At 68.3% G+C, this 56,961-nt stretch carries 55 protein-coding genes, 1 tRNA gene and 1 pseudogene (1 of these 57 only partly in view); 28 read left to right on the top strand and 29 right to left on the bottom strand.

All coding sequences use genetic code 11. From position 1 onward, the window contains the following. Both xylB and xylA read right to left on the bottom strand, forming a co-directional pair. On the bottom strand, positions 1 to 1,142 hold the 5' portion of the coding sequence (xylB, locus tag AB0I59_RS29365) for a xylulokinase (RefSeq protein WP_358138071.1). Its footprint begins 283 nt before the window's first position; the window shows 1,142 of its 1,425 coding nt (coding positions 1-1,142); its start codon is at positions 1,140 to 1,142; its stop codon lies off the left edge, out of view. Continuing rightward, entirely contained in the window at positions 1,139 to 2,284 is a 1,146-nt protein-coding gene (gene xylA, locus AB0I59_RS29360; protein WP_358138068.1) for a xylose isomerase, read from the bottom strand. The genes xylB and xylA overlap by 4 nt, the downstream gene beginning before the upstream one ends. Positions 2,285 to 2,384: 100 nt before the next feature. Here xylA and AB0I59_RS29355 point away from each other — a divergent pair, with 100 nt between their 5' ends. After that, positions 2,385 to 3,551 (top strand): ROK family protein, encoded by a 1,167-nt coding sequence (locus AB0I59_RS29355; protein ID WP_358138065.1) that lies wholly within the window; start codon positions 2,385 to 2,387, stop codon positions 3,549 to 3,551. 114 nt (positions 3,552 to 3,665) lie between these two features. Here AB0I59_RS29355 and AB0I59_RS29350 read toward each other — a convergent pair whose 3' ends face one another. Next, positions 3,666 to 3,878 carry a hypothetical protein gene (locus AB0I59_RS29350; protein WP_061260126.1) on the bottom strand — a complete coding sequence of 71 codons (213 nt, stop codon included), beginning with the start codon at positions 3,876 to 3,878 and terminating at the stop codon, positions 3,666 to 3,668. A gap of 119 nt (positions 3,879 to 3,997) precedes the next feature. Between AB0I59_RS29350 and AB0I59_RS29345 the strand changes: the two genes are divergently transcribed. The 4 genes from AB0I59_RS29345 to AB0I59_RS29330 all read left to right on the top strand — a co-directional run bounded on the left by AB0I59_RS29345 (position 3,998) and on the right by AB0I59_RS29330 (position 6,397). Continuing rightward, positions 3,998 to 4,507 (top strand): VOC family protein, encoded by a 510-nt coding sequence (locus AB0I59_RS29345; protein WP_061260127.1) that lies wholly within the window; start codon positions 3,998 to 4,000, stop codon positions 4,505 to 4,507. 307 nt (positions 4,508 to 4,814) lie between these two features. Further along, the gene (locus tag AB0I59_RS29340; protein WP_061260128.1) at positions 4,815 to 5,645 is read left to right on the top strand and encodes an SAM-dependent methyltransferase; all 831 of its coding nucleotides are present in this window, start codon (positions 4,815 to 4,817) and stop codon (positions 5,643 to 5,645) included. 11 nt (positions 5,646 to 5,656) lie between these two features. Further along, positions 5,657 to 6,121, top strand: a complete 465-nt coding sequence (locus AB0I59_RS29335) for a MaoC family dehydratase (protein WP_358138061.1) — start codon at positions 5,657 to 5,659, stop codon at positions 6,119 to 6,121. Between the two features lie 200 nt (positions 6,122 to 6,321). Beyond that, positions 6,322 to 6,397, top strand: a tRNA-Arg gene (locus tag AB0I59_RS29330). 58 nt (positions 6,398 to 6,455) lie between these two features. On the opposite strand, the gene AB0I59_RS29325 is transcribed toward AB0I59_RS29330, so the two are convergent. The 4 genes and pseudogenes from AB0I59_RS29325 to AB0I59_RS29310 form a co-directional block, all read right to left on the bottom strand. Next, positions 6,456 to 6,881, bottom strand: a complete 426-nt coding sequence (locus AB0I59_RS29325) for a tyrosine-type recombinase/integrase (protein WP_358138265.1) — start codon at positions 6,879 to 6,881, stop codon at positions 6,456 to 6,458. A 433-nt stretch (positions 6,882 to 7,314) separates the two neighbouring features. Next, positions 7,315 to 7,494 (bottom strand): annotated as a pseudogene (locus tag AB0I59_RS29320) (tyrosine-type recombinase/integrase); the annotation flags it as partial. A 167-nt stretch (positions 7,495 to 7,661) separates the two neighbouring features. Beyond that, on the bottom strand, positions 7,662 to 7,856 hold the full coding sequence (locus AB0I59_RS29315) for a helix-turn-helix domain-containing protein (RefSeq protein WP_061260131.1): 195 nt from the start codon (positions 7,854 to 7,856) through the stop codon (positions 7,662 to 7,664). Between the two features lie 53 nt (positions 7,857 to 7,909). Next, on the bottom strand, positions 7,910 to 8,476 hold the full coding sequence (locus AB0I59_RS29310) for a replication initiator (protein WP_358138058.1): 567 nt from the start codon (positions 8,474 to 8,476) through the stop codon (positions 7,910 to 7,912). A 78-nt stretch (positions 8,477 to 8,554) separates the two neighbouring features. On the opposite strand from AB0I59_RS29310, the gene AB0I59_RS29305 reads away from it, so the two are divergent. Continuing rightward, a complete protein-coding gene (locus AB0I59_RS29305) occupies positions 8,555 to 8,944 on the top strand; it encodes a hypothetical protein (RefSeq protein WP_061260132.1) in 390 nt (129 codons plus the stop codon). 1,281 nt (positions 8,945 to 10,225) lie between these two features. Here AB0I59_RS29305 and AB0I59_RS29300 read toward each other — a convergent pair. Both AB0I59_RS29300 and AB0I59_RS29295 read right to left on the bottom strand, forming a co-directional pair. After that, positions 10,226 to 10,792, bottom strand: coding sequence for a hypothetical protein (locus AB0I59_RS29300; protein WP_358138054.1), 567 nt, complete (start codon positions 10,790 to 10,792; stop codon positions 10,226 to 10,228). Between the two features lie 673 nt (positions 10,793 to 11,465). Further along, positions 11,466 to 11,855, bottom strand: coding sequence for a pentapeptide repeat-containing protein (locus AB0I59_RS29295; protein ID WP_061260135.1), 390 nt, complete (start codon positions 11,853 to 11,855; stop codon positions 11,466 to 11,468). 500 nt (positions 11,856 to 12,355) lie between these two features. Between AB0I59_RS29295 and AB0I59_RS29290 the strand changes: the two genes are divergently transcribed. Continuing rightward, on the top strand, positions 12,356 to 13,354 hold the full coding sequence (locus tag AB0I59_RS29290; protein WP_358138051.1) for a DUF4241 domain-containing protein: 999 nt from the start codon (positions 12,356 to 12,358) through the stop codon (positions 13,352 to 13,354). Positions 13,355 to 14,140: 786 nt separating this feature from the next. Further along, positions 14,141 to 14,281, top strand: coding sequence for a hypothetical protein (locus AB0I59_RS29285; RefSeq protein WP_358138048.1), 141 nt, complete (start codon positions 14,141 to 14,143; stop codon positions 14,279 to 14,281). Positions 14,282 to 14,515: 234 nt separating this feature from the next. On the opposite strand, the gene AB0I59_RS29280 is transcribed toward AB0I59_RS29285, so the two are convergent. Continuing rightward, positions 14,516 to 14,734, bottom strand: coding sequence for a hypothetical protein (locus AB0I59_RS29280; RefSeq protein WP_358138045.1), 219 nt, complete (start codon positions 14,732 to 14,734; stop codon positions 14,516 to 14,518). A gap of 368 nt (positions 14,735 to 15,102) precedes the next feature. Here AB0I59_RS29280 and AB0I59_RS29275 point away from each other — a divergent pair, with 368 nt between their 5' ends. From AB0I59_RS29275 to AB0I59_RS29255, 5 genes are all read left to right on the top strand, one after another. After that, a complete protein-coding gene (locus AB0I59_RS29275; protein WP_358138043.1) occupies positions 15,103 to 15,771 on the top strand; it encodes a HEAT repeat domain-containing protein in 669 nt (222 codons plus the stop codon). Next, on the top strand, positions 15,768 to 16,781 hold the full coding sequence (locus AB0I59_RS29270; RefSeq protein WP_435831110.1) for a HEAT repeat domain-containing protein: 1,014 nt from the start codon (positions 15,768 to 15,770) through the stop codon (positions 16,779 to 16,781). Before AB0I59_RS29275 ends, AB0I59_RS29270 begins: the two co-directional genes overlap by 4 nt. 771 nt (positions 16,782 to 17,552) lie before the next feature. Next, positions 17,553 to 17,780, top strand: coding sequence for a tautomerase family protein (locus AB0I59_RS29265; RefSeq protein WP_061260142.1), 228 nt, complete (start codon positions 17,553 to 17,555; stop codon positions 17,778 to 17,780). Between the two features lie 872 nt (positions 17,781 to 18,652). Further along, a complete protein-coding gene (locus AB0I59_RS29260; protein WP_358138041.1) occupies positions 18,653 to 20,779 on the top strand; it encodes a prolyl oligopeptidase family serine peptidase in 2,127 nt (708 codons plus the stop codon). 471 nt (positions 20,780 to 21,250) lie between these two features. Next, the gene (locus tag AB0I59_RS29255; protein WP_358138038.1) at positions 21,251 to 22,315 is read left to right on the top strand and encodes a serine hydrolase domain-containing protein; all 1,065 of its coding nucleotides are present in this window, start codon (positions 21,251 to 21,253) and stop codon (positions 22,313 to 22,315) included. 427 nt (positions 22,316 to 22,742) lie between these two features. On the opposite strand, the gene AB0I59_RS29250 is transcribed toward AB0I59_RS29255, so the two are convergent. From AB0I59_RS29250 to AB0I59_RS29240, 3 genes are all read right to left on the bottom strand, one after another. Further along, a complete protein-coding gene (locus AB0I59_RS29250; protein ID WP_358138035.1) occupies positions 22,743 to 23,342 on the bottom strand; it encodes a signal protein in 600 nt (199 codons plus the stop codon). A 273-nt stretch (positions 23,343 to 23,615) separates the two neighbouring features. Next, a complete protein-coding gene (locus AB0I59_RS29245; protein ID WP_358138032.1) occupies positions 23,616 to 24,485 on the bottom strand; it encodes a HEAT repeat domain-containing protein in 870 nt (289 codons plus the stop codon). Between the two features lie 296 nt (positions 24,486 to 24,781). Next, the gene (locus AB0I59_RS29240) at positions 24,782 to 25,273 is read right to left on the bottom strand and encodes a GNAT family N-acetyltransferase (RefSeq protein WP_358138029.1); all 492 of its coding nucleotides are present in this window, start codon (positions 25,271 to 25,273) and stop codon (positions 24,782 to 24,784) included. A gap of 93 nt (positions 25,274 to 25,366) precedes the next feature. Between AB0I59_RS29240 and AB0I59_RS29235 the strand changes: the two genes are divergently transcribed. From AB0I59_RS29235 to secY, 3 genes are all read left to right on the top strand, one after another. Then, entirely contained in the window at positions 25,367 to 26,446 is a 1,080-nt protein-coding gene (locus tag AB0I59_RS29235) for a hypothetical protein (protein WP_358138027.1), read from the top strand. A 701-nt stretch (positions 26,447 to 27,147) separates the two neighbouring features. Further along, positions 27,148 to 28,077 (top strand): CDP-alcohol phosphatidyltransferase family protein, encoded by a 930-nt coding sequence (locus AB0I59_RS29230; RefSeq protein WP_061260147.1) that lies wholly within the window; start codon positions 27,148 to 27,150, stop codon positions 28,075 to 28,077. A 146-nt stretch (positions 28,078 to 28,223) separates the two neighbouring features. After that, a complete protein-coding gene (secY, locus tag AB0I59_RS29225; RefSeq protein WP_061260148.1) occupies positions 28,224 to 29,537 on the top strand; it encodes a preprotein translocase subunit SecY in 1,314 nt (437 codons plus the stop codon). Here the strand turns inward: secY and AB0I59_RS29220 are convergent. Further along, on the bottom strand, positions 29,512 to 30,177 hold the full coding sequence (locus AB0I59_RS29220; protein WP_228646648.1) for a response regulator: 666 nt from the start codon (positions 30,175 to 30,177) through the stop codon (positions 29,512 to 29,514). The two genes, secY and AB0I59_RS29220, sit on opposite strands and share 26 nt — an antisense overlap. A gap of 13 nt (positions 30,178 to 30,190) precedes the next feature. Next, positions 30,191 to 31,249, bottom strand: coding sequence for a sensor histidine kinase (locus tag AB0I59_RS29215; protein ID WP_358138023.1), 1,059 nt, complete (start codon positions 31,247 to 31,249; stop codon positions 30,191 to 30,193). Positions 31,250 to 31,345: 96 nt separating this feature from the next. On the opposite strand from AB0I59_RS29215, the gene AB0I59_RS29210 reads away from it, so the two are divergent. Beyond that, on the top strand, positions 31,346 to 31,924 hold the full coding sequence (locus AB0I59_RS29210; protein WP_435831108.1) for a sugar O-acetyltransferase: 579 nt from the start codon (positions 31,346 to 31,348) through the stop codon (positions 31,922 to 31,924). A 171-nt stretch (positions 31,925 to 32,095) separates the two neighbouring features. Here the strand turns inward: AB0I59_RS29210 and AB0I59_RS29205 are convergent, their stop codons facing one another. The 3 genes from AB0I59_RS29205 to AB0I59_RS29195 form a co-directional block, all read right to left on the bottom strand. Further along, complete coding sequence (locus AB0I59_RS29205) at positions 32,096 to 32,959, bottom strand: SAM-dependent methyltransferase (RefSeq protein WP_358138020.1); 864 nt, start codon at positions 32,957 to 32,959, stop codon at positions 32,096 to 32,098. Between the two features lie 300 nt (positions 32,960 to 33,259). Beyond that, positions 33,260 to 34,078: a glycerophosphodiester phosphodiesterase gene (locus AB0I59_RS29200; RefSeq protein WP_358138017.1), complete on the bottom strand. Its 819-nt coding sequence runs from the start codon at positions 34,076 to 34,078 to the stop codon at positions 33,260 to 33,262. Positions 34,079 to 34,144: 66 nt separating this feature from the next. Further along, positions 34,145 to 34,330 (bottom strand): hypothetical protein, encoded by a 186-nt coding sequence (locus AB0I59_RS29195; protein WP_358138013.1) that lies wholly within the window; start codon positions 34,328 to 34,330, stop codon positions 34,145 to 34,147. Between the two features lie 70 nt (positions 34,331 to 34,400). Between AB0I59_RS29195 and AB0I59_RS29190 the strand changes: the two genes are divergently transcribed. Next, a complete protein-coding gene (locus AB0I59_RS29190; RefSeq protein ID WP_061261595.1) occupies positions 34,401 to 34,901 on the top strand; it encodes an ArsR/SmtB family transcription factor in 501 nt (166 codons plus the stop codon). Between the two features lie 210 nt (positions 34,902 to 35,111). After that, on the top strand, positions 35,112 to 35,549 hold the full coding sequence (locus tag AB0I59_RS29185; protein WP_358138010.1) for a hypothetical protein: 438 nt from the start codon (positions 35,112 to 35,114) through the stop codon (positions 35,547 to 35,549). Between the two features lie 12 nt (positions 35,550 to 35,561). Here AB0I59_RS29185 and AB0I59_RS29180 read toward each other — a convergent pair whose 3' ends face one another. Then, a complete protein-coding gene (locus AB0I59_RS29180; protein ID WP_061261597.1) occupies positions 35,562 to 36,461 on the bottom strand; it encodes a LysR family transcriptional regulator in 900 nt (299 codons plus the stop codon). 181 nt (positions 36,462 to 36,642) lie between these two features. On the opposite strand from AB0I59_RS29180, the gene metE reads away from it, so the two are divergent. From metE to crcB (AB0I59_RS29145), 7 genes are all read left to right on the top strand, one after another. Further along, positions 36,643 to 38,970, top strand: coding sequence for a 5-methyltetrahydropteroyltriglutamate--homocysteine S-methyltransferase (gene metE, locus AB0I59_RS29175; RefSeq protein ID WP_358138007.1), 2,328 nt, complete (start codon positions 36,643 to 36,645; stop codon positions 38,968 to 38,970). Between the two features lie 126 nt (positions 38,971 to 39,096). After that, positions 39,097 to 39,456 carry a hypothetical protein gene (locus tag AB0I59_RS29170; protein ID WP_061261599.1) on the top strand — a complete coding sequence of 120 codons (360 nt, stop codon included), beginning with the start codon at positions 39,097 to 39,099 and terminating at the stop codon, positions 39,454 to 39,456. A gap of 155 nt (positions 39,457 to 39,611) precedes the next feature. Beyond that, a complete protein-coding gene (locus AB0I59_RS29165) occupies positions 39,612 to 40,217 on the top strand; it encodes a UTRA domain-containing protein (RefSeq protein WP_358138004.1) in 606 nt (201 codons plus the stop codon). A gap of 99 nt (positions 40,218 to 40,316) precedes the next feature. Then, entirely contained in the window at positions 40,317 to 40,850 is a 534-nt protein-coding gene (locus AB0I59_RS29160) for a hypothetical protein (RefSeq protein ID WP_358138001.1), read from the top strand. A 22-nt stretch (positions 40,851 to 40,872) separates the two neighbouring features. Further along, a complete protein-coding gene (gene crcB, locus AB0I59_RS29155) occupies positions 40,873 to 41,331 on the top strand; it encodes a fluoride efflux transporter CrcB (RefSeq protein ID WP_358137998.1) in 459 nt (152 codons plus the stop codon). Next, positions 41,331 to 41,669: a DUF190 domain-containing protein gene (locus tag AB0I59_RS29150; RefSeq protein WP_228646666.1), complete on the top strand. Its 339-nt coding sequence runs from the start codon at positions 41,331 to 41,333 to the stop codon at positions 41,667 to 41,669. The genes crcB (AB0I59_RS29155) and AB0I59_RS29150 overlap by 1 nt, the downstream gene beginning before the upstream one ends. After that, on the top strand, positions 41,666 to 42,025 hold the full coding sequence (gene crcB / locus AB0I59_RS29145) for a fluoride efflux transporter CrcB (protein ID WP_061261604.1): 360 nt from the start codon (positions 41,666 to 41,668) through the stop codon (positions 42,023 to 42,025). The genes AB0I59_RS29150 and crcB (AB0I59_RS29145) overlap by 4 nt, the downstream gene beginning before the upstream one ends. Here the strand turns inward: crcB (AB0I59_RS29145) and manA are convergent. The 8 genes from manA to AB0I59_RS29105 form a co-directional block, all read right to left on the bottom strand. After that, positions 42,020 to 43,120 (bottom strand): mannose-6-phosphate isomerase, class I, encoded by a 1,101-nt coding sequence (manA, locus tag AB0I59_RS29140; RefSeq protein WP_061261605.1) that lies wholly within the window; start codon positions 43,118 to 43,120, stop codon positions 42,020 to 42,022. The two genes, crcB (AB0I59_RS29145) and manA, sit on opposite strands and share 6 nt — an antisense overlap. A 243-nt stretch (positions 43,121 to 43,363) precedes the next feature. Beyond that, a complete protein-coding gene (locus AB0I59_RS29135) occupies positions 43,364 to 44,386 on the bottom strand; it encodes an ROK family protein (RefSeq protein ID WP_358137994.1) in 1,023 nt (340 codons plus the stop codon). Further along, a complete protein-coding gene (locus AB0I59_RS29130) occupies positions 44,383 to 46,782 on the bottom strand; it encodes a glycoside hydrolase family 2 protein (RefSeq protein ID WP_358137991.1) in 2,400 nt (799 codons plus the stop codon). The genes AB0I59_RS29135 and AB0I59_RS29130 overlap by 4 nt, the downstream gene beginning before the upstream one ends. After that, positions 46,779 to 47,705 carry an ABC transporter ATP-binding protein gene (locus tag AB0I59_RS29125; protein ID WP_061261615.1) on the bottom strand — a complete coding sequence of 309 codons (927 nt, stop codon included), beginning with the start codon at positions 47,703 to 47,705 and terminating at the stop codon, positions 46,779 to 46,781. The genes AB0I59_RS29130 and AB0I59_RS29125 overlap by 4 nt, the downstream gene beginning before the upstream one ends. Further along, complete coding sequence (locus AB0I59_RS29120; RefSeq protein ID WP_061261608.1) at positions 47,705 to 48,649, bottom strand: ABC transporter ATP-binding protein; 945 nt, start codon at positions 48,647 to 48,649, stop codon at positions 47,705 to 47,707. The genes AB0I59_RS29125 and AB0I59_RS29120 overlap by 1 nt, the downstream gene beginning before the upstream one ends. A gap of 1 nt (position 48,650) precedes the next feature. Then, positions 48,651 to 49,535: an ABC transporter permease gene (locus AB0I59_RS29115; RefSeq protein ID WP_358138258.1), complete on the bottom strand. Its 885-nt coding sequence runs from the start codon at positions 49,533 to 49,535 to the stop codon at positions 48,651 to 48,653. 98 nt (positions 49,536 to 49,633) lie between these two features. Further along, complete coding sequence (locus AB0I59_RS29110; protein ID WP_061261609.1) at positions 49,634 to 50,626, bottom strand: ABC transporter permease; 993 nt, start codon at positions 50,624 to 50,626, stop codon at positions 49,634 to 49,636. 60 nt (positions 50,627 to 50,686) lie between these two features. Continuing rightward, the gene (locus AB0I59_RS29105) at positions 50,687 to 52,444 is read right to left on the bottom strand and encodes an ABC transporter substrate-binding protein (RefSeq protein ID WP_061261610.1); all 1,758 of its coding nucleotides are present in this window, start codon (positions 52,442 to 52,444) and stop codon (positions 50,687 to 50,689) included. Positions 52,445 to 52,982: 538 nt separating this feature from the next. Here AB0I59_RS29105 and AB0I59_RS29100 point away from each other — a divergent pair. Then, positions 52,983 to 54,002 (top strand): LacI family DNA-binding transcriptional regulator, encoded by a 1,020-nt coding sequence (locus AB0I59_RS29100; protein WP_358137986.1) that lies wholly within the window; start codon positions 52,983 to 52,985, stop codon positions 54,000 to 54,002. 34 nt (positions 54,003 to 54,036) lie between these two features. Here the strand turns inward: AB0I59_RS29100 and AB0I59_RS29095 are convergent, their stop codons facing one another. Continuing rightward, a complete protein-coding gene (locus AB0I59_RS29095; RefSeq protein WP_061261612.1) occupies positions 54,037 to 54,510 on the bottom strand; it encodes a MarR family winged helix-turn-helix transcriptional regulator in 474 nt (157 codons plus the stop codon). 93 nt (positions 54,511 to 54,603) lie between these two features. On the opposite strand from AB0I59_RS29095, the gene AB0I59_RS29090 reads away from it, so the two are divergent. After that, the gene (locus AB0I59_RS29090) at positions 54,604 to 55,893 is read left to right on the top strand and encodes a nitroreductase/quinone reductase family protein (RefSeq protein ID WP_358137983.1); all 1,290 of its coding nucleotides are present in this window, start codon (positions 54,604 to 54,606) and stop codon (positions 55,891 to 55,893) included. Positions 55,894 to 56,478: 585 nt separating this feature from the next. Here AB0I59_RS29090 and AB0I59_RS29085 read toward each other — a convergent pair. Continuing rightward, positions 56,479 to 56,961, bottom strand: a 483-nt coding sequence (locus AB0I59_RS29085; RefSeq protein WP_358137980.1) for an HNH endonuclease signature motif containing protein, incomplete at its 5' end; no start/stop codon positions are given.

The following is a 56,961-nucleotide window of genomic DNA, read 5'->3' as shown; positions in this document are numbered from 1 at the left end:
TCGGCCAGCCCGCACAGCATGCCCTCCACCGCCGCGCGGGCCAGGTGCGCCGGTGTCGCCGTGGCGAGCGTGAGCCCCCGCAGCGAGCCGGTCGCCTCCGGCAGGTTCGGCGTGCGCTCGCCTTCCAGGTACGGCACCAGCACCAGGCCGCCGGCGCCCGGAGGACCCTGCAGGGCGAGTTCGTCGAGCTCCGCGGGGCCGACCCGCAGCAGGCGGGCGGCCGCGTCGAGCACCCGCGCCGCGTTCAACGTGCAGACCAGTGGCAGGAACCTGCCCGTGGCGTCCGCGAAGCCCGCGACCGCGCCGCTCGGGTCGCTCGACGGAGCATCCGCGACCGCGAAGGCCGTACCGGACGTGCCGACGGACACCACGACGTCGCCCGGCCGCGCTCCCACGCCGAGGGCCGCCGCCATGTTGTCCCCCGTGCCGGGCGCGAGCCGTACGGGAGCGCGGGTTCCGGCTCGTGCGACGGTCGCCGCGTCCTCGACGATTCCGGCGTCCGCGATGGTTCCCGCGTCGTCGGCGGGACCGAGGACGCGGGGCAGGGCCGGGACCGCGCCGAACGCCAGCTCCAGCAGGTCGGTGCGGTACGCGCCGGTCGCGGGTGACCAGTAGCCGGTCCCGGACGCGTCGCCGCGGTCCGTCGTGATCGTGTCCGGGGAGCCCGCGAGCCGCCAGGTGAGCCAGTCGTGCGGCAGGCACACCTGCGCGGTGCGGCGCGCGTTCTCCGGCTCGTGCTCGGCCATCCAGCGCAGCTTGCTCACCGTGAACGAGGCGACCGGGACGCTGCCCACGGCCTCCGCCCACCGCTCCGGGCCGCCCAGTTCCTCGACGAGGTCCCGGGCGGCCCGCGCGGAGCGGGTGTCGTTCCAGAGCAGCGCGGGCCGTACGACGTCTCCCCGCTCGTCCAGGCAGACCATGCCGTGCTGCTGCGCCGCGACGCTCACGGCGGCGACGCCGTCGAGGCCACCGGCCCGCTCGATCGCCTCCTGGAGCGCCGCCCACCAGTGGTCCGGGTGGACCTCGGTGCCCTGCGGGTGCGCAGCGCGGCCCTGGCGGACCAGGGCTCCGGACTCGGCGTCCCTGATCACGACCTTGCAGCTCTGCGTCGACGAGTCGACGCCGGCGACGAGGGTTCTCACCCACGCACTCCGAGGATGTGCTCCAGCGCGAGCTGGTTGAGCCGGGTGAAGTGGAAGCCGCGCTCGGCCGCCTTGTCCAGGTCGAAGTCGTCCCGGGCCAGGTCCTCGTAGGTCTCGCCGGGCGCCAGGGTCGGCTGCGCCAGCTCGGTCACGCGGGAGCCGGCCAGGGCCTCCTGGACCTCGGGGTCGGCCCGGAACGCCACGGCTTTCTCCTTGAAGATGAGGTAGGTGCGCATGTTGGCCGCGGCGGAGTCCCACACGTCCGCCGCGTCCTCTGTGCGCAGCGGCTTGTAGTCGAAGTGCCGTGGGCCGTCGTAACCGCCGTGCTCCAGGAGGTCCACGAGGAAGAACGCGTTCTTGACGTCGCCGTGGCCGAAGATCAGGTCCTGGTCGTACTTCGGCCCGTGCTGGCCGTTCAGGTCGATGTGGAAGAGCTTGCCGTGCCACAACGCCTGGGCGATGCCGTGCGCGAAGTTCATCCCGGCCATCTGCTCGTGGCCCACCTCGGGGTTGAGGCCGACCCGCTCGGAGTGCTCCAGCTCGTTGATGAAGGCGAGGGCGTGGCCGATCGTGGGCAGCAGGATGTCGCCGCGCGGCTCGTTGGGCTTGGGCTCGATCGCGAACCTGATGTCGTAGCCCTTGTCGACGACGTACTGGCAGAGGAGGTCCAGGCCCTCCTTGTAGCGGTCGAGCGCGGCCCTGATGTCCTTCGCGGCCTCGGACTCCGCTCCTTCACGGCCACCCCAGCACACGTACGTCGTGGCGCCGAGTTCGGCGGCGAGATCGATGTTGCGGATGACCTTCCTGAGGGCGTACCTGCGGATGTCGCGGTCGTTGCTGGTGAAGGCACCGTCCTTGAACACCGGGTGGGTGAAGAGGTTCGTCGTGGCCATCGGAACCTTGAGTCCGGTCTCGGCCAGGGCGCCCTTGAAGTTCGCGATGGCCCGGTCCCGGTCCGGCTCGACGGCCAGCAGGTCGTCGTCATGGAAGGTCACACCGTACGCACCGAGCTCGGCCAGCCGGTGGACGCTCTCCACCGGGTCGAGCGGGGCCCTGGTGGCGTCGCCGAACGGGTCGCGCGCCTGCCAGCCGACCGTCCACAGGCCGAACGTGAAACGGTCGTCGGGGGTAGGTGTGTACACGTGGCGCCTCCGAATTAGTCTAAGTTATGGACTAAATATCCGGCGTCACCGGCGGCAGGTCAAGAGGGCCGTCCGCCGCGCGACAGGTCAAGTGGGTGCGATGGCACAGGCGGTCCGGCACGACGCGATGCGCGCGCGCAATCTGGCGCTCGTCCTCGGCGAGGTCAGCGCGCGGGGCTCGGTGACGCGTGCCGCGCTCGCCGAGATCACCGGACTGGCCAAGACCACGGTGTCGAAACTGGTCGGCGACCTGATCGAGGCCGGGCTGGTGATCGAGACCGGCGTCGTCAGGGTTGGTGAGCGCGGGCGCCCCGGCATGGAGGTGCGGGTCAGCGGCCGGCGGGTCGCCGCGATCGGCCTGGAGATCAACGTCGACTACCTGGCCGCGCGCGTCGTCGATCTCTCCCGTTCGGTACGGATCCGCCGTACACAGCCTGTGGACAACCGGATGACCTCGCCTGGGGATGTCATAGCGATACTGCAGGATCTGGCGCTTTCGGTTGTGGACGAAGCTGTGGACAGCGGGCTTCGCGTGGTCGGCGGGGTGCTCGCCGTTCCCGGGACGGTCGACCTGGCGACCGGCACCGTCCACAGCGCGCCGAACCTGGGATGGCGGGACGTGCCGCTGCTCTCGCCGCTGCGGACGCCGTTCCCGTTGCGCGTGGACAACGAGGCCAACCTCGCGGCGCTGGGCGAGCTGTGGTTCGGCGCCGGACATCCGGACTTCCTGCACGTATCCGGAGAGATCGGCGTCGGCGCGGGCCTGATCGTACGCGGCGAGCTGTTCCGGGGCTTCCACGGATTCGCCGGAGAGCTCGGGCACGTGGTGGTCTCCCCCGGTGGCCCGCCCTGCCGCTGCGGGGGACACGGATGCCTTGAGACGTACGCCGGGCAGGACGTCCTGCTGGCCGCCGCCAACGCCGAACTCGGTGCGGGGATCGCCGGGCTTCTGGCAGAGCTCGACGCGGGCAACCGGGACGCGCTGGCCGCCTGCGAGCGTGCGGGGTGGGCCCTCGGCGTCGCCCTCTCCTCAGCCGTCAATCTCGTGGACCCGGGCACGATCGTGCTCGGCGGGATCTACGCGCCACTCTTCCCGTGGATCGGCGGCGTGGTGACCGAGACGCTGGCCGCCAGGCTCGGCCAGATGCGGGAGGTCGTGCCGTCCGTCGAGGTCTCCCGGCTCGGCACGGAGGCAGCGACCCTGGGCGCGGCCGGGCAGGTGATCCAGCAGGTCATCGCCGACCCCGCCGCGCTCCTGAACGCCTGACCCGGCTCCGCGCGCCAGCCCCACGCCGAGCCCGGCATGTCACGCCCGCGCCGGACACTCCGTCGCGCACTCCCGCGTCACCTGACCTCGGGCTGAGCACCGGAACTCGGCGGCTCAGAGGCCCGAGGGATCGCGGCCCACGCTGATCTGCTCGGCGATGCGGCGAACCTCCGGCTCGTCCAGGCCAGGAACGGGCGGAAGGCTCCCCTGGAGGATGGGCAGCACCTCGTGAAACGGCCGTCCGGCATGGCGCACCGCCACCTCGTGGACGACCCGGAACAGGGTCAGATTGGCCTCGTGCTCCTGGGTGACCCGGTCAGCGATCATGAAAGCGCCCCCTCCGTCGGCTCCAGTCCGCTGGCAACCGTACGGCCTGCCACCGACAGTTTCCGTGACCGCCGCGTCGCGTAGAATAATTGAGAGTTCAATTATTTTCGGGAGGGGCCATGCCGGTTCAGCGACTCAACCACGCGGTGCTGTACGTAAGGGACGTCTCGGCGAGCGTCGCGTTCTACCAGGAGGCCCTCGGCTTCCGCGTCGTCATGGGCGGCCCCGGGGCGGCGTTCCTGCAGGCCTCCGGTTCGGCGAACGACCACGACCTCGGGCTCTTCGAGCTGGGCCCGCAGGCGGCGCCGTCCCCCGCCGGCCGGTCGGCCGTCGGGCTCTACCACCTCGCGTGGGAGGTGGACACGCTGGCCGAGCTGCAGCGCGTCGCGGTGAAGCTGAGCGAGATGGGCGCGCTCGTCGGCGCTTCGGACCACTCCACGACCAAGGCCCTGTACGCCAGGGACCCCGACGGGCTCGAGTTCGAGGTGTCCTGGCTGGTCCCGCTCGCCCTGATCGACGACGAGACCCTCGCGGGCCGCGCGCGCGTCAGGCCACTGGACCTCGCCAAGGAGCTGGAGCGGTACGGCGCGGAGACGCGGGGCGGCGTCGGAGTCTCCGTCCCCGCGTGACCGCTCCGGCCGTACAGGTCGATCACGGTGGTCGGCTCTCCCGGCCACCACGCCGTTTTGGCCCGCACTGCCGCCTCGGCTGTCCGGGCTGCCCGGGCCGCACGGGCCGCACGGGAGGCTCACCGGCCGTGGCAGGGCAGGCATGGCTGAACCCCGGCCGAGGCGCGGCCGGGGACAGCTTCGGGACGTCGGAGCCGGCCGGACACGGGGTCCCATTGACAGCCGATATTCAGTCGGGACATTTCGCCACCGGCACGTTACGCTTTGCGGTGATCTGTTACTGATCGATGTCTCTGAGGGACGAGCCGTGGCTGACTGGGACCAGGATCACGCGCCGCCCGACATCGACACGTCCAGGCCGAACGTCGCGCGCGTCTACGACTACATGCTCGGGGGCAAGGACAACTTCGCCGCTGACCGCCAGGTGGCCGAGATGACACTGCGGATCGCCTCCGACGCCCGTCAGGTGGTCCGGTCCAACCGGGAGTTCATCCGGCGCGTGGTGCACTACCTGGCCGGAGAGGCGGGCATCCGCCAGTTCCTCGACATCGGCTCTGGCCTGCCCGCTCGGGAGAACGTCCACCAGATCGCCCAGACCATCGCGCCCAAGGCCCGGGTGGTCTACGTGGACAACGACCCCATGGTGCTGGCCCACTCCAGGGCTGTCCTCGCCACCACCCGTACGACCTCCGTCGTCGCGGCCGACCTCCGCCGTCCGAGCGAGATCATCGACCACCCCGGCGTACGAAGGCTCATCGACTTCAGTGAACCCGTCGGGCTGCTGCTCTTCGCGGTCCTGCACCATCTCGGGGACCAGGACGATCCCGCGGGCGTGACCGCCCGGCTGCGCGACGCGCTGCCCCCGGGCAGTCACCTCGCCATCTCCCATCTCCACAACCCCGGCCCCGCGCACCCTGGTGCCGCCCGGCGGGCCGCGATGGTCCAGAAGCTGTTGCACGAGAAGCTGGGAAGCGGCCGATGGCGGACCCACCAGGAGATCCTCACGTACTTCGGTGAACTGGAGCTCGTCGAGCCCGGCCTGGTGCCGCTCACCGAGTGGCGTCCGTCGCCGATGGACCGGGCCGAGCAGGGCGTCATGCGCCACGGCGCCTTGGGCGGCCTGGCTCGGAAACCGTAAAGTGCTGGCTTATGCGTATCTTCACCAGCCTTGCCGAGCTGAAGGCGGCCAAGGGCGAGCACCTCGGCTACACCGAATGGCGTGAGATCACCCAGAACCAGGTGAACCTGTTCGCCGACGCCACCGACGACCACCAGTGGATCCACGTGGACGCTGCTCGGGCCAAGGACGGCCCGTTCGGTGGCACAATCGCCCACGGGTACCTCTCGCTGTCCCTGCTGCCGTCCCTCATGCAGCAGCTCTACCGGGTCGATGGCCTGCGCATGGCCATCAACTACGGGCTGAACAAGGTCCGCTTCCCACGCCCCGTGCCGGTGGGGGCGCGCATCCGCGCCGGCGCCGAGATCCTCGACGTGAAGGGCACGCCCTCCGGCACCCTCTCGACCCTGCGGGTCACGATCGAGGTCGAGGGAGCGGACCGGCCCTCCTGCGTCGCCGAGGCTCTCTCCCTCTACGTCCCCGCCGAGGATTTCTGATCCGCGGCTCGTCGGTCCCGTTTTCCCGGCCTCGCCCCGCCGCCCTGAGCCCGCCGTACAACGCCTGACCAGGTACGGAACCCCCGCCAGCACGGCGAAGGAAGGCCGGGAGGCGGCGTACGGGAGCGATCCCGCGACGGCACGCCGCAAATCCAGTTCGGAGCATGCCGCAGAAGCCGCTATGATTACTGACGTCGCAAGCGGCCGTAGCTCAATGGATAGAGCATCTGACTACGGATCAGAAGGTTAGGGGTTCGAGTCCTCTCGGCCGCGCCAGACAAAGAAGGTCCCTGAGCAGGCATTACGCCTCCAGGGACCTTCTTGTATTCCCGGCTCACCCGATCTCTTCCCCCTCGTTGGGAGCCACCCTGGGAGCCACCCGCTTCGGTTTGCCCAGCAGGGCGCTTGAAATGGCCTCAGTCGCCGCCCGCTTGTCGCCCTCCATGAGGTGCCCGTACACGTCCTTGGTGATCGCGATGCTCGCGTGGCCGAGGACGTCGGAGACGACGTGCAACGGGGTCCCCTGGGCGAGCATGAGTGAGGCCCCCGAGTGCCGGAGTTCGTGCGGGTGCCGGTGCCCGAGCCCCGCCTTCTTGGCCAGCTTGGAGAACAGGTGCGAGAAGGTGTCCGGGTCGGACGGGTTGCCGAAAGCTGTGGGGAAGATCAACCCGCGTTCGGTCCACTCCTCGCCCGCCTGAAGGCGTTCCTTGTTGTGCGCGCTCCGGTGTCTCTTGAGTGCATCGACGAGTTCGGGCGTCAGGGACAGCGTCCGGCGTGACTTCCCTAAGCTCGTTGATCACGAGCTTGGTCTTGCGGGACGCGTCGGGGTCCCGGTTCTTGATCCGCTTGACCGCGTGCGTGATCCGGAGAGTACGGGCGTCCGGGTCGAACCCGCTCCACATCAGCCCGAGCGCTTCCCCACGGCGAAGGCCGAACACGAGCGACAGGAGGACGAGCACGCCCATTCGATGCTCTGCCACCTCATCGAGAAGCATGCGCGCCTGGTCCACGGTCAGCGTCCGGCCCTCTTCCGTCCGGATGCGCGGCGGCATTGAGAGCGCCGCGACGTTCCGAGCCAACAGCCCCTCCCGCTCTGCCTGCCCAAGCGCCTTGCGGAGTACGGCGCGCATGATCCGGATGCTGTTCGCGCTGTAGCCCTTCTCCCGTTTGGCCTGCCACAAGGCATCCACCTGGGCGACGGTGAGGCCGGTCAGCTTGTGCCGGCCAAGCCCCGGCTTGAGATGCAGCCGGACAGTGTCCTCATAGTCGTCCAGGGTCGAATCGGCGACATGACCGGGCAGGTTCGCCAACCAACGATCGAGGAAGTCACCCACCGAGAGCTTGTCATCCGGGACCGGCAGGCCCTTGGCCATGAGCTCCTTGATCTTGCGAATCTTCTCGACGACCTCGGCCCGTGTCTTGCCGGACACCTTCTTCCGGCGTCGCTTCCCGTCTGGGCCGTAGCCGAGCGAGACAGCACCGCGCCACCGGTCGCCGTCCTTGTGGATCGAATCCTCGTTCTGGCCGCGTTTCCTGCTGCTCACGCTGCTTCCTCCTCTTCCAGATGGACGACGAACTCGGCGAGGGCAGTTGCCGAAACTCTGCGGAGACCTCCGATGCGAACAGAACGGAGAGCCCCCGAGCGGATCAGCTCGTAGACCTTGGTCCGGCCGATGCCGAGGAGTTCCGCCGCCCTCTCCGGCCGGACGAGCAAGGGAGAAAGATCACCTGTCACGCTGCCTCCTCTCTGATTGCCGAAAGTTCTTGTCCGTCTGCTTGGGCTTGGAGCTAATTCATGTGGTTGCGCCAGCGCTGGCGTTCGTGGACCGAGCGCAGGAGCCGGACGCCTATGGGGTCGAGGCCGGGGTCACCGGGCTTGACCGGCCGCCAGACGTAGCGGTGCGGATCGACGGGTTCGTCTGGGAGGCCGAGGGCTTCCAGGACCCAGGTACGGCGGTCGTGCTTGTGCTCGGTAAGGGTCTTGTTCGACCACTTCCGGGAGACGAGAACGCGGCGTCCGGCGTAGCCGAGGTGTTCGGGCTTGTGTGCTTTGCCGCGGCAGCGGCCTGGGGCCATGCCCGGTTTGGCGCCCTTGGGCTGGACGCCGTATCGAAGCCAGTTCGGGCAGGTAGGCGAGCATGGTTCATAGCGGAGGGCGTTGCCGAGGTGTTCCGCGTGCTCCCGTTGCGCGGAGTCGTCCGGGTCGATCGCATCCCCGATGGACTTGGTCAGGTACTTCGACAGGTACCGGATGCAGGTATCCGCATCGGTGGTCCCGGCCAACACGCCTTGGACGTCAAGACGGCGGCGCTCCGCGCCGCCTCGCGGCCCTACGCCCGCTCGGCGGCCGGGCATGCGGCCTGGGGGCCGGTCCCGGCCGCCAGCAGCTCGGGCCGCCAGCGGCGGGATAGCGGGCCGCTATCCTGCTGCATCATGCGGCCATGGCGACACGTAGACGGGCGCCTCCTCTACCTTCCGGCCAGTCAAGACGTCTGGAACCAGTTACGGGCCCGGCTGCAGCTCGCCCAACGACTCAGCGGCACCGTCGTCTGGGTTCCCCACCCCGGCGCGATAGGCATCGGCGTGGATGTCGACCTCCCAATCGGCGGCTTCGTCGACGTCCTTCTACTGCCCCGCGACACCACCCACTGGCCCCTCGAAGGAACCCAGATGGAGTTCTACATCTGGTGGATAGACGAATATCCACAGATCCGCCTGCTACCCGCCGACCCCCACCATCGCCGCGAAGACTTCGACGAGTGGATCTCCAGCCAGAACGGTCCGGCCGCCGCCGCGTTCCGCAGTCACCACAGCACCTACTGACGCAATCCATCGCAGCGCATAGGGCGATTCTGCATTCACGAGCCCTTGCCTCCGGCGGGGGCCTCGGCTCCGGGATGAGCGCACGCGCATGAGCCATGTCCGTAGCTGGCTGAGGTGGAAGCCTGATCGTCCCGCCCGCCACGACCCAGGCAAGCCCAGCAGACCGGCTCCTACGGCTCAAGCCCGTCTGTGACCGTTGGCATCCCATGACCGAGGAACGGCGACCGGCTCGCGTACACGCGAAGACGGGCTTGCCCCTCCGTCGCTGGCCCGCTGCCGCTTCGCGGTGGGTCGAGGCAGACGGGAAGATCAGGAGGGAAAGGCATGCGGGTCCCCGCCAAGATTCCGGAGACTGTCCGTATGAGCACCGGGTTGCTGCGCGTTATCTACAAGCAGCCGAGTCTCACCCGCTTGACCGTCTGGTCTGGCGGCTCAGACTCGTTCCCTGTCTCAGGCGGCTGCTTGGCCGTCGAGTTCCGCGGTCGACTTGGCCACCCCAGTTCCTACGGGCTCTTGGCTGGCGAGATTCGGGCGACGGGAGGCGTTGTGCTCGATCTGGCGACGCTTCCTTATCTTCCTGATGTGGGTACGGGATGCGACACGATCGTTCACGGCTTGGTGCCCGAGTACGAGGAAGTCGTCATCAGAACTGCGAACTTGCTCGGAGTGCCCTTAAGACTCACTGCCGCCTGCCACGGCGAGCTGGGATCGTCTGTGGCGATCTTCTCGCGGCTCACTGCTGTCCTGATTACGCTCCTGAGCGACTTGGATACATCTCCGGCCGATCTATGGCGGATATGGTCTTCGTGGCCCGAGTAACCCAGGATGGCGATTCGCGGGATTTGCAGCCACGCGTACAGCCAAGAAGCCGAACGACGGCGGAAATCGGCGGACGTCCAAGAACGCCACACTGCCAGCTCAGAGCTTTCGACCTCGATCGAATCGACTTCTTTTAATCCGCAGGTTCCGGCGTGGGAGGCGTAGGTTGCAACATCCGGAATATGCCCGGAACGCGCTTCCTTGGAAGAAGGCCGGGGCGCCGCTCGGCCGCAGGTCAGCAAGCTTTTCGAGGTCTCAACCGCGACGCCCTGTAAAACCGTCGTCGGCGGGCGCGCGTGCCCGCCGCGTCCGATGGGGCGGTGATCAAGGGGGAATCACGGAGACTCGCCGGCAGGGCCATACGGCATCTGACCAGAGCCGGAGCACGTCAGGGGATCATGAGCCGAAATCTTCCAAACTGGTGGTGTGCGTTCCGGGTAAGAGACGCTGCACCGTCGAGAATCAACACTCTGGTGGATCTCCGCCGACTGCGTGGAGCGCATCGATGTACCCGCCACCGACGTCGATCCGCGTGATGTCCGTCGTCTTGTCCGAGGAGCATGTGAGTGCCCAGTCCGCCGCCGGTCCGATCTCCTGGAGACGCAGTCGCTTCTTCCGAGTGATCCCGCGAGCACGACCGATATAGCAGACATCTGGGTCGATCCTCTCGATGTAGACAGCCATGAGAGGAAACGCCTTGGTCAACGTTGTGATCAGGCCCGTGGTGGAATCCAGGTCGATCCCTGCCAAAGGCTGGGGGTGCTCCCCGCGCAAGATAAGGGCGTGATGGGTCATGGTCGAGCCCTTCCAGCCTGAGCGTGTGGCGTGCTCGATGTCGCGGAGGCGTACAGCCGAGTAGCCGTCGAGATGAAGTTGGTCAGAGATCGTGTGCAGCAGTGCCCATTTGCGGCCTATGCCCACCACGTAAGCATTAAGTCGATCCGCACAGTCGATCTCACGGCTGACCCTTACGGGTTCACCGGAACGCCTTGCCTTCTTCAGGTCCGTGAGAATCGTCCCCTTAGCCATGGTTCCGGATCGTCCCACTTCCTGCGTCTGATGCTCATCTGATTTTCGAGTTGTCCTGGATGATCACGGAACATCGGTACTGCAACGAGTACTGCAACAGAGGCACACAACGGCTCACAGCCACGTCCGTCTAGTACCACTCAGGACCGGGTCGGGGGCTCCTGATCACGGCTTGGACGGTCCTGATAGGAAGCGGTCACCGCCCCGGTTTGGGAGCCAGGTTGGGAGCCACCCGAGCGGACGATCGCGAACTGAGCCGTACGAACCTGAACAGCGGGGCCGCCGCCGACCAGCGCGGCGAACGATCCTGAACGGTCCTGAAGATCGTTTGTGGACCTACGGATCAGAAGGTTGGGGGTTCGAGTCCTCCCGGCCGCGCCAGACGAAGAAGGCCCGTCACCAGGGAAAACCTGGGAACGGGCCTTCTTGCTTTCTAGATCACCCAGGCCCCTTGCTAACAGGGTGACTCCGCAGCTCCACTCCGCCCCGGTCCCCTCGGTAAAGCTCTCAGCAGCCGAGGCCTACTGCTCAGGTCCTTGCAAGCCGAATGGCAGACGTATGTGTTTCCTCGAACCTGACCGAGGCGCGGGCGCCCGAATCGTAGTTCGTGGGAATGACGCTTCTTATCTGGACCCAACAACGGCCCCGAGGCACTACAGGCGTCGAAGACGGTCTACGGCATCGGCTCCGGGCTCCCCGCTCCATCCCCTGTCTTGGTCTGCTCGGTGTCCTCTTCGACCGATCTGGCGACGGGCTGGGGTGGCAGATCTAGCCCAGGAGCCTGAGCTGGAAGATCGATGGGAGGATGGGACCAGTCGGCTACCCGGGTGAAGTCGACCTGACCGCCGGAAAACTCCGCGTCGTTGAACGAGACCCGGCCACCAGAGAACACCGCACCGCCGAACCAGACCCGGCCATCGGAGAACACCGCACCGGTGAAGTCGGTGCCATTGTCGAAGACGACCCCGGTGAAATCCAGGTCGGCTCCGATCCAGGAGATGGGTGCGCTTTCGCGTAGGTGGGCGGCAACGAGACGGATGATCGTGGATGCATCGCACGCCACGACCCATGTGCACCGGGGTCGTGCTGTCGCGCGTCAGACTTAGTGGCGCAGGAGTTAGTTGGGTCTCCTGAGCCTGGAAGTGAGACGCATCGTGAGTCGTCCCCCGCAGCTCCCTGTCGAAGACAAGATCCGGATCGTGTTGTCGGTCCTGGCCGGCGAGATATCCGTCCGCATGAGGCCCTCGGCGGGCATCGCCCGATCGAGGTCTACATCGACCCAGGTCTGCATCCCCAACATTCAGACCGGGTTTCGTGAGCCAACTTCTTGACGCGGGACAGGTTCAGCGCTGGCAGACCGGTGCCGACTGGTGGGACTGAGCACATGTCTTGACGGCCATGCCGTGCCCGTTGCGTGCCCTCGAACAGTCGCCGCAGCATCCCTGTCGGCACGCCCTGCCATACTCCCGCTGTGCGACTACATGACCCACGCGAGAACGTCATGTACGGCGGGCCTCTCCCCAGGCCTTCCCTCCTCACGTCTCGACGCCACCGGTCGCTGTCATGACTGCAAAGCAGGTCGAGCTTGGGGCCGTCACCCTCCCCTCAGGGGAGTTGGTGATCGTGGACACGGGATATCTCGGGATGTGGTCCGGCGATTCCAGCCCGTCATACACGAATGACGAGGGCGAACTGCTTCTCTGTGTGGACCTCGAGATCGTGGGTCCTGATGCGACCGTGGCCGCGACATCGTTTGATCGGCAACCAGGTCGCTGGTTGTATGACATTCCCGAGCATGGGGTTGCCGAATTCACTGCCTTGTTCGCGGAGCATTGCCGATCTCACGGTCTCCGTGCCGATCTCGTCCTGGTGGAGCCCGCGGTTCCCCATCGTGAGCGAGTACGGCGGTGCGTTGCCGGCGACTCCTTCCTCATGCTGGGAGTTCCCGTGGTCGTGTTGGGCGGTCTCCCACGTGCACGTGCGCTGCCGGTCGTCGGCCATGAGAAAGCCTTCGACTTTGGCGCCGGGTGGGAGAGCGTGACCGTCGAGGTGAACGACGGCGCCGTCGCCCAGCGGCACTTGCTGGGGAAGGTCGGGGTCGACTGGGCTCGCATCATGCTCGCCGATGCTGACGGGTTGAGTTCATGGGTCCATGAAGAGCCTCTGGACGGGTTGGCGGACGCGGTCTTCTGGGGAGCAAGCGGGCCCTTCGCCGCTGTCGACCTTCAGGTGTCGGCAGTGGCCGATGAGCCGTCCAAATACGGATGGCTGGACCTTCCGATCCATGAGGCGATTGCGCGTATTCACGAGATCGAGGGGTGGAAGCAGGCCCGACCCGACCGGAGGCTGGCGTGGGATTTCCGCCCCCACTCTCACCACTGGCAGATCATGCGCCAGATCGACCGTTCGCCCCACGAGGCCGGACAGATCGAGGTCGGCGGCGCCCAAGTGCTGACCTTCATGACTGGTTGGGGCGACGGATTCTTCCCGGTCTACGCCGAAAGAACCGAAGACGGAACCCTCCTGCGGGTCCGCATCGAACTGCTCCCTGCAGACTCCTGAGCGCCCGAGGTCGGTCGGCTGATGGTGAGTGAGGAGCGGAGATCCATGGCGCGATCCCCCGCGTGCCACCTCTTGCGGGAGACAACGGTGGTGTACTTGACGACAACCGTGACGACAACGTCAGCCACCACAAGCACACGCCAACGGCCATGCAGCACTCTGACCTCGTGTCGAAGCAGCCGGACAGGTGATTGGTCCGCCTGAAAAGCGGACGGTCGCGGCCACTCAGCCCATTGACGGACAACATCCCCCGGCAGGCCGTGGATAGATGGAATCCACCATCGTCAAGATCTTCCGGGACCACGACCCGAACCGGTTTCCCAACGACACGGACGGGGCCGCTGGCCGGTGCAGCGCGCACGGGGAAACAGGGGCATGCGGCGGAGTCGGTAACCATGACGTGCTACTCGAAGAGAAGGACGGAACCCCGGGTGCGTTGGGCGGTGTTCCGAGCAACCAGTACTTCCCGCTCCGCTTGCCTAGCGCCTTGTGGAACGGCGCGCGTGATCCGGACACTGTCCGCGCTGTAGCCCTTCTCCCGCTTGGCCTGCCAGAGGGCATCGACCTGGGCCAAGGTGAGACCGGTCAGCTTGTGCCGACCAAGCCGGGTTCGCCCTGCTTCCCCTGCGGGCGGGTCGACGGCATACGGGATGATCAGTCGGCGGTCGTATGTGTGGACGCATAACCGTGGACACTGACGGCGTGAACGATCGTCCCCACATGGCTGAACCTCCCACCACTCGCACCCCCGTATGCCGCGACTACAGAGCCCCACGATCATGGCCCATGGATCACCAACTGACCGTCCGGACATACGACAACGAGGTCGTGATCGAGGGAGACAAGATCGCATTTCGCGCTCTTGCTGAACTCCTTCTCACGCTCTCCGAGTCCGATGTGCTAGATCACGATGAGTGGGACGAGTGACCGCCGGGCCGTTAGCGGGCCATTAATCGGGGCGACGAGGGTTCAATCACGGTCGCTCATGACCGCCCCGAAGCCCAGATCAGGAACCCTACAACCTGTGATCCATGCGATTCCCAAGCTGACAGTGCGGGTTCTTTCGTCACTGCTCCAGCGAAGAAACGCCAGGCTGGGATCGCTTCCCGGCCTGGCTTGATCTTTCTGGGCTTCTCGTCGGTTTTCCGCGTCCGCTACGGGTTACAGTTCGCGGCTGGTGAAGAGCTCCAAGTGGTAGCACTGCGGGCAGCGATGGGCCTCCACCGGCCATTTGGGGCGGCCCATCAGCTTGGCTCCGCCGAATATTCCCCGTTGCAGTTCACCTTCCACCCAGACCCCGAAGCCGGGCTGTTGATGGTCGGCTAGGAAGCCCGGCTCCAGGCCCTGGTGGCCGCAGTGGGTGCACTTTCCATCAGACATTGGGCGATCATATGGACAAGTGGGCTTCTTTGCCATGGGTGATCAAGGAGGGGGGATGACCCCGCGGCGGTCACCCTGCGGAACGGCACGCATCATCGAGGTCATGCCGGACCGGCCGGGGAGGGCCTCCCGAGTTCCCGTCGCCACTGCCGATACGTTCCGCGCCCCATACGCCGGGGAGCTCTTGCTGCGCTTCCAGGCTTTCCATCGCTTCCATGGCCTTCACCCCGATTTCGAAGGGCTCGGCATCCCCTTGTCCTGAAGTACCGGACTTGGTGGGCAGAGGGTGCCTGGCCATCTCACGGCGCGGCCCCGCTTGACCTTGACACGGTGACAAGGTCTTCACTGCAGCCAAGGAGGTGGTCCCGATGACCATGCCGAAAGAGGACACGAACACGATGCGCGCTCTCCAGGGGCTGGAGAACAGCAGCTCGTCGATGCGGCTGCAGGCAGCACTGGCGGTCGGCACGACCCCAGACCCTCGGTTCATCGACAAGCTCATCGAACGATGCACGATCGAGCCCGACTTTTACGTGCGTGAAATACTTACGTGGGCACTCACCCGCCACTCATCATCAATGACGGTCCCAAAGCTCGTCGACGAACTCGGCTCGGAGCGCGCGCAGGCACGAAGCCAGGCGTTGCACACGCTGTCCAAGATCGGAGATCGGCAAGCGTGGCCGGCGATCACACGGGCGCTTCTGACCGACGCCGACGACGAGGTCGCGCGGAGCGCCTGGCGAGCAGCGGTTGTACTCGTGCCCGAGGGTAAAAAACCCGAGTTGGCCGGAGTGTTGGCGACACAGCTCGGGCGCGGAGAGCGTGAGACGCAGTTGAGCCTCAGCCGGGCGCTGATCGCGCTCGGTAAGGTGATCATGCCGACCCTGCGCGCCGCGATGACGGATCTCGACCCTCGCGTGCGTCAGCACGCGATCGCCACGGAGAGGCTGTCGCGCAACCCGGACGCCGGATTCGAGTTCGCGATCGAGGAGGCGAAGCGCGTCGTAGCCCTCGGCACGACCAGCCAGGAGGGGTGAAGGCAGTGTTGATCGGTGATGTGGCGCGACGGTCCGGGGTCAGCGCCCGGATGCTCAGGCATTACGACTCGCTCGGCCTGGTGCGGCCAACGGGTCGTACCGAGGCCGGCTACCGAGAGTACTCCAGCGAGGACATCCGGCGAATCTTCCATGTCGAGAGTCTGCGCTCATTGGGGCTGTCGCTGCATGAAGTCGGGCGCGCGCTGGATGATCCCGGCTTCACGCCCTCGGAGCTCGTCGACGACCTCATCCGCCAGACGCGAGAACGCATTGCGAGTGAGACGGAGCTGCTCACCCGACTCCGTCGGATCGGTGCCGCGGAACCCGCCGACTGGGAGGACGTCCTCCGGACCGTTGCACTCCTCCAGGCCTTGGGGTCGGAGAGCGCTGGGAAGCGCCAGCGCGCGGCCTTGTCCTCAGGCGAAGAGGCTCCGGTGCCAGTGGAAGCTCTGGTCGAGGCAGCGTTGAGCGAGACGGACCCGAACGTCGCCGGAGCCCTTCGATGGGCTCTGGCGCGATCGGGCGACGGCGGATTGGCGCTGCTGGCGGAGGGCCTCGGCTCGCCGGCAGCCGAGGTGCGGAAACGTGCCGTCCAGTCCATCGCCGAGATCCCGAACGGTGAGGCGACCGCACTGCTGCATGACGCCCTCACGGACTCCGACATCGTGGTTCGCAGGTATGCGGCTCTGGCGCTCGCGGCACGTGGAGTAGCCGACGCGGTCCCGACGCTCATCGACATGATCGTCGAGGGGGCGAACGACGCCGACGCAGCCGATGCACTGAGCGCGCTGGCGAGTGATCCCGCGTTGGCGGATCAGATCGCTACCAGGCTCGTTGGCTGCCTCGCCCACGGCACCATTGAATCGTCCGCACGTCGACGGCTGACACAGGCGCTCGCGGATATCCCGGGAATCACGGCGTCACGTGCCCTGGCGGATCTGTCACATGACGAAGACCGTGCCGTTGCGCTTACTGCGACATACATTCTCAAGCTACGCGACGCGCGATAACGGAGCGTGGCCAGGACGTCATCAGGCTCGACGAGCCGTTGGGCGATCGCGTGGTGTTGGACGCAATGAGCAGCCTTCCCGTCCTTTTCCATCGTGCGCACAACCCGTGCCAGGCCGGGAACGGGTGGGGGCGGGCCATCGGACGATGGTTGCTGTACAGCAACGCGTACAGCAACAGCGCCTCACGTGGTCACACCTCACCAGTCTGGATCTGCCGTCCGAGCGGCTTTGCTCGTCGCCCACGAGGGCCGTGCCGGCCGCCCGTCGGTTGGGGACGTCGGTCGCGGAGGGAGACGACTCGGTCGAGTGCGCCTGGACGGACATTCTGTGCGAGACGCCCGCCGAGGGTGACGCGGGGATCGTCTGGGCCGGTCGGCTGACGGCGGACCGGACGCAGATCATCCAGGTGCAGGGGTTCGACCGCGAGTGGTCTCTGCGGGAGCTCTCTGTACGGCGGGCGGGCGTTCTTGACTTGCCCAGCCTGCTGAAGAGCGCCACGAACGGCCACGTTTGCCGGAGGCGTCCGCGAGCATGTTGGCCTTGAGAGACAAGGTCCCGGGTGGCTGGAACGGTCGGCGAGCGGGTGCGGGGCTTGTACGGGGGAACCGCGATGACCAGCTCCTCGAGGGCCAGACCCAGCCTGATCTCGTACACCTACAACTCGGCTCCCGAGCGAGCACCGCACGCCGAGGGTCTTCCGGAAGAGACCGTTCAGCTCACGTCCCGGGCGTCTGGATGCGGCCGGCGTACCGCGTCGAATGGAGGCGACTCATGCCGCTCATCAATGTGAAGGTCATCGAAGGGGTGTTCACCGAGGCGCAGAAGGCCGAGATCGTGCAGAAGCTGACCGAGGCGATGGTCAGGATCGAGGGCGAGAACATGCGCTCTCTGACCTTGGTCATCCTCGAGGAGGTCAAGAGCGGCGACTGGGGAGTCGGCGGGAAGCCGGTGACGACCGCGGACGTGAAGGCCATGGCCGCGGGCACGCCGCCCGGCTGACGGGATTCTCCGGCGCAGCCTGTCGGCGGCCTGCCGGGAGTCACGACGAAGGTCAGCGGACGGCAGCACCGGTCAGCAGAGAGGTGGCCCTTGCCGGTCAGCCCGTCTCGCGGCCGAGTGCGGCCGCCTCGAACCCGTCCCCGGCGTCGCAACCGCACTCGGCTGAGCAGCGATGTTTCTCAACCGGAGCAGAATGACGGATGGGTCACGAGTGCTTCCAACTACCTAGCGTCGGCCGCGGGGTATCTGGAACTCCGATGTGCTGTGCAGAAGCGAGCAGTTTCGCGCCGTCCTGGCCCGTATCAAGTCCGCGTTCGGGTCGGCCGTCCGCGTACCCGCCCGGACGCGGTGGCCGTGGCGAGGCCTCTTGCGGCTGGCCGCCCGGTCCGCATTATCGGTCTCAGGATGCAAGAACTCCGTCAACCCTGGGATTCATCTCGAAAGGCTGCGAATTACTTTTACGCGAGATCGACCTTTACATGGCATTCCGGCACGCCTTCTTCTCTTGTGCGAAATCTTAGCAAGGAGGACAGCCAATATGGCCGACCGCTTTTCCGATCTGCACGTACCGATGATCCAGAATTGGCGCTCACTGTCGAGAACTGACGCCTGTGTTTATCGATCCCGGGCGCGGGGATAGTTGTTGTCGGATATCGCCCACCACGGGCGAATCGACAGATCCGGGAGGTTCACATGAACGGATTCCTGCCGTATGCTCAGACCAGCCCGGCTGCTCGAATTGGAGGCGTACGCGGCTGGCAGGCGGACATTCTCCGCGGCGAGTCATAGCTGATTGAGGCGAGGTACTGCGGTACGCATAGGCCGCAGTACCTCGACCTATGGCAGGCGGGGCGTTTTATCGGGGGGCGTTTGTGGCGCGATTCTTTTACCCTGACGCTTGGCGCAGCGATACGGTGGAGGATCTGTTCGGGTTCCCGATTTCGGATCCCTACCGATGGCTGGAAGACGGAAATGATGCGCGCGTACGGGACTGGGCTGCGGCCCAGGATCGTCTCTTCCACGGGTATCGCGCCGAATGGCATGAGAAACAATCGTGGGCGTCTTTGCTGGATCAGGTGTCATCCTTCGGTGTGTCTGAGCCTCCGATGGTGCGTGGTTCGGTCATGTTCCTTGCCGAGCAACTCCGTGGGGATGAGCAACGGCGCCTGCTCGTCGTTGACGCCGAGGGGAACAGGCGGGTGCTCGTCGATCCGGCAGAGATCGATCCGTCCGGCCACACCGGGCTGTACGCCTGGTGGCCGTCGCGCGAGGGTGAACGCGTGGCTGTCCAGATGGAGGTCGCCGAGCAGCCCGGCAGCGACATCATCGTGCTGGACGTGCGTATCGGGGAGGCGGTGGACGGGCCGTTGCCACGCGCCCGCAACACCTCGCTCGCCTGGCTGCCGGGAGGGGATGCGTTCTACTACGTCAGCCGTGTTCCTGATGAGGAACTTGCGCCCGACGACATGCGTTTGCATCGGCGGGTGAGGTTGCATCGGATCGGTTCGCCCTGGCAGACAGACGCGGTGGTGTTCGGCGGCGACGATGCCCCAGACCACTATTACGGGCTCACAGTCAGCGCCGACGGCCGTTATCTGGCGATCACTGCGATAGCTGGGCCCGCCTCACACAACGATGTGTACGTGGCCGAGCTCATCGACCAGGAAGCCCCGCATTTCGTCAAGGTCGTGGACGGAAGCACCACACAGGCCCGTGTTCTCCCACGCTTCCTCGCGGACAACAATCTGCTGCTGGTCACCGACTACCAGGCCCCGTGTGGCCGCATCTGTCTGGCGCACCGGCACGATACCGACCCGGCTGCATGGCGCACGCTGGTAGCCGAAGATCGCCAGGCCCCCTTGGACGAGTGTCTGGTCCTGGACGACCCGGCACTTCCGCGGCCCCTCCTGCTGGTGGCACGCGACCGCCACGGCACCTCCACCCTGACCTTGCACGACCTGGCCGGTGGCCGGCCGCTCACCGGTCTGCCCCTTCCCGGCGCGGGCGTCGTGTCATCCCTGCGCACGAACATCCCGCACGGACGTCACGCGTGGTTCAGCTACTGCGACGCGACCACTCCCCCCACCATCTATCGCTACGACGCCACCAGCGGGAGGACGGAACAGGAAACCGGCACCACACTTGCCGGACATACCGCAGAGATCCGCAGCCGCAGCGTTCGCTATCGCGCCGGCGACGGCACCGAGATCACACTGTTCCTGTTCACCCCGGCGGAAGAACATGAGGGCCCCCGCCCCACCCTCCTTTACGGCTATGGCAGCTTCGGCATGCCGATGCGCCCATGGTTCTTCCCTACGGCGGCCGCATGGGTCAGCGCCGGCGGCACCTACGCGGTCGCCTGTGTACGCGGAGGCGGCGAAGAAGGCCAGTCCTGGCACGACGCCGGCCGTGGACCACACAAACACCGCGCGATCAGCGACTTCAACGACGCCGCGACCTGGCTCATCGACACCGGTCGAACCACGCGCGACCAACTGGCGATCTATGGCCAGTCCGCCGGCGGACTACTGGTCACCGCCGCCGCCACACAGCGACCAGACCTGTACGCCGCGGTTATCGCCGAAGGCCCGCTATGTGACATGGTGCGCTACGAACACTTCGGCCTGGGATGCACATGGACGGATGAATTCGGTACCGCCTCCCGACCCGAACAGCTCCAATGGCTACTCACATACTCCCCCTATCACAACATCACGCCCGGAGCCTCCTATCCCGCATTCCTCCTCGCCGGCGCGGTAACCGATCTGCAGACCGGAGAGGCCCACGTCACCAAAATGTGCGCGGCCCTCCAAAACGCCACCGGCAGTGACCGCCCGATCCTCATGCGCCGAGAACCCGACACCGCCCACGCCGCCTCTCCCGCGAGTAAAGAACGCGCCCTGGCCGCGGATATCCTGGCCTTCGCCGGAAAATACACCGGCCTATCACCGAAAAAAACACCCATGCGTCTTCACGAGACCGCGGCGGAACCACACTGAGAACGGCCTGACCGCAACTACTGGGATGAGGAAACGTACAGAAGATCAGCGATCGACATCTCGCTGAGACGGCACCGGGCAGCGGCAGACCCGCTGGGCGAAACGCCATAGCGGGCCTACGGAGTCGCACTGGGTGTTGCGATCCTTCCTCCTCCCCGATGGGCCTCAACGAACGCGACCGCCTTGGCGAAGAGATGTCGGCCGCCGACGCGGAAGGGCAGGTCGGCTACCGCGTACTCCGCCAGAGCAGCCGATGGTCACCGTTCATCCCGGGCCGGATCCCTCGCCAGACACTCGGTCCTGCTCTCCGGCGATCACGACCTTGTCGCGAGATCCCTGTACAAGATCTGCCGCGCACGCGCCAGTAGGGCAGGCACCACCGTCAAGAGGCCGGACAGCTTGACTGATCACGCCTTCCTCTGCGCCAGAAAATGAGGACATCCTTCTTACCGACAGGGAGTTGTCCTCAATATGCGCAAGCTTCTTGCCGCAGCCGCAGCCGCAGCCGTTCTCCTTGGTGCCGCCTCCCCTGCTCTGGCGGCAGCGACTGCGCCGCCCTTGACGCTCCAGCAGCAACTGACCCGGCTGACCACCCAGGACGGGTTGGCGGGGGTCGTGGTTTCCGTACGTGAGCCCAATGGCCGGGTCACCACCTGGACGTCGGGCACCGCCGAGCGGGGCACCGGAACACCCATGGTCGGCGCCGACGCCCACTTCCGGATCGCCAGTGTGACCAAGCCGGTGATCGCCGCCACCGTGATGCGCCTGGTGGACCAGGGCAAGATCGACCTGGACGCGCTCATCGAGCAGTACGCGCCCGGTTTGCTCGACGGCCGGCAGATCACCGTCAGGCAACTGCTCCGCCAGACCAGCGGCCTACCCGAATACTGGCACCTGGTCGACCCCGCGAATCCCGGCGGCGACGCCGACTTCCTGCGCCTGGCCTTGGACGCCGAGCCCGTCGGCGCGCCCGGCGAGAAGTGGTTCTACTCCAACACCAACTACCTGGTCGCCGGCATGCTGATCGAGACGGTCACGGGCAAGGACTTCCGCACGGTCACCCGGCAGGGCGTGCTCCGACCGCTCACACACACCTACTGGCCTCGCAAGGGCGAGATGGGCATCCGGGGCGCGCACGCGCACACCTACGGCATCGACCCCTTCAACCCCAAGGCGCAAGACAAGCTGGTCGACACCACCCAGGAGCCCGGATACCTGTTCGGCGCCTCGGGTGGGCTGATCTCCACCCCCGACGACCTGAACCGCTTCTGGCAGGCGCTCCCCAACTCGACGATCACCAAGATGCTCGACGGAGCGGTCGCCGCCTACGACCCGCCCCGCTCCCGCTATGGGCTTGGCCTCTACTCCTACCCTCTGACCTGCGGATCCGCCTGGATGCACGACGGCGGCCTGCCCGGCACCCGGGTGCTGAGCGGCCGTAACCGCGCCGGGCGCGCGGTCACCCTCTACGTCACCGGTACTCCGAAGGACGACAAGCACATCTTCCAGGCCTTCGACACCGCGATCTGCTCGTAGTCAGTTCGTCCGGAGATCGTGTGTTCAGCCGACGTGTGGCTGGTCTCTCCTCGCTCGGCTGTTGGCCGCCGGGTGCGGGGCGGATACCGGCCCGCCGGCGCATACGGCGGAGCGCCTCGCCTCCGCGGCGGCCACGAGGTCAACATCTCTACAGGGCACGATCTATGCGATTCCCAAGCTGGCGGCGGGGTTCGGTTCCCGTCGCCCGCTCTCATCCGACGTGCGACCTGAACCAGTGATGCGTTTGGTTCGATCGCGTCCCGCGCTTATTCCATCGCCGATTCTGTCTGGTTTCAGAGAATTGTCGCCGCTCAGGCAGCGGAGGAAGTCCACGAATTCGCCGACGGTTTTGACCCTCGTGTGCGTTCCCTCGTACGTGGCCAACACTCGGTTCGAGGGGATCGGCAGCCGAAATCGCAGCGTGCGCTCATGCTTGCCGCCCAGTCCCGACAATGAGCGTGTAGTCAACGCCCACGCGAAAGTCGCCGGAAGATCCGCGGATGGTCAGCGTGTGGCGGCCGGGCCGCAGCGACTGGAGCCGCACCCAGAGGCCGCAAGCGTAGGTCAGGCCCGTTTCCTCCTCGCCGGTCAGCGGGTTATCGGCCACGCCGGTCACGACAACGTCGTCCTCTTCCAACCGTTCGGACGTGACCGACTTACCGTCAAGAGTGGCCTTGCCCTCCGCGTCCGCCATGAACTCCATGCACGAACTCTCAGAGCCGATGAGGTTCACCAGCGGGAACACCACCGGCCGCTCTGCGGGCACCTTGCACGTCCGCTGCGTGGTGCCGCCGAATGTCCCGGCGAGAAACCACATGTCCTCTGGCTGGTTTCGATCGCAGAACTCCCCCGTCGTGTCCATCACGGGGTTCGTGCTCTCGCCTTCCGAGGCCGCCCAGGTCCACCAGCGTCCCTGAATCGCGTCTGCCGACGGCGCGGCGATTCCGTTCGTGCCGCTCCCAAAGGGCATTCCGCAACCGGCGACAAGGCCGAGAAGCAGGAACGGCATAGCGGATCTAAGAGACATTCGGGAATCATAGGGCCTCTCGATGGTACCGCCGGGCGACTTTTGAAGATCGCCGGACAGCGCCAAGCCGCCCCCGTAGGGACAAGCCAGGGATGACCTCGCTCTGTGTGCCGGTCGTCCGCGAACGGCGCGGAACATCAGCGCGGATATGTGCCGGGCGTCTACGCGGCACAACCCCTACGCGTGATCGACATGGCTCTCCCCTGTCATGGGCCGCATTTCAGGCAAGACGCCTCCGGCAGCGCCCCGCTCCGGGGCCCGGCTCCGGGATGCTCAGGTGATCGGGGGTGTGCGCGGCGCGCATGCTTCCAGGGCTTCGTCAAGGAGTTGCGGCCGCGGTTCGTCATCCTGCCAACCGTCGGCCTTGAGCTTTCGCAGGAGCGGCAGGAGTTGTGGGTCACCCAGCGCCGCCGCTGCCTCGACGTAGAGGTTGCCCACGTCCGGATCAGCGAGCCGGCGTTTCAGTACGGGCAGAAGCCGGGCGTCGTGTCGCTTGGCGAGTGCCACCGCGGCCTCGCCTGCCGTGTCCGCTCCCTGATCTTCCAGGCGTACGAAGAAGGCGTCTCGGATCTCCTGCGTGTCGTTCTCCTCACAGCCGCCCAGCGCCATGGTGGCCCAGTCCCGCACGTGGTCATCTGGATCGCGCATCAATCCCAGCAGCACCCGGACCGCGTCTTCGGGAAGTGGATCGACGCCGACGGGAATCCCACGTGCCACATGCCAGCGGACATCGGAGTCCGGGTCGGCCGCGAAACGCAGGAGCGGGAAGAGCACACGGTCGTCGTCGCAGATCGTGGCGAGCGCGTGTGCGGCGGACCATCGTACGTCCTCATGGGTTGTGTCCAGGGGGAGAGCGTTCGCCGCTTCGATCAGGGGCGGAACGTGCCAGGAGAAGTCGACCGCCTGAACCGCGAGCAGGTCGAATCCGAGTGCTCGCACCCGCTCATCCGGATCAGCCCACCAGCTTCGCGCCAGAGCTGTGATCTCCTCTGGGGAGGAAAACGATTCAAACAGCCGGTTCATCGCGTCGAAATGCTCGGTGTGAGACTCTTCGTCCCAGGCGATCAACGCGGCGAGCTGACTGTCAGAGAGCGGTTGCCTCGACATTTCTCTGCCTTTCTCGCTAATGCCGGAAAAAGTCATCAAGCGGACAATGCGGGTCGTGATACGAGCACGCCGAGGTGGCATCGGAAAGTCGACCGAATTCCGGGGACGCCCAGACGGCCAACGTCCGTGATCACTGCCTGATGGCGCCGACCAGAAGCGACCTGTCGAGGATGCGCGTTCCCATGATTTCCGCGGTGGACGACGGTGGGCCGGAATCCGGGGCTTGGGTCCTGCGTCCGGGGCCTGGGTCCTGCGGGCGTCGATCTGGGGCTGGTGGGGGGTCGTTTCTTTCACCCCGGCTGAACCGGGCATTCGGGTCGGCGGTGGGGCCGCTATGGGGTGTGCCGCGGATCGGAGGGCCGAGGCCGGTCTTCTCCGAGAACGAGCATGATGTGCTCGTACTCACCGTGCCGGACCGTACCAGTGCGGCGGAAGCCGCATTTCTCCAGCAGCCGCACCGAGCCTGTGTTCCCGGCGAAGGGATCGGCGAAGAGAGGGCGGGCCTTCTCCATATCCAGGAAGAGCGTCAGCGCCCTGGTGCCGATGCCCTGGCCCCAGTATCGGCGGTCGAAGCCGTACCCGATGAAGCGCCTGCCGTCCTCCCACCAGGCCACGACGCTGCCGACTGCCTCGCCGTCCACGGTGACCGTCCGCACCAGGACGGTGGGATCGCCGAGGACCTTCGTGGCCCAGTGAGTCATGAAGGTTTCCCGCGCCCGTGGAGTGAACTTTGACCGCCGGACCGTCTCGGGATCGTGCTCCTGCTCGAAGAACAGCTCCAGATCGGCCTCGTGGACATCCCTCAGCCGCACATCGACACTCATGGCGCCCAGTCTGGCTTCCGGCACCGACATTTTCCCGACGAGCGGTCCCCTCGCGGTCCCGGACCGCGATGGCTTCGGGGCGACCTGGCGGACATGCGCGAACTGAACGAGTCGACGGGCCTGGACGAACTGGCGGCGGTGCGCGACCTGCTCGCGGTGCCGAAGCCCTCACTGGAAGCGGTCGTCGCGGGCCGGTCTCGGCTCCTCGCCGCGATGTCCTCTCCGGAGGCCCAGGTGGAGCGACGGAGAAGAGCGCCGAGGCGGTGGCTGGCCGTGGGGGTCGGGCTGGTCGGAGCGGCCGCCGCCGCTGCGGTGGCCAAGACCCCCGCCGAAGGCGCCTACTGGCGGACCCGTACGGTCTGGGGGACGACGTTCTCCGAACCCGGCCGTCGCTACCTCATCCGGCGCAGCACCTCCCATGAGCAGTGGTTGGCGCAACGGCCGGGCGCGCAGAGCTGGTGGATCGACCAATACCTCGGCGCGCGGCCCGCGACCCCTCAGGACGAGACGGCCTGGCGTGAGGCGGGCTCGCCCAGCAGTTGGCAGTATCCGGTGAACCTCGCCGACCTCCACGATGTCGCCATCGTCAACTCGGGAGAGAAGGTGGAGAGCCTGCCGGGTGAGCCGGTGGCGACCCGGCTGCGCGGCGGTTGGAAGGGCACGGGCGGACACCTGACGAAGGAGTCGATGACCTGGGCCGAACTGCGCGCGATCCCGAGCGGCACCCAAGAGCTCCGGGCCTATCTCGAAGCGCGCATCACGCGGCTCGCGAAGAAGTACCCCGTGATCGACATGGAGCAGGAGATGGAGCGACGGCTCCAGTCGAGCTGTACGGAGATCCTCGAGGGCCTGCCGGTCTCACCCAAGGTACGCGCCTCCGCGTACCGGATCCTGGCCTCGCTGCCCGGTATGAGAGCGGAAGGGGAGGTCACCGACCTGCTCGGCCGTACCGGTCAGGCGCTCAGCTACCACGTGGACTCGCCTCTCGGCCCCCAGGATGGCATCGACGTGCGACTGGTGATCGACCCGAAGAGCGGGCTTCCCCTGGCCATCGGGTCGAAGAGCGTCGGTCGGCTCAAGGACGGCCGATCCGTGGACATCGAGAATGTCACGGCCTACGAGGAGGTCGGCTGGACCGACGAGGAGCCGGAGATACCCGCTCAGCACGACTGACCGGCCGGGGGCGTCTCCGAAAGCGGAACAGCGGGAACGGTCGGAACGGCACGCACTGCGAGAACAGCCGGACCGGCGGGAATTGCAGGCACTGCAGGCACTGCGGAGCCGCCGGACCGGCCGGAACCGCGGGAACCGCGGGAACGGCGGGAACGGCGCTGGCGACGTCTTCGGGCTGTCCACAGGTTGTGGACTGTCCACAGTCGGCTCGCCCCGCCCCGTCGTCCCCGCTATGACACGCCATGATCTCGCCATGGCTTCCCGCAGCCGTCCGCGGCTTTACGTGGCAGACGCGGTGGGACCGGTACGGCAGGCGTTCACCGGAAAAGCGGGGGAGTTCGCACGGAAACGTCGTGCGGGCGGCGAAATTCCGTGAGCTAATGAATGGATGGCGAAGAGTCCGATGAAACGCCACACAAGAGGCCGAGTTGGATGCTTAAGATGATTTTTCGGCAAATGGCGATACTGTTCGGAGCCGACGACGACCCGCACATGGGGGACGACTCGCACGCGCGTGACCTGGACGAATACCTCGACGAGGAGGACGACCTGGATGACGATGAATTCTGACATTCCCGACCCATCCCACCATTACGGGAATTGGCATAATTAATCGGCATTCCGTCGCGACAGAAACGTGCGCGCATCGCCTGGGTCACAACGGCTCTGAGTCAGAAACCACATCAAGAGGGTTTTTCTGCATGAAGTTCACATTGGACGACGTACGGTCACAGACATACAAGGCACGGGACGCCTGGTGGACGGTGTTCCTGGTGGATCCCCTGGCCGGCCGCCTCGTGCTCGGAACCGCGAACCGTACCTCCATCACCCCCAACCAGATCACCTGGGGCGCCTTCCTCCTCGGCCTGGGCTCGGCCGGCTGCTTCCTGACGGCGGACCGGACCTGGCTGATCGTCGGAGCCGCCCTCTATCACCTGAGCTTCGTGCTCGACTGCATGGACGGCAAGATCGCCCGCCTCAAGGGGACGGGGACCGTCCTGGGCGGCTGGCTCGACTACGTCTTCGACCGGATCCGGGTGCTCACCTGCGCTCTCGCCCTGATGTGGGGTCAGTTCCAGGCGACCGGGCAGGAGCTCTACCTGATCCTCGGCATCGGGGTCGTCTTCCTCGACATGCTGCGCTATGTCGACGCCCTCCAGATCGCGAAGGTCCGACGCCAGATGCGCCGCACGCTGAAGAAGGCGTACGACGAGTCCACCATCGCGGACCCGTCCGCCCTGCCGGACCGGCTGCGCGAGGACCCCGATCTCGATCCCGAACTCGACCCTGACCTCGACTCCGACGAGATCAGGATCCGCACGATGGGCGTCGTCGACCTGCAGGAGGAGTTCCGTTCGCGCTTCGCCTGGTACATCGGCGTACGCGAGTGGCTGCGTGACCATCGGGTCCGCACCCACCTGATCAGCGGCATCGAGTTCCAGATGGCGGTGTTCATCATCGGCCCGGTGCTCGGGTACATCGTCCCGGTCACGGTCGGCGCGGCCGCGCTGCTGCTCGTCTTCGAAGTCGCGATCATGTACAAGCTCTGGCTCTCGTCCCGGGACCTCGCTCGCGCGCTCGCCGAGATCCGCCGGACGTCGGCGCAGGTACAGGCCACGGCCGGTAACTGAGCGCATCCCGCCCCCTCCCCGGCCACAGCCGGCCGCCCCGATCCCCCGGCGGCCCCGGCGCGGCCTGCGAAGCTACGCGGATCTGCGTACGGCGAAGCCTCCGGCGAGCGGATGTCCAGCCGGAGCCACGCGACCACACTCGGCGCATGCTGACCGTGCTCATACGTGCCTTCCGCGTGCCCGACATCCGGAAGAAGATCCTCTTCACCCTGGCGCTGATCGTGCTCTTCCGGTTCGGGCAGATCCTTCCCGCTCCCGGCGTGAACCTCGTCGCGGTACAGGAGTGCCTGCGCGGCAGTCGCAACGGGCTCGTCGACATGCTGCAACTGTTCAGCGGCGGAGCGATGCTGAAGTTGTCGGTGTTCGCCCTCGGGGTCGTGCCGTACATCACCGCCGGCATCGTGATCCAGCTCCTCACCGTGGTGATCCCGCGGCTGGAGGCGCTCAGGAAGGAGGGGCGGCAGGGACAGGCGAAGATCACCCAGTACACCCGCTACCTGACGGTGGCGCTGGCCCTCCTCCAGGCCGGCACGGTGGTGTCCCTGGCCCGCGCGGGCCAGATCTTCCCGACCTGCGACCGGCGGCTGCTGCACGACCAGAGCCCGCTGACGGTCGTCGTGATCGTGACCACCATGGTGGCGGGCACATCAGTGATCATGTGGCTGGGCGAGCTGATCACCGATCGCGGGATCGGGAACGGCATGTCCATCCTGATCTTCACTCAGGTCGTGGCCGCGTTTCCCTCGTACATGTCGAACATCTTCCTGCTCAGCCCGGTCGCGCTGGCGGCGATGCTGCTCGCGGGCGTCTTCCTGGTGGCGGCGGTGGTGTTCATGGAACAGGCGCAGCGGCGCGTCCCGGTCCAGTACGCCAAGCGGATGGTCGGCCGCAGGATGTACGGCGGTACCTCGACCTACCTTCCGCTGAAGGTCAACCAGGCCGGCATCGTCCCCGTCATCTTCACCTCGTCCCTGCTCTTCCTCCCGCAGTTGGCCGCGCAGTTCACGGGCGGCACTGGCCCCGTGGCGGAGTGGATCGCGCGTCACCTTGTCTCGGGTGACGACCCGGTCTACATGACGGCGTACCTCCTGCTCGTCGTGGCGTTCACCTACTTCTACGTGTCGATCACCTTCAACCCGGTGGAGGTGGCCGACACCATGAAGCGGTTCGGCGGGTTCGTCCCCGGCGTACGGCCCGGCCGGCCCACCGCGGAGTATCTGCGGTACACGCTCTCGCGGCTGACCGCGCCGGGAGCGCTCTACCTCGGCACGCTCTCCCTGATCCCGATCGTCGCGTTCGTGATGCTGCGCGATCCGGCGACCCAGCAGAGCTTCCCGTTCGGCGGTACGACCGTGCTCATCATGGTCGGAGTGGGGCTCGACACGGTGAAGCAGATCGAGGCGCAGGTGGAGCAGCGCACCTACGCGGGTTTCCTCAAGGAATCGTCAGCCCGGACCTGACCGCGAAGACGACCAGTTGGGCGCGGTCTCGGGCGTGGAGTTTGACCATGGCACGGCTGACGTGGGTGCGCACCGTGTCGGGGCTGATGACCAGTTCCTTGGCGATCTCGTCGTTCGACCGGCCGGTGGCGACCCACGCGACCATCTCACGCTCTCTGGGAGTGAGCGTGTCGAGGCCCATGACCGGTGCCACGTCGTGGCGGCCGAACAGGCCGATGACCTTCCTGGTGATGGACGGGGAGAGCAGCGCCTCGCCCGAGGCCACCACCCTGATCGCGTGGGCGAGCTCCTCCGGAGCGCTGTCCTTGAGGACGAACCCGCTCGCTCCGGCCTGGAGCGCGGCGAACACGTACTGATCGACCGCGAAGGTGGTGACGATGACGACCCGGGTGGTGTTGAGCGCGGGGTCGGCGGCGATGGCCCGAAGCGTGTCGATGCCGTCCATGCCGGTCATCCGGATGTCGAGCAGGAGCACGTCGGGGCGGGTGTCGCGCAGCAGCCGAAGCGCCTCGGCTCCCTCCGCCGCCTCTCCCGCGAACTCCAGGTCGGGCTCACGCTCGATGAGCGCCCTCAGCCCCATGCGTACGACCGCCTGATCATCGGCCAACGCCACCCGGATCCGGTCCGTCGGCGGGATCACGCGACGCCCCTCCTCATACGGTGTCCAGGTTCAGGGGGAAGCGGGCCACGACGTGGAAACCGCCGCCTTCACGGGGGCCGGCGCTGAACGCGCCTCCGGCGTCCGTCACGCGTGCCCGCATCCCGGCCAGCCCACGGCCTTCGGGCACTCCGCCGCCGGCCATTCGGGCCTCGCTGGTCCGGGCGTCGGCCGATGCGCCCTCGGCGAGGGTGTCAGGACCGCCTCCCCCGTCGACGATCTCGACGACGAACGCGGCCGGGCCGGTGGCGGCGCGGACCAGGGCGGTGGTCGGACCGGCATGGCGCATGACGTTGGTCAGCGACTCGCGTACGACGCGATAGACCGTGTCCTGGAGGTGAACGGGCACGTTCGGCTCGGCCGGTTCCAGATCCACGCGTAGCCCCGCCGCGCGCACCCCGCCGACCAACCGGGACAGGTCATGATCCTCCGTGACGGGATCGATGAGATCGAGCGCGGACCGGAGCTGGTCGAGTGCCCGCGTACTGGTCGCGCGGATCGCCTCAAGCGACTCGCGGACCTTGTCCGGCCGCTCGTCCAGCATGAGCAGGGCGACTCCGGCCTGCATGGCGATGGTGGCGAGGCCGTGCCCGGCCGCATCGTGCACCTCTCCGGCGATGCGCGCCCGCTCCTCGGCGATCGATTCCCGCGCACTCGCCTCCTGAGCGCCCGAAGGCGCGGTGGGGCGCCGTTCCGGCTTGACCAGAAGCACGGGCTGGGCCGGCGTCGCGGGCAACGACCAGCCCACCGCGACAGCCGCGTCCGGATCGGAGACGGTGTCGAGGTCGGTGCCGAGCGTCGCATCCGGGGAGAAGTCCGCGGTCAGTTGCCGATCCTGCGCGCTCAGGCGTTGGTCGCCCGTACTCAGGCGTTGATCGGCCGTACCACGAGCCTGGCCTGGACCGCCGAACGGCCATGGGATGGCCAGCCAGCCCACCCACGCCAGCATGAGGACGACCGGCAGGTCACGCAGCCGTCCCAGTTGGGACAGCGCCGACGCGGCCGCCGCCAGAGAACTGCGCGGGCGGCCGTCCGGATGCGTGCGCTCGGTCACCATCCCCCATCAGAACAGGCACAGATGATCTGATCCTAGCCAGGATCAGGCACACGAGTTCCAGAGGATCCGCCCCTCGTCGGTACGTTCGTACGCGTGACTGACAACTTCGCGGGCGACAGCCGTACCAACTGGGAGCGGATGCTGGCCGGTGACCTCTACATCGCCGACGATCCGGAGATGGCCGCCGCGTCGAAGCGCGCCCTTCTCCTCGCCCACCGGTACGGCGAGCTCTATCCGACCGACCTGGAGGCCGCCCGGCCCCTCCTCGACGAGCTGATCGGCTCGATCGCGCCGGACGCCCACATCCGGCCGCCGCTGTACGTGGACTACGGGACGTACATCACCATCGGCTCCGGCACGTTCGCCAACTACGGACTGACCGCGCTCGACGTCGCTCCCATCACGATCGGCGCGGACGTCCAGATCGGCCCGAACGTGCAGCTTCTCACGCCCACGCATCCCGTCGATCCGGACGCGCGCCGCGCGAAGCTGGAGGCGGCCGAGCCGATCGTGATCGGCGACAACGTGTGGATCGGTGGCGGCGCGATCGTGCTGGCCGGTGTCACCATCGGCGAGAACAGCGTGATCGGCGCGGGCGCCGTCGTCACCAGGGACATCCCGGCCGGGGTCGTCGCCGTCGGCAACCCCGCCCGGGTCATCCGCCACATCTAGTGCACCGCTCCTTCCGGGCGAACCTTGCCGGTCACGGGCACTGGGTTGTTTCGTGGATCTTCTTGGCCCACTGCGCTCGCCCGGACGGCGGAGGTCCCGGAGGCAATCCCTGGTGCGACCGCCCTCGGGCGGGTTCGGTGTGCCGGCTTTCCGTCACGTTCCCCGGGTTCCCTACGCCGGATCGGCGTCCGGCTTCCTGGCGACGCCTCCCACGAAGGTGTAGTAAGTGATCCCCTGCTCGGCGTGGTCGTCGGGACCGGGCCGCCACTCGGCGAGCGGTACCAGGCCGGGGTCGAGCATCTCGAAGTCCCCGAAGTAGGCGCGGATCTCGTCGTGTGTGCGCCAGCGGCCGGTGCCGAGGTTCTCGTTGAACAGCTTCTCGGCCGCGGCGGCCTGCTCGGCGACCTCGGGCCGGGCCGCTCCGGGGTTGTGGAAGTGCGAGATCGCGACGAAGCTGCCCGGAGGCAGGGCGTCCCTGAGCAGGGCGGCGATGCCCTCGGGGTCCTCGTCGTCGTTCAGGTGGTGCAGGATCCCGAACAGAAGCAGGGCGACGGGCCGGGAAGGATCGATGAGCCGCCGCAGGTCCGGGTGGTCCACGATCTCTTGGGGGCGCCTGATGTCGGCCTGGATGACCGTCGTGGTGTCGTTCTTGGCCAGCAGCGCGCGGCCGTGCACCAGGACGATCGGGTCGTTGTCCACATAGACCACCCGCGCCCCTCGGTCCACCGCGTGCGCGATCTCGTGGACGTTTCCCTGGGTGGGGAGGCCGGAGCCGATGTCGACGAACTGCCGGATCCCGGCCTCGGCGGCCAGGTGGTGCACGACCCGGCGCAGGAACTCGCGGTTGGCCCGCGCCGCCTCAGGGGCGTCCGGTGCGATCTGGAGGGCCAACTCGGCCACCTTGCGGTCGGACGCGAAGTTGTCCTTGCCGCCCAGCATGAAGTCATAGACCCGCGCGACACTCGGCTTGCCGATCTCGATGCCGGCCGGCGCCCGCTCCTGCCCGCCTTCGGCCGAGTCCCAATCTTCGGACACAGTCATTCCTCCCGCTCGATCGCGCGCTGACCGATCAACGGTGATCCTATTAGCCTGTCATGTCGAGATGTCATGTTTTCTGGCGTCTTTTATAGATAACTCCCAGAAAACCGCGTCACCTGTACGGCATTAAGCGGGAAATAGAACTCTTATCCCCAGATGTCCAAGAATGGCGATGAATGGCGTGTCTATCGCGAGGCGCGACGCGTGGGCGAATCAGCACGGCCGGTCACCCAGGGCACCCTTGGCGCACGGTTTCACATCCACCCGGGGCCGGTCGGGCGCGGCCCCGGCGTGCGATCACTGGCACTTGCCCTTCAGCCAGGCCCGGTAGTCCTTGGTGTAGTTCGTCATCACGCTACGCGGGGCCTGCTTGAGTACGGCCTGCCACTGGACCATGTTGCCGCTCCAGGCGGGGACCGGCTCGTTCCAGGCCACGCTGTCGGTCCACCTGGCGGCGGATCCCTTGATGAGCCCAGGGTGGCGCTTCGCCAGCTCCCCCTGGATCCAGGAGTCCTGCGAGTAGACCAGGATCCGCTGCGAGCCCTGCCGCTCCTTGATCGGGTCCGAGATCTCCTTCCACGCCTTCGCCGCGTACGCGGGATCGCTGAGGATGCTCCTCGTCTCCGGCTTGATCTCCAGCAGGGCGATCAGGCCCTGGGATCTCACGTGGTCCAGCCACTCCCGGAGCGAGTAGACCCGCTCGCCCTTGTACGGACCACGCGTGATGCGACGGCCCTTCAGGTTTCCCGTGCCCGCCGCCCACCAGATGTCGGTGATGTTCTGCTTGCCGCCGGTCAGGCCGTTGGTGGAGGTGTTGTGCCACATCACCGCCTTGGTCCCCTGCCGGGTGAGCTGGACGTCGGCCTCGACACCGTCGGCCCCCCATGCCTTCTGGGCATCGACGGCGCGATAGTTGTTGGGCTGGCGCACCTGGTCCTTCGCCCAGCCGTTCGCGCCCTCGGGGTAGCCGCCGTGTCCGAAGACCTGCGGGCAGGACGGCAGGACGGCCGCCGCGGTACGCGCGCCGGAGGCGGCCGCGGGCGACACGTTCACCAATGCGCCCGCGGTGAGGGCGGCCGCCGTCACCGACAGGCCCATCGTCATCGTCGTCTTCACGTGTTCCGCCAATCGGAGGTCGTCCGCCGAACCCGCACGGCAGGCTATTGACGGACTCGCGAATGATCAAGGCGAAGGGACCGGACTCGGGGCGGATCGGCCCGCCTGGCGCGTCCGGTGCGCCACCGGCCGGGCCAGGCCGTAAAGGACCGAGATGGCGCCCAGCGCCGCCGCGACCAGCAGGATCACCTCGTAGCCGGCCACGGCGAACAGGCCCGCGCCGCGTTGCCCGAGCACCGATGCCACCGCCACGGATCCAGTGATCCGTTCGGCCAATCCCCAAGTCAATGCTTGGGCATTGGTGTGGTGTTTACTGACCGGCATGGCAGAAGCGGATCCCCGGCTCAAGGCGCTGGCGCATCCGGTACGGCTGCGCATGCTGTCGCTGCTCTGGGCCGCCCCCATGTCCGCCGCCGAACTCGCCCGCGAGCTGGAGATCTCGCACGCCCTCTCCAGCCAGCACCTGCGACGCCTGCGCACCGCGGGGCTGGCCGAACTCGTCGAGATCCGGTCCCGGCGCGGGGGCCGAGAACGCCGCTACCGCGCGGTGCGGGGAACGCCGCTCACCGATCAGCGCGACGAGTTCCCGCTGATCGTCGAGACGCTCGTACAGACCCTGCGCGAGCGCGCCGCGCGCAGGGACCCCGCGCGGTCCGGCGTAACCGCCGACGCGGAGCTCTGGGTACGGGCCGAGGTGTGGGACGACGTCCGCGAGCGGATGATCACCGCACTGTTCGACCTGCACGACGCGGCGCAGGCCCCGCGCACTCCCGACACGGTGCACCTCGCAGCCACGGTGGTGGCGTTCCCCATCGAGTCATGAGCTCCCCCGCCCTGTCCTCACGCCATGCGGCGGTTCTGACAATGTCCCGGTAGAGCAGGACACCGGCCCCTATGGAACGGGACCACACAGGCGAGATCATTACTATTCGGCGTAATCGCCTACTTCCGGCATACCGGACCACGGGGCGGTGACGGCCCAGGCACACGACCCGTGCCGACCCACAGCGGTGTGCTCATGAAGGGGAACGACATGACCTCGATCTTCGATGTGTCCGCGTCGGAAGGCGACGTCAGCGGACGCGACCTCGGGCAGGCGGTGGAATCCCTCCTGGCCGGGTGGGCGGAGCGCGTGGCCGTTCCCGTCGAGGTGTGGGCACTGCCGACGAAGGAGGTGCCGGACGAGCTCGCCCGGCTCGCCTACCGGGTCCTGGTGGACGCGCTGGCCCGCGTGGAGGGTGCGCGGGAGGTGTCGGTGGCGATGACCACGGGGAAGACGCTGCGGCTGACGGTCTCCTGCGAAGGCCGTACGGATCCCCACGGCAAGGGCACCGCTGACAGGAACGCCTCCGGCGACGACGCCGGCATGAGCGTGCTGCACACCCAGGTCAAGGCGCGGCGCGGAGTCTATTCCACCGGTCTGGCGGGGACGGGAAGCATGACCATCACACTGGAGCTCCCGCTTCCCTGAACGGCTGGCCCGCTACCTGGTCCACAGGGACTCCTGAACGGTCTGGGCGAGGGCCATCAGCTCGCCGGACACCCGCTCGGGACGCCAGGCGAGGCCGTACGTCATGCGCAGGTCACCGGCGTCGAACGGCACGAACCGCACATCATGGCGGCGGATCGAGCTGACGACCAGATGGGGCACGGGCAACAGCCCGATGCCGGCCGCGACGAGGTCCAGCACCGCCGTGAAGTCGTCGATCTCGTCCGCCACGGCGTGTAGCTGGTGCGGCCCGCGCAGCCGGCCGGCCAGCCGCGCCCACATGCCGCCCGGCGGGCGGTTGCGCGGCACGATGATCCGATGCCCCGCGAGCCGTTCCGGCCCGATCCTCGCCAGGGTGGCGAGCGGGTCGCCCGCCGGCACCGCCAGGTGTCCGACCGGCACGTGGAACCGGGCCGCGGTCGTCAGCCCCAGCGGGAACGGCGCGCTGAGGATGGCGGCCGACACGTCACCCTCGGTCAGGGCGGCGGTGGCGGCGTTCCACCCGGCGGCCCGGAGATCAACGCCGATCGCCGGCCTGCGCCGGGACAACCGCCGGGCGACCCGCGCCGCGAGTGCCCCGACGACCGGCGCGTAGGCCAGCCGGATGACCGGTCGCGCGGCCTCCGCCAGCCGGGCCGCCTCGGCCGCGAAGGCGTCCGCCGTCTCCAGCAGCGCCTCGGCCTGCGGCAGGAGGGCCGCGCCGGCCTGCGACAGCCGTACCTCACGGCTGGTCCGCTCGAACAGCCGGAGCCGCAGCGCGCGTTCGAGACGGCCGATGGCCTGACTCATCGCCGGCTGCGACATGCCCATCTCCGCCGCGGCACGGGAGAAGCTGCGATGACGCGCGACGAGCGCGAAACAGCGGATGTCGCGTACCGGCGGACTGGGTTCCACGCTCCAGTATCACCGGCCTCTATAAGTGCTGTTGATAGATCCACGGTGCGCATCCCCGCTTTCCGCGACGCTCGTCCATAAGCGGCGATGATGGATCGGCTGCGCGGGTCCGGGACGCGGGCACGATGCGCTGGTCCGATCCGCCCGGCCGCTCACGAGCGGTCCCCACCACGGAGTCGTCATGACCGCTGTGCGCCCGTCGCCCTTTCCCGCTTCCACGGTCCTCGGATATCCGAGAATCGGGCCCCACCGCGAGCTGAAACGCGCGCTCGAGTCGTACTGGAGCGGCCACGGCACCTGGGAGGAACTGGAGGCCACCGGCGCCCGCCTACGGGAGGAGACCTGGCGACGGCTCGGCGCGCTCGGCCTGGGCGCGGCGCCGTCAAACACGTTCTCGTACTACGACCACGTGCTCGACACGGCCGTGCTGTTCGACGCGGTGCCCGAGCGTTACCGGGACCGGTCCCCGGAGGACGCGTACTTCGCGATGGCCCGTGGCGCCGACGGTCTCGCACCGCTACGCATGACCAAGTGGTTCGACACGAACTATCACTACATCGTGCCGGAGATCGGGATCGACACCGCGTTCCGGCTGGCCGGTGACAAACCCCTCGCCGAGGTACGGGAGGCCCGCGCGCTGGGCGTCGACACGCGTCCCGTGCTGCTCGGCCCGGTGACGTTCCTGCTGCTGTCGCAACCGGCGCCGGGCGGGCCGTCCGGGTTCGCCCCGCTGGACCGGCTGCCCGACCTGCTGCCCGCGTACGAGCGGCTGCTGGAGGCGCTCGCCGCCGAAGGCGTCGGCTGGGTGCAGCTCGACGAGCCCGCGCTCGTGGCGGACCGCACGGAGGAGGAGCTCGCCGCCGTCCGGACCGCCTACCGGCGACTCGGCGCGCTGACCTCCAGGCCGGCGCTGCTCGTCGCGTCGTACTTCGGGGATCCGGGCGACGCGCTCCCGGCCCTCGCGGACACGCCGGTCGAGGCGATCGGGCTGGACCTGGTCCGCGGCAGGATCCCGGAGAACGCCGATCTCTCGGGCAAGACCGTCGTCGCCGGTGTGGTGTCCGGCCGCGACGTCTGGCGCACCCGCCCCGACAGGGCACTGTCCGCCCTCCTGGCCGTGCGGGAGCGCGCCGCGCGGGTCGTCGTGAGCACCTCCTGCTCCCTCCTGCACGTGCCGTACGACGTCGAGCGGGAGACGGACCTCGATCCGGCGCTGCGGCACCGGATGGCGTTCGCCGAGCAGAAGGTCGCCGAGGTGGTCGAGCTGGCCGCCCTGCTCGCCGCGAGCCCGGCCCCGCCCCGGCCTGTGAGCCCGGCCTCGCGCCGGGGCTCGGAGCCGCCCACGCCACCGCCGCTTTCCGGCGGCGAACCCGCTCCCTCCTCCCCCGTGCCGCCCTCCTCTGTACCGGCCACCTCTGTACCGGCCTCGCGCGAGGGCCGCAGTCCGTACGCGGTGCGAGCGGCGGCGCAGGCGGAACACCTGCGCCTGCCGGTGCTGCCCGTCACGACCATCGGCTCGTTCCCGCAGACCGGCGAGCTCCGGGAGGCCCGCGCCGCGCTGGGGGCCGGGCGGCTGGACGAGGACGGCTACGAGTCCCTGGTCCGGGCCGAGATCGCGCGGGTCATCGCGCTCCAGGAACGGCTCGGCCTGGACGTGCTCGTACACGGCGAACCCGAGCGCAACGACATGGTCCAGTACTTCGCCGAGCACCTCGACGGCTTCGCGGTCACCCGCCACGGCTGGGTGCAGTCGTACGGCTCCCGCTGCACCCGGCCGCCGATCCTGCACGGCGACGTCCGGCGCCCGGAACCGATCACCGTACGGTGGTCCCGGTACGCCGGGTCGCTGACGGACCGGCCGGTCAAGGGCATGCTCACCGGGCCGGTCACCATCGTCGCGTGGTCGTTCGTCCGCGACGACCTGCCGTTGCGCGACGTCGTCTTCCAGGTGGCGGACGCCGTACGCGACGAGGTGCGGGATCTGGAGGACGCCGGCGTCGCCATCATCCAGGTGGACGAGCCCGCACTGCGCGAGCTGCTGCCGCTGCGCCGCGCCTCGCAGGACGCCTACCTTGCGTGGGCGGTGGACGCGTACCGGCGGGCGACGTCGGGCGCGGGCGACAGGACGCAGATCCACACGCACCTGTGCTATTCCGACGCCGACCAGATCATCGCGGCGGTCGACGCCCTCGACGCCGACGTGACCAGCGTCGAGTCGGCCAGGTCGCACGCGCGGCTGCTGCGCGAGCCCGCGGTCGGCGGCTTCGAGCGCGGGCTCGGAGCTGGCGTGTACGACATCCACTCGCCCCGCGTACCGGAGGCCGCCGAGATCGAGGAGTCGCTACGGGCGGCGCTGCGGGTGCTGCCCGCGGATCGGGTCTGGGTCAACCCCGACTGCGGGCTGAAGACCCGCACTTATGGGGAGGTCGAGGCGGCGCTCACGAACGTCGTCAAGGCCGCGCACCATCTACGGGGAGATCACCAATGTCGTCCCCTGACCGTGGAATGACCAGACACCGAGGTTAAGGTCCGGATCCGGCGTTTCCGAGCTGATATTCATGGTCGGCAGAGATCCAGACAAGGCGTGTCCCCCCAGCCTTCAGGTGCATGACCACGAACATGAAGGACGGACACAGTGAGATCAGCCAAGCTGACGTTGGCCCTGGTGTCGATCGCGGCCTCGGCGTCGCTCGTCGCCTGCGGCGGGAGCTCCTCCGGCGGGGCGTCGGACACGGCGGCCTCTCCTGCCGCGGCGACGAACGGGTCCGGCAAGACCGGCAAGGTCTCGGCGAACAACGCGGCCGAGAACGAGATCACCGCGGCGCTCCAGGCAGCCGGGGTGTCCAACCCCGACCGGTGGGCGAAGGAAGTGATGGAATACCGGCCCTACGCCGCGGACGACACCAAGCTCAGCTCGCTGCGCAAGAACCTGGCCAAGCACAAGCCCGGCCAGAAGACCATCGACAAGATCATCTCCGCGTTGACGGTGCCGTAGGCCCCGGCGACGTCGGTCCGGACACCGCGGGCCCGGGCCCCACAGCCCAGGCGACGCACGCCCGGACATCGCAAGCCAGCCCCCGTAAGCCCGGGCGCCACAGGCCCCCGGCAGGGCGCCGGGCGTAGAACGCTCTCACGGGGAAGGGAACCCGTGTGACCGCAAGTCGCCGGCGGCTCCGGCGGACGACGGACCGCTACCAGTGGGAGAAGGACCGCGCGCTCCTGCCGGAGGACGAGCGTCGCCGGGCCGGCGCGGCCGAACGGGACACCGGGCTGCCCCGTGAAGAGCTGGAGTTCTCCACGGAGTTCGGCTCGGCCCCGGCCGATGCCGAGCTGGCCCGGTGGTTCGGCGTGCCCGAGGGCACGCGGATGTTGTGCCGCTCGTACCGGACCTGGGCCCGCGGGGAGAGCGCGCCGCTGAGCCTGGTCAGATCCTGGCTCGTGTACGACATGGTGGCCGCCAATCCCGCTCTCCTCTCTCCGGAGAACGAGCCCTGGCCGGGCGGGACGCCACACCAGCTCTCCACGATCGGCATCGAGATCGACCGCGTCGTGGACGAGGTCACCGTACGGCTCCCGCGGTCGGAGGAGACCGAGATCCTCGACGTGGCCGTCGGCGTTCCCGTGCTGGTGCTGCGCAAGACGTCGATCGACACCATGGGGCGCGTGGTCGAGGTGGCCGAGTGCGTCCTCCCCGGCGACCGGGCGGAGATCGTCTCCACGACCCGGCTGGCGCCGTGGCCCAAGCGCTGTCGATAACGAGCCGGTTCCGGTTCCCTTCCGTCATTGCCGCGCGGGGTCGCCCCCTCCTATAAAGCCTCTCGTCGGACGACGTGGACGCGGGCGTGGAGGCGGGACATGGAGCAGGAATCACGCAGCCGCGAGGCCGGAACGCTCCAAGGGGCGGCAGGAACGGCAGCGGGCACGGCAGCGGGCATCGCGGTCCGGGTGACAGCGGGGGCGGCGGTTGCCGCCGCGCTGGTCGCCGCGCTGTGTGCGGGATTGTCGGCAGGTGCCGTCGCCCGCCTGCTCATGCGGGCCATCGCGCTCGCCATCGGCACCGAGAGCAGGTTCTCGCCCGCCGGGACGGCCGGGATCCTCCTCGTCTTCGTCGTGCTTGCCGTACCTGCCGCCGCGACCGCGCTCGCACGCCCGGCCGTACAGCGGGCGGGCCGGTGGGTGACGGCGGCGGTCACGGGGTGGGCCGCGGCACGGACCGGCTTCGCGGACGCCCAGGCGCTTCTCCTCGCCGACGACGGGCGGCTGCCGCTGCTCGCCGCGCTCGCCGTCGCCTTCGGCGCGCTGGTCGTCGCCCACGGGCGGCTCGCCCAGCATCTGACCCGGCGTCTCGCGTACCGCCTGGCCCGCCGCCGGGCGCGGGCCATGACCTGACCCGGTCGATACCATCGGAGCCATGACGCCGCACGAGGCCGACGTGTTCCGCGCACGGCCCGCCAGAGCACGATCGCGCACATTCGGCGTGCTGGGCATGATCGCGGTCGGCGGGGGGCTGGGCAGCATCGCGCGCTACCTCGTCGGCTCCGCGATACCGGCCGGAGCGAGTGGCTTCCCGTGGGGGACGCTGGTCGTCAACGTGACCGGTTGCTTCGTGCTGGGCGTGCTGATGGTGTTCGTACTCCAGGTATGGCCGCCGCGCCGGTACGTCCGGCCGTTCCTCGGCGTGGGCTTCCTCGGCGGGTACACCACCTTCTCCACCGTCATGGTCGAGATCACGCGGCTGTCCGCGGCGACGGCGGTGACCTACGCGGCGGCCAGCCTCGCCGCCGGGCTGGCCGCGGTCTGGTGCGGCATGACGATCGCCCGCCTCGCCACCCGCCTCCCGGTACGGCGGAACGCCCAGGAGGAGGCGTGATGAGACTGCACGGCGAAGCCTGCCGGTTGACGATCTACATCGGCGAGACCGACCAGTACCACCACCGGCCGCTCTACACCGAGATCGTGCATCGCGCGCACCGGAAGGGCCTGGCCGGGGCGAGCGTGTTCCGGGGCATCGAGGGGTTCGGCGCGTCGTCGCTCATCCACACCAGCAGGCTGCTCTCCATGGGCGAGGACCTGCCGCTCGCGATCGTCATCGTGGATACCGAGGAACGGATCACCGATTTCGTCTCGGAGCTGGACGAGCTGGTCACCGAAGGCCTGGTCACCGTGGAGCCGGTCGAGGTCTACCGATACGTCGGGCGCCGGGCGTGACCCTTCTGCTGATCTTTCTCGGCGGCGCGGTGGGCGCACCGACCCGATATCTGATCGACCGGATGGTCCAGCGGTGGCACGACACCGTGTTCCCCTGGGGGACGTTCGCGGTCAACATCGCCGGCTCGTTCGTCCTCGGGTTCATCGTCGGAGCCCAGCCCGGCGGCGTGATCATGACCCTGGCCGCGACCGGCTTCTGCGGCGCGCTGACCACGTTCAGCACGCTGGGGTTCGAGACCGTACGGCTGCTGGAGGAGGGGTCGTTCGCGGAAGCGGCCCTGAACGCCGTCGGCAGCCTGCTGGCCGGGATCCTGGCCGCGTTCGCCGGGTACGGCCTGGCCGTACATCTCCTATGAGATCTGGGGTTCCGCGCAGAAGACGGTGCCCTCGCCGGAGATGGTGACCGGCCCCTCGGACGCGGGGACGTACGCCGAGTCCCCTGGACGCAGCTTCACCTCGTCTCCTGCCCGCACCACGCCGTCGGTGCAGAGCAGGATCCTCGGCAGGGAACCGGGGAGCGTGCGGCCGTCACCCGGCGTGATCCTGCGGAGCAGGAATTCGGGACACGGCGGCACGTAGGCGTCATCGTCCGGCTCGACGGGCAGCGGCACGGCGGACGCGTCGGTGATCCGCAGCAGCTCGTCCACGTCGATCGGCTTGCCGGTCAGCCCGGCGCGCAGGACGTTGTCGGAGCTGCCCATGATCTCGACGCCGAACCCGGAGAGGTAGCAGTGCAGCACGCCCGCCCCGAGGTACATCGCCTGGCCGGGTTCGAGCTCGTGCCTGCGCATCAGCAGCGGCGCCAGGACGAGGGGGTCCTCGGGGAACAGCCGCGACAGCCGCTTGATCAGCTCGTAGTCCGGCTGGTGGACGGCCGAGGCGGCCCAGACGATCGACTGGACCAGGTCCGCCCGGGAGCAGGGCAGGTCGAGCAGCACGCGTAACCCGCCGAGCATGTCACCGTCGGCCAGCCGCGCGACGACGGGCTTCAACGCCGCCACGCCGAGCCGCTCGACGAGCATCGCGGCCTGCTCGGGGGTGCGCAGGCCGGCGAGCGCGGAGAACGGCGTGAGCGCGCAGATCAGCTCCGGCTTCGGCCAGGGGTCGCAGTAGTTCCGGTCTCCCCTGGCGTAGCCCTCGGCCGCCTGCTCCGCGGTGGGATGCACCTGGAGGGAGAGCGGGCGGTCCACCGCGATCAGCTTCAGCAGGTACGGCAGGCGTTCGCCGAACCGCTCGACCGACGGCCGTCCCAGCTCGGACACCGGGTCGGCGGTGATCGTCTCGACGAGGGTCACCTCGGTCCCGTCCCGCGTGAGCCGCGACGGGCCGGAAGGGTGGGCGCCGAACCACATCTCGGCCTCGGGACCCGACGCGGTCCTCCCGGTCAGCCCCGCGATGGCGGTACGGGAACCCCAGTCATAGGGCTTGATCGGGTTGGTCAGCAGATCCATCTCGACTTCCTCGGTGGTGGGGGAGGCCGGGCTCACTCTGCCCGGACACGCTCAACGACGAATGAACCCGGGTTGAACCCCATGCGCATTCCTCGCTCGTCAGGTCGATCCGCACCGTCGTGGACGGCCCATGCTACCGAGAGATCCCACGTTTCACGGCGTACGCGGGACGGCGGCACGGGCAGCGTCACAGCGGCACTGTCACAGCGGCACTGTCACAGCGGCACTGTCACAGCGGCACTGTCACGGCGGCAGCGCCAGCGCGGCGGCGCCGTACAGGCCGGCGTCCCTGGCGAGTGTGGTCGGCGCGACACGCAGGCGGCGCAGGAAGCCGAGCCCGGCCTCCCGCGCGATCGCCTGCCGCACGGGGTCGAGCAGCGTTGGCCCGGCCGCGGACACCCCGCCCCCGATGACAACGTTGTCAAGATCGAAGAGGGCCGCCGCGCTGAGTATCGCCGTGCCGAGCGCGTCCGCCGCCCGTTGGAAGGCCAGCCGAGCGATCGGGTTCCCGCGCGCCGCGTCCCGCGCGAGCAGCCTGGCATCGGGTGTCCCGGCAACGAGGGTGTCTCGCGCGTCCGCGGTGTCCGGAGCGTCGGCGGCGGCCAGAGCGCCCGGAGCGGCTTGCGCGCCAGGAGCGCCGGGGGCGGCCGGAGCGTCGGGAGCGACGCCGTCCGGGATCCAGCCGCGAGCCAGGGCCCAGCGGACCATGCTCGGCCCGCTGGCGAAGGTCTCCACGCACCCCGCCCCGCCGCAGGGGCACGGCTCGCCGCCCCTGTCGACGGTGATGTGGCCGATGTGCCCGGCGTTCCCCGTCGGCCCCAGGTACGGAACGCCGTCGATGACCAGGCCGCCGCCCACACCTGTGGACACCACGATGCCCAGCAGGTTCCGGTACGGCTCACGCCCCGGCCGCCCGCGCCACCACTCCCCGAGCGCCATGCACTGCGCGTCGCCCGCGAGCCGGACCGGCACCCCCGGCACCAGCTCGCCGACGGCTTCGGCCAGGGGAAAATCACGCCAGAGCGGGATGTTGACCGGGCTGACCGTGCCCGCGACGGCGTCCAGCGGCCCGGCGGAGCCGATGCCCACGCCCGCCAGACCGGGGACGGCGACGAGCCGGACGACCTCGTCCAGCGTGGCCGCCGGGTCCGGCCCTACCGGTATCTCGGCCCGCGCGGACATGGACCCGTCCTCGCGGACCAGCGCCGCGGCGAACTTGGTCCCACCGATGTCGAGCGCGAGGACGACCCGCCGCGAAGCCGTCACGGCCGGGCCTCGTTGACGCAGCGCAGCACCGGATGGCGGGTGAGCGCGTCGCGGTCCAGATCGCTCCCGGAGATCTGGAACACCGCGGTCTCACCCGGGAGCAGCGTGACGAGCTGGTCGTCCACGGTCGCCAGGGGGTCGAGCCGGTCCGGGAAGATCGCCAGCTCGCGCACGACGGTACGCGCGGTGACGCTGACCCGCAGGCCGCCCTCGGCCTCCTCGACCGCCGTGTCGTACTCGGCCACCGGGTAGCCGACAGCGGGATCCTCCTCGAAGAACCGCAGCGCGCGGACCCCGTCCAGTGTCGCGACCAGCACCTCTCCCGGACCGCCCGGCCGGGTGACCACGGCGGGCGGCTCCCACGTGGTCACCCCGCGCGGCGGGACCGCGACCCGGTGGCGCTCCTTGGCGAGGATCTCCCCGCCGAGGGACCGGCGGACGACTTCCAGCTCGCCGGTCCATTCCTCTCCGGTGTCGTTGACCACGGCGACCGAGGAGTCCTGGAACGTGAGCAGCCGGTCGGCGTACGCCCGGCGCATCGCGTACCAGAGGGGCTTGCGCCGCGCGTCGCCGTCCACGGCCGCCCACGAGGTGACCGGCCAGCAGTCGTTGAGCTGCCAGACGATCGTGCCCATGCAGTACGGCGCGAGCGCGCGGAACCGTTCGACGCCGAAGGCCATCGCCCTGGCCTGGTTGAGCTGGGTGTAGTAGTGCCAGTCGTCGAAGCCCTCCGGCCGGGGCAGGTGGGCGCCGAGGCCACCCAGCAGCTTCTCGTTGCCGTCGATCGCCTTCTGGTGGTGCTTGACTCCCGGCGAGACCGGCGTCAGCGGGTCGTCGCGCACCGCCCGCCGCAGGGTCGCGTACGCCGGAGGGCCCTGGAAACCGAACTCGGCCACGAACCGCGGCGTGTAGGCCGCGTAGTGGGTGTAGTCGTGGGAGTTCCACACGGTCCAGATGTGTACGGTCCCCTTGGCCGGGTCGTTCGGTGGCAGGTCGGGGGCGCCGGAATAGGGGCTGCCCGGCCAGTACGGTCGGGTCGGGTCGAGCTCGGCCACGATCTTCGGCAGCAGGTCGTAGTAGAAACCGGCGCCCCAGCTGCGGCCGTCGAGCGAGTCCTGCCATCCCCAGTCGGCGTGGCCCTCGATGTTCTCGTTGTTGCCGCACCAGATGGCCAGGCTGGGATGCCCGGCCAGGCGGGCCACGTGCTGGCGTGCCTCGGCCTCCACCTCCTGGGTGAACGGCTCCTCCTCGGGATAGGCCGCGCAGGCGAACGGGAAGTCCTGCCATACCAGCAGCCCGAGATCGTCGGCGAGGGCGTAGAAGTCCTCGCTCTCGTACATGCCGCCGCCCCAGACGCGCAGGGTGTTCGCGCCCGCGCCGATCGCCTGGCCGAACCGCTCCGCGAGCCGCTCCCTGGTGATCCGGCTGGGAAAGCAGTCGTCGGGGATCCAGTTGAAGCCCTTGACGAACACCGGTGTGCCGTTGACGACGAGGGTGAAGGCGTCGTCCGATCGGTCCAGTGCGACCGACCTGAAGCCGATCTCCTTCGTCCAGACGTCGTCGCCGTCGCCGAGCTGGACGGTCAGCGGGTAGAGCGGCTGCCCGCCGTACCCGCGCGGCCACCACAGCTCGGGCTCCGGCACGGCCAGGGTGACGACCGCGGTCCTCTCACCCGGCGCGAGCCGTACGGACTCGGTGACGCCGGCCACGCCCGCGGTCACGGTGAGCGGGACCTGCGCGGCGCGGTCCACGGTGACGTGGACGTCCACCCGCCCGTCGGGACCGTCGAGCGTGACGAGAGGTCGGACCTCGGCGAGCCGGGCGGTGCTCCAGGTGTGGATGCCGATCGGCCGCCAGATCCCGGCGGTCACCAGTGTGGGCCCCCAGTCCCAGCCGAAGTTGCAGGCCATCTTCCTGATGAACTGGTACGGCTCGGTGTACGCGCCCGGCCGGTTCCCGAGGGCGGCGCGCTGCTCCTCCGCGTAGCCGTACGGGGCCTCGAAGAGCACCTTCAGCGTGTTCTCGCCCTCGCGCAGCAGGTGCCGGACGGAGAAGCGGTACGACCGGTGCATGTTGGCGGTGGTCCCCACCTGGATGCCGTTCAGCACGATCGTGGCGACCGTGTCCAGGCCCTCGCACACCAGGTCGGCCCGCTCGTCGGCGGTCCCCGTCCAGGTGAAGGTGGTCTCGTAGGCCCAGTCGGTACGGCCCACCCAGGTCAGCCGGTCCTCGTTGTCATCGAGATAGGGGTCGTCGATGATGCCCGCGGCGAGCAGGTCGGTGTGGACGCAGCCGGGAACGGCCGCCGGGACTCCGGCCACCACCGGCCGGTGCTGCCCGGTGGAGGACACGGCGGTGACGGTCCAGCCGTCGTGCAGCGGGTGGTACGAGCTCACGCTGTCTCCTTCGCGGCGGGACACGCGCCGGATCCGGCGCATGCCACGTAGTGCTCCTTCTCCGCCTCGGCCAGATCCGAACGCACCGGGGTGTCCGGGGCGCGGTCGTGGAACGGGCAGGGGGTCTGTCCGGCGGCCGGCTCCTCGTCCGCCCATTTGGTGTGCAGCCGGGGGACGGAGTCAAGCAGCGTCCGCGTGTAGGGGTGCAGCGGATTGCCGAAGACGCGGTCGGTCGGGCCCATCTCGGCGATCCTCCCCCGGCGCAGCACCACGGTCCGGTCGCTGACGTAGTTGCCGAGCGACAGGTCGTGGGTGACGAAAAGAATGCCCAGCCCGCGCGCCCGCAGGTCGCCGAGCAGGTTGAGCACGTCGATGCGGGTGGACGCGTCGAGCATGCTGATGATCTCGTCGGCGACCAGCAGGCGGATGTCGAGCATCAGCGCGCGGGCGATCAGCATGCGCTGGAGCTGGCCGCCGCTGAGCTGGTGGGGATACTTGCCGAGCACCTGGCCAGGGTCGAGCCGCACACCGTCGAGCGAGGACTCCACCCGGTCGCGCCACTCCGCCCGGCCCATCTCGGGGAAGTACTCCTGCTTGATCATCGCGAACACTCGGTCGGCCTTGAAGACCGGGTTGTAGCAGCTGAACGGGTCCTGGAAGACGCCCTGGACCTGCCGGTAGTACGCCTTGCGCGACCGGATGGCCGAGACGTCCGTCCCGTCGAAGGTGATCGTCCCCTCGCTGGCGGGGGTGAGGCGCAGCACCATGCGGCCCAGCGTGCTCTTGCCGCTGCCGCTCTCGCCGATGAGGGACACCACCTCGCCGGGGTTGACGTCGAAGCTGACGCCGGAGACCGCGCGCAGCTCACGGCCGCCGAAGGCGCCGACCCGGTAGATCTTGGAGACACCGTCGAGTCGCAGCATCACGCGGCCTTCCAGCAGGCGACGGAGTGGCCCGGCGCGACCTCGGTGAACGGTGGCTGCTCCGCGCACCGGTCGAACGCGAGCGGGCAGCGGTCGCGGAACCGGCAGCCCTCCGGGGGGTCGAGCAGGGACGGCGGGCTGCCCGGGATGCCGCTGAGCCGTTTGTCCGCCTGCCGTACGCCGACCTCGGGCAGCGAGGAGATCAGCAGCCGGGTGTACGGGTGCCGAGGCTCGGTGACGATCACGTCGGCGGGGGCCTTCTCGGCCAGCCGCCCCGCGTACATCACCATGATCGTGTCGGCGATCTGGTACACGAGCGAGATGTCGTGCGTGACGACGATCATGCTGGTCACGAGGCCCGTGTCGCGCAGGCCGAGGAGCGTCCGGGCCACCGCCTTCTGGCTGGACACGTCCAGCGCGGAGGTGACCTCGTCGGCGATGAGCAGCGAGGGGTTCAGCAGCGTGGAGACGACCATGACCACTCGCTGCTTCATCCCGCCGGACAGCTCGATCGGGTAGCGGCCGAGCACGTCGCGGGACAGTCCCACCAGCTCCAGACGGCGTTCCAGCTCGGCCGGGTCCAGCCGTTCGCCCCGGGACGCCAGCAGCTCGGCGACCATCTTGCCGATCTTCCTGGTGGGGTTCAGCGCGCTCATGGAGTACTGCGGGATGACCGACACCTCGCTGAAGCGGAACCGGTCCATGGCCGCCGAGTCGCCGACGGGCAGTTCGACGCCGTCCAGCTCGACCGTGCCGCCCACGTGGCGCATCCGGCCGTCCAGGCGGATCAGGCTCTTGCCGAGCGTGGACTTGCCCGACCCGGACTCGCCGGCCAGGCCCATGATCTCGCCGTCGGCGACCGTGAACGAGACGCCGTCGAGCGCCTTCACCTCGCCGCGCAGCGTCCGGTAGTGGACCCGGAGGTCGGTGACCGTCAGGGACACGTCACATCTCCCTCAGCTTGGGGTTGAAGACCTCGTCCAGCCCGACGTTCATGACATAGAGCGCGCCGACGATGGCCGTGATCCCGGCTCCCGGCGGGATGAACCACCACCACATGCCAAGATGCAGGGCGCTCCACCGGGCCGCGTTGTTGAGCATCAGCCCGAGGGAGACGCCCTGGGTCGGGCCGAGCCCGATGAAGTCGAGCGAGGCCGCGATCAGGATCGACCCGCCGAAAAGCAGGATGAACGTCATGAACAGGTAGGAGCTCATGTTCGGCGCGATCTCCCTGACGATGATCTTCGGGGTGCGCACGCCGCTGAGCCTGGCCAGGTCCACGAAGTCGCGCGAGCGCAGCGAGAACGTCTGCGCCCGGATCGCTCGCGCCGCCCACGGCCACGACGTCAGCCCGATGAACAGCGCCTGCACCCCGACGCTCCGCACCCCCAGGTACGCGTTGACGATCAGGAGGACGACCAGCGCGGGCAGCACCAGGACGATATTGGTGATCATGTTGAGGATCTCGTCGACCAGCCCGCCCCGGTATCCGGCGGTGAACCCCACCGCCATCCCGATGACGGCGGCCAGGCCCCCGCCGAGGAGCCCGACCAGGAACGTGGCGCGCAGGCCGTACGCGAACTGGGCGAAGACGTCCTGGCCGAAGGTCGTGGTGCCGAACCAGTACTCCCCCGACGGCGCGGACGCCGCGGGCCCGACGTAGTCGTTCGGGCCGTAGTCGATGGTCAGCGGCACGAGCAGCGCGGCCAGCAGGAACACCAGGACGACGACCAGTCCGGCGACCAGCTTGCCGTTGCGCAGCGCGAAGTACAGCGCCTCACGGCGCGGGGCCCGGACGGTCACCACAGCGGCGGGCCCGGCCGCTGTCACGGCGGCGGACCCCGCGGCGGACCCGGCGGCCGTCACCGCGGCGGACTCGGCCACGGACTCGGCCACGGACTCGGCCACGGACTCAGGGGGCTCGGCGGTCACGCGGCTTCTCCCATCCCGATCCTGGTACGCGGATCGACCACGACGTACGCGACGTCGATGACGAAGTTGGCGATCAGCACGCCGATGACGATGAAGAGGAAGGTCCCCTGGAGCAGGAAGAAGTCCTGGTTCTGGATGGCCTTGAGGATCAGGTGCCCGAGGCCCGGATAGGAGAAGACGATCTCGGTCACCAGTGCCCCGGCCACCAGCACGCCGAGTTGCAGGGCGAGCCCGGTGATCTGCGGCAGGATCGCGTTCCTGAAGGCGTACCGCCGTACCAGCCGCCGGGACGCGCCGAGCGACTGGAGGTAGTGGACGTAGTCCGCCTCCAGCTCGTAGATGATCATGTTGCGCATGCCGATCGCCCACCCGCCGAAGGCGACCAGGAACAGCGAGGCGAACGGCAGCAGCCAGTGCTCGACGAGGCTCCCGAGGAACTCCCACGACCACGACGGCTCCATCGCGAAGCTGTACGCCCCGGCGACCGGCAGGACGCCGGCGACGATGCCCAGCCCCCAGGCGAGCAGGATCGCCAGCCACATGTAAGGGGTCGCGGTCAGCACGTAGCCGACGGGCAGCGCGGTGTTGTCCAGCCATTTCCTGCGGGCCGCGAACGCGCCGAACCGGTTGCCCGCGACCCAGCTGAGCAGGATGGCCGGGACCAGCAGCCCCAGCGTGTACGGCACGGCCCGGACGATGACGTCGGTGACCGGCGTGGGGAACACCCAGATGCTGATGCCCAGGTCGCCCTGGAGCAGGGCCGCCCAGAAGTTGGCGTACTGCTTCCACAGGGGCAGGTCGAATCCGAACAGGTTCGTGTAGTGCGCGCGCATGGCCTCGACGGCCTCCGGCTGCGCGATGTTCGCCCGGGAGAGCATGCTCTGCACGGGGTCACCCGGCATGAACCTCGGGATCATCCAGTTGATCGTGACGGCCACGAAGAACGTGAGACCGTAAATGAGCAGCTTCCTGCCGAAATATCGCCACAAACTGACCTCCCGGTCGCGAAGTGAGCGCCCCCCTCCCGCGGGGAAGGGGGGCGCGAACGGTCAGCCCGCCACCGGCTGGAGTTCGGTCAGCATCAGGACGCCGCCCATCTCCAGCCAGTTGCGCCACACGGTCGGCGCGTACTTCGGCGCGCCGGGCGCGCTGGACGGCCAGTTCTTCCACACCGCGTCGCTGGTCTGCGACCAGAGGCCGTTGTACCAGAGCGGGATCACCGGCATGTCCTGGAGCTGGATCTTCTGCAGCTCGGAGGTGACCTTCTTCATCCCCTCGACGTCATCCGGCTTGACGCCGTCGAGCTGCTGGGCGAGCTCCCACGCCTTCGCGTTCTCGTACCGGCCGAAGTTGACCGTGGTCTGCAGCTTCTGCACCGGTGTGCGGAACAGGTAGTCGTAGTACAGCCAGGGCGTGTTCGCGAGCTGCTTCTCGTTGTTGAGAACCATGTCGAACTTGCCGGAGTTACGGGCGTCCACGAGCGCGTTGTAGTCGGGGAAGTCCGGCTCGACGTTGATCCCGACCGCCTTCGCGCCGGCGCTGATGACGCGGATCGCCTCCATCCAGTCGGTCCACCCGGCCGGGACGATCAGCTTCAGCGAGATCTTGCCGCCGCTCGGCGTCTCGACGAACCCGTCACCGTCGGTGTCCTTGTATCCGGCGTCCGCGAGCAGCTTCTTGGCCTTGGCCGGGTCGTACGAGAAGCCGAGCTGGCTCACCACGCTCTGGTCGACGTACTTGTCCCACTGGGGCAGCAGGCCGGTCGGGTTCGACGCCTTGACCAGGTTGCCGTACACGTTCTCGACGATCTTCTTCGTGTCGACGGAGAAGGCCACCGCCTTGCGGAACTCCGCGTCGTCCATCGGCTTCTTCTTGGTGTTGAGCACCAGCCACGCCGTGTTCGCCGACATCATGTACGGCGGCTCGGGATAGTAGGTCTTGATCCCGAAGTTGCCCTTGACCAGGTTCGCGATGCCCGGCAGGAAGTTGGTGCTCAGGTCGAGGCCCTTCTGGAGCAGCAGCCCCATCGCGACCTCGTTGCTGGAGTTGACGATGTCCACGATGTACTTGGGCTTGACGTCCTTACTCAGGGCCTTCGTCGCCCACCAGCCGTCCCGCTTGACCCACACCATGCGGTCCTGGTCGTGGGACTGGTAGGCGTACGGCCCGGTGCCGACCGGCCGCTCGTTGCTGCCGTTCATCACCTCGTCCTCAGAGCGGCCCTCCCAGAGGTGCTTCGGCACGATCGCCCTGCTGTACAGGTTGTTCGCCCACTGCTGGTAGTTGGCCTTGGTGAAGGTGAACTTCACCGTCTGGGCGTCGACGGCCTCCGCGCTCCGCAACCACGTCCACACCGGGTGGTACGGAACCGTCTCCATCTTGCCGAGCTCGAAGGTGAAGACCACGTCGTCCGCGGTGAGCGGCTTGCCGTCGGACCAGGTCACGCCTTGCCTCAGCTTGAGCGTGTACTCCTTGTCACCCGTCCACTCGCCGCTCTCCGCGAGCCACGGCGTGAACTTGTCGGCGTCCGGGTCGTACAGGAAGAGGGTCTCGTAGACGAGGCCCTTGGTGCCGGTGGCGAAGTCCCACTCCCGCAGTGGGTTCCAGTTCGCCGGAGGGCCCCACTGGGTGCCGCTCGTGTAGAGGGTCTCGTTACGGGGGAACGATCCGCCGGCCGCCGGAGGCGCGGCGCCGTCCGCGGCCTTCGGCGCCTGGGTGTCAGGTGTGCCCGCTCCGCCGCCACCGGAGCACGCGGCGACCAGGCCGGCCGCGAGGAGCGGGATCAGGATCCGCACTCGGTTTCGCATCGTGATTCTCCTTCCCCCTCGCGGATCGCCGCGCGGAGGTCCGAAACAGCTGAAGCCCCGATGGTCGACATGAACCGGTCTAGGTCGTGATACGTGGATCTTCTCGCCCCGCCGCGGCCGCCCGGGACGGCGCCTCGCGGCGTCGTCCCCCACCCACGAGGACTCCTCGCGGGCTCGGGGCTTCCGCGGGGCCCGGAAAAGTCGGCCGGCGGCTCCGCTCCGACCTCCTTCTCCGCCTCGCGAGGCGTCCATTCGGCCGATCCTCGCTTCGGCAGAGATCCACGAACACTCCCTCATGCCCCTTCCGAACGGCGAAGCCCGCCCGTCAGGGCACGGTCAGACGGCGTCACATGACGTTTTCGTCGGTCGGCACCACGCCTTCCCGCCGCCAACGCCCGACGCTGAACCGGATAAGTACCGAGACCGTAAATTCGGTGTGTCTACGGTGTCAATAGCGCCGAGCGTAGGTGTGACATCTCCGAGACATCCGCCGCATGTAGTAAAGTGCTGGCACTAGACCGGTTAACCAAGGGGCCACGTGAGAAGACCGACTATCGCCGACATCGCGCGGCAGGCCGGGGTTTCCAAAGGGGCGGTCTCCTACGCGCTCAACGGCCAGCCCGGCGTGTCCGAGGCGACCAGGGCGCGCATCCTGGCGATCGCCGACGAGATCGGCTGGCAGCCGAACAGCGCCGCCCGCGCGTTGAACGGCGCCCGCGCCGAGGCGGTGGGCCTCGCCCTGTGCCGGCCCGCGCGCTTCCTCGGCATGGAGCCTTTCTTCATGGAGCTGATCAGCGGCATCGAGAGCGAACTGGCCAACCACTCATGCGCCCTGATGCTCCAGGTCGTCCGCGACCACGAGACCGAGATGGCCGTCTACCGGCGCTGGTGGGGAGAGGGCCGGGTCGACGGCGCCATCCTCATCGACCTCCACGTGGACGACCCCCGCGTCCCGGAGATGCAGGCCCTGGGCATGCCGGTTGTCGTGATCGGGCACCCCTCCTCCGCCGGTTCGCTGGTGCCCGTCTGGTCGGACGACGGCGCCGCCATACGCGAGACGGTGGAGTATCTCGCCGCGCTCGGCCACCGGCGTGTCTCGCGCGTCGCCGGGCTGCCGCGGCTGGTGCACACCGTCATCCGCGACCGGGCCTTCGAGGATGTGTGCGCCGAGATCGGGATCACCGAGTCCGTGACCGTGCACACTGACTACACCGGCGAGGAGGGCGCGAGGGCCACCCGCAGGCTGCTCAGCTCATCCCGGCGTCCGACCGCGATCGTCTACGACAACGACATCATGGCGGTGGCCGGCCTGTCCGTCGCCCAGGAGATGCGGCTCAACGTCCCCTCCGACCTGTCCATCGTGGCCTGGGACGACTCCCCGCTCTCCCAGGTGGTCCGCCCTCCGCTGACCGCCCTCACCCGTGACATCCCCGCGTACGGCGCGCACGCCGCACAGCGGCTGCTCGCCCTGATCGACGGCACGGAGACCGGCCCGCTCGAAGACCAGGCCGCCCGTCTCACCCCGCGCGGCAGCACCGCGCCGCCCCCCGAATCCTGACGCGTTCCCCGGACGACGGCGACGACGACGGCGGTCATTCCCCGGCGATCTCCCGTTCGTAGACGGCCAGGGTGTCGATGAACATCTGCCGCTGGTCGGCAGTGAGAGGTTCGAGTGCCTTCCGCCAGGCGGTGGCGCCCTGCCCCAGCCAGCCGTCGATCGCGGCGCGGTGCTCGTCGGCGATGCTCACGATCTTTCTGCGCCGGTCGGCGTCGTCCTCCCGCCGCTCCAGGATGCCCTTGCGGCTCAGCTCGCTCACCATGAGGCTCACGGTCGTCGGCGCGACCTCCAGCCGGGCGGCCAGTTCGTTCACACCCATCGGGCCGTCGAAGAGCAGATAGGCGAGCAGGGACAGGTGCCGGGGCGCGAGAGAGAACGATCGCAGTTCCTCGGGAATCTGGATCCGCTTCACTCGCCCCACCATGCGCGGCATGACCAGCAGCAAGGTGCGAATCGCATCATCGACGCCCAGGCCGGATCCGCCGTCCCCTCGGCCACCGGTTGACATCGCGATCCCTCCCAATTAGCTTTGCATACAAATAAGTTTTGCTTGCAAAGCAAACTCTCCTACTCGGCCGATGCTATCGGAGAGGTCGATCCCATGACAGAGCAGCAACCGGCACCCTCGGACTTCAACCAGCAGGTCATCGCGGAGTTCCGCGCGAACGGCGGCAAGGTCGCCGGCATGTTCGAGGGCGCCCCACTCATCCTCCTCACCACTACCGGCGCCCGGAGTGGCCGCCCCCACACGAACCCCGCGGTCTATTTGCGGGACGGCGCTCGGGTCCTCGTCTTCGGCTCCAACGCGGGCCGCCCGAAGAACCCCGACTGGTATCACAACCTGCGGTCCGAGCCCCGCTGTACCGTCGAGATCGGCACTGTCGACGGACGGGTCGAGAGCTACGCCGCCCGAGCGGAGCCGATCGAGGGTGAGGAACGCGACCGGCTCTACCAAATCCAATGCGAACTCGACCCGGCGTTCACGGCCTACCAGGCCGGAACCTCGCGCACCATCCCCGTGATCGCACTGCACCGCGTCGATCTCTCAGCGGGCGCGGAGCAGAGCCGGCGGAACCACGCGATCGCTCAGTTCCTCGTACGCGTACACGATGAGTTGCGCGGTGAACTCGCCGCGATCCGTAAGGATGTCGACGACTACTTCGCTGATCAGCACCTCACCGAGAAGGCGCTGCCGTCCGGCTCCCGGCGACCGCGGCTGGACCGGAAGCTGGCCCAGCACTGCCTGCTCTTCTGCGACGCGCTCCACGGCCATCACACCAACGAGGACGGTGCCTTCGCCGACTTCGAGAAGCAGTTCCCCGAACTCGCCCCTGCGCTGGACCGGCTCCGCCGAGAGCACCGTCTGGTGGCGCAGGCGGTGACCGATCTCCAGGCACTTCTCACTCGACTCACTCCCGGAACCGATCCCCTCGAAGCCGACTCCCTCGAAACCGCTGCCCCCGAAACCACCACACCAGAACCCCTCACCGTTGGGACCACCACCCCCGAACCCCATACCTTCGGAACCACCACCCCCCAACGCGACACGCCACGAACCACCACCCCCGAACCGCGCGCCTTCGGAACCACCGCCCAACCCGGCACTCACGGAGCCCCCGCCACCGAATCCCCCAGCTCCGGAACCACCACCACCCGCCCCGGCGCTCACCAGACCACCACCGCTCAACCGGGCGCTCCCGGAACCACATCCCCCGAAACGCGCGCCTTCGGGACCACCACCATCGGATCTCGGGCCTCTGAAACCAACGCAGCCGATGCCGAGACGTTCCGGGCCGAGCTCGAACGGCTGGCCTCCAGCCTGGAAGAGCACTTCGCATACGAGGAAGCGCAGCTCCTGCCAGCGCTGACACGAACCCTCAAGATCAGCTGATCACCGAGGCCCGCTCGAGCAACCGGTCGTGGCGGACTTGATCCCGTGCTCTCCTGCAGGGCACGCCGCTGGTCCCCTCCTCTCCTGCGACACACGCCGCTGGCCCCACGCTCTTCTGCGACTGGCGCCCTTGCTTCCATCGCCACCTGCGACGCACGCCGTTGATTCCACGGTCACCTGCGGCAGTCGTCGTCAGCCCTGGTCACCTGTGGCGCACGCATTCGCCCCGATCCGCTGCGGGCGGTCGTCGTTGATCCCATGGTCAGCTGCGGTAGGGCCGAGGGATCCGGACATCCCGAACCACCATGTCAGGACATGCGATGAACCGATGGAGTCCGGTACATCCGCACATCCAGGTACATCCGCACAGGTAGGTCCGCATGTCCTGGTAGGTCCGGGCATGCCGGCAGGGTCCGGACACCTGACAGGACAGGGCAATCCTGACAGGACCGGACACCCTGGCAGGACGGACATCCTGATGGGGTCCGGATGCCTCCGGTATCAACTGCTCTGTCGCAGCCACCGTCACCGGCCCTGTCCCTGTCACGGTCCCTGTCACGGTCCCTGTCACGGTCACTGTCACGGTCACTGTCTGCGGGCCCAGGCTCGGGGGCGGTGCTTGGGATAACGATGGAAACGCATCGTCACCGTGCCGTCCGGCTGGTCGATGACCTCAACCTTGTCCGGGTGACGAGACTTCCACTTGTTGTCAGGCGCGCACAACGGCGCGAGGTTACCCAGATCAGTACGGCCACTGGGATACCACGGCTCGATATGGTCGATCTCGGCCAGATACGCTGGCACGTCACAGCCCTCACGGCAGCAGTACCGGTACCGGGCGATGATCGCCTCCCGCTGGTCGGCGGACGCCAGACGACGGGAACGGCCGAAGTCGGTGACGATCCCCCGCGCGTCGCGGAGCACCCGCCGCAGTTCGGCGGTGTAGGCCATCCGGCGGGCGTCGGCGGCGGGAATGGCGGTGCCGTCCTCCAGATGGGCGGGGGCGTCGGATTCGCCGGTGAGGGTCTGCTCGGTCACCTGCACGTGCAAGACGGTACGGCGTCCGCC

This window comes from Microtetraspora glauca (genome assembly GCF_040656155.1).
Lineage (GTDB): Bacteria > Actinomycetota > Actinomycetes > Streptosporangiales > Streptosporangiaceae > Microtetraspora > Microtetraspora glauca.
This window is presented reverse-complemented; position numbering and strand designations above follow the sequence as displayed.

Coding starts and splice junctions, on each gene's coding strand:
- AB0I59_RS29265 (WP_061260142.1), top strand. CDS start 17,553: ATGCCGCTCATCAATGTGAAGGTCATCGAAGGGGTGTTCACCGAGGCG.
- AB0I59_RS29185 (WP_358138010.1), top strand. CDS start 35,112: ATGACCTCGATCTTCGATGTGTCCGCGTCGGAAGGCGACGTCAGCGGA.
- AB0I59_RS29335 (WP_358138061.1), top strand. CDS start 5,657: ATGCGTATCTTCACCAGCCTTGCCGAGCTGAAGGCGGCCAAGGGCGAG.
- AB0I59_RS29105 (WP_061261610.1), bottom strand. CDS start 52,444: ATGCGAAACCGAGTGCGGATCCTGATCCCGCTCCTCGCGGCCGGCCTG.
- AB0I59_RS29275 (WP_358138043.1), top strand. CDS start 15,103: ATGACCATGCCGAAAGAGGACACGAACACGATGCGCGCTCTCCAGGGG.
- AB0I59_RS29250 (WP_358138035.1), bottom strand. CDS start 23,342: ATGTCTCTTAGATCCGCTATGCCGTTCCTGCTTCTCGGCCTTGTCGCC.
- AB0I59_RS29125 (WP_061261615.1), bottom strand. CDS start 47,705: ATGCTGCGACTCGACGGTGTCTCCAAGATCTACCGGGTCGGCGCCTTC.
- AB0I59_RS29355 (WP_358138065.1), top strand. CDS start 2,385: ATGGCACAGGCGGTCCGGCACGACGCGATGCGCGCGCGCAATCTGGCG.
- AB0I59_RS29285 (WP_358138048.1), top strand. CDS start 14,141: ATGGATCACCAACTGACCGTCCGGACATACGACAACGAGGTCGTGATC.
- AB0I59_RS29345 (WP_061260127.1), top strand. CDS start 3,998: ATGCCGGTTCAGCGACTCAACCACGCGGTGCTGTACGTAAGGGACGTC.
- AB0I59_RS29290 (WP_358138051.1), top strand. CDS start 12,356: ATGACTGCAAAGCAGGTCGAGCTTGGGGCCGTCACCCTCCCCTCAGGG.
- AB0I59_RS29280 (WP_358138045.1), bottom strand. CDS start 14,734: ATGTCTGATGGAAAGTGCACCCACTGCGGCCACCAGGGCCTGGAGCCG.
- AB0I59_RS29235 (WP_358138027.1), top strand. CDS start 25,367: ATGCGCGAACTGAACGAGTCGACGGGCCTGGACGAACTGGCGGCGGTG.
- AB0I59_RS29255 (WP_358138038.1), top strand. CDS start 21,251: ATGCGCAAGCTTCTTGCCGCAGCCGCAGCCGCAGCCGTTCTCCTTGGT.
- AB0I59_RS29240 (WP_358138029.1), bottom strand. CDS start 25,273: ATGAGTGTCGATGTGCGGCTGAGGGATGTCCACGAGGCCGATCTGGAG.
- AB0I59_RS29245 (WP_358138032.1), bottom strand. CDS start 24,485: ATGACTTTTTCCGGCATTAGCGAGAAAGGCAGAGAAATGTCGAGGCAA.
- AB0I59_RS29230 (WP_061260147.1), top strand. CDS start 27,148: ATGAAGTTCACATTGGACGACGTACGGTCACAGACATACAAGGCACGG.
- manA (WP_061261605.1), bottom strand. CDS start 43,120: ATGGATCTGCTGACCAACCCGATCAAGCCCTATGACTGGGGTTCCCGT.
- crcB (WP_358137998.1), top strand. CDS start 40,873: ATGACGCCGCACGAGGCCGACGTGTTCCGCGCACGGCCCGCCAGAGCA.
- AB0I59_RS29190 (WP_061261595.1), top strand. CDS start 34,401: ATGGCAGAAGCGGATCCCCGGCTCAAGGCGCTGGCGCATCCGGTACGG.
- AB0I59_RS29095 (WP_061261612.1), bottom strand. CDS start 54,510: ATGTCAACCGGTGGCCGAGGGGACGGCGGATCCGGCCTGGGCGTCGAT.
- AB0I59_RS29150 (WP_228646666.1), top strand. CDS start 41,331: ATGAGACTGCACGGCGAAGCCTGCCGGTTGACGATCTACATCGGCGAG.
- AB0I59_RS29090 (WP_358137983.1), top strand. CDS start 54,604: ATGACAGAGCAGCAACCGGCACCCTCGGACTTCAACCAGCAGGTCATC.
- AB0I59_RS29350 (WP_061260126.1), bottom strand. CDS start 3,878: ATGATCGCTGACCGGGTCACCCAGGAGCACGAGGCCAATCTGACCCTG.
- AB0I59_RS29160 (WP_358138001.1), top strand. CDS start 40,317: ATGGAGCAGGAATCACGCAGCCGCGAGGCCGGAACGCTCCAAGGGGCG.
- AB0I59_RS29310 (WP_358138058.1), bottom strand. CDS start 8,476: ATGCCCGGCCGCCGAGCGGGCGTAGGGCCGCGAGGCGGCGCGGAGCGC.
- AB0I59_RS29305 (WP_061260132.1), top strand. CDS start 8,555: ATGCGGCCATGGCGACACGTAGACGGGCGCCTCCTCTACCTTCCGGCC.
- metE (WP_358138007.1), top strand. CDS start 36,643: ATGACCGCTGTGCGCCCGTCGCCCTTTCCCGCTTCCACGGTCCTCGGA.
- AB0I59_RS29300 (WP_358138054.1), bottom strand. CDS start 10,792: ATGGCTAAGGGGACGATTCTCACGGACCTGAAGAAGGCAAGGCGTTCC.
- secY (WP_061260148.1), top strand. CDS start 28,224: ATGCTGACCGTGCTCATACGTGCCTTCCGCGTGCCCGACATCCGGAAG.